Here is a 57,671-nt window from a genome sequence, read left to right on the forward strand (position 1 = left end):
CTGGTCGGCTTGCTCTTCGACTTTATCCAGACTGACGACAACCTGCCGAGCAACCTGCGCGAACTGCTCGCGCGTCTGCATATTCCGCTGCTGAAAGTGGCCATGCTCGACAGGGGCCTGTTCAGCCGCGCCAATCACCCGGCGCGGCGCTTGCTCGACGAGATTGCCGCCGCGGCGCTGGGCTGGGAGGCTGACGAACAGGTCTCGCGTGGCGGGCCGCAGCAGCGAGTCGAGCGCATCGTCCAGCGTTTGCTCAACGATTACGCTGAAGATCCGCAGTTGTTCGCCGAGCTGCTCGAGGATTTTCTCGCCTTCAATCAGGATGAGCGCCGTCGCAACGAACTGCTCGAGCAGCGCACCCGCGATGCCGAAGAGGGTCGGGCGCGCACCGTGCAGGCGCGACGGCGCGTGCAGCAGGAACTGAACCTGCGCCTGCACGGGCGGGTGCTGCCGCAGACGCTGGTGCAGATGCTGGTGCAGTCCTGGAGCCAGGTGCTGTTGCTGGCATGGCTCAAGCATGGCGAAGCCTCACCGGCCTGGCGCCAGGGCCTTGCGACCATGGACAGCTTGCTTGCCAGCATCAGTGCGCATCGCAGTGCCGAGGCCTGTGCGCAGTTGCTCGAACAGGTGCCGGGGCTGCTCAAGGCGTTGCGTGATGGGTTGGCCAGTGTCGCCCAGGACTCGACCGCGGCTCGGGAGTTCTTCGCCGAGCTTGAGCAGTTGCACCTGCGGGCGTGTGGTGGTGTGAGCCAACTTGATCAAGGGGCGCTGATCAGTGAGGTGTTGGTGGCTGATGAGATTGTTCTCGCCGTCGCTGACGAGACTACCTGTGATGCGCCTTTTGACGACAGCAGCGAATATGCTCGGCAAGTTCGCCAGTTGCGTGTTGGTAGCTGGTTGCAAGTGCTTGAAGAAGCCGGCCCGCTGCGCTGCAAGCTGGTGGTCAGGATCGATAGCTGCGATCGGTTGGTGTTTACCAGTCGGACCGGGATCAAGGTGCGTGAATGGAGTCGCGGTGGGTTGGCGTTGGCGCTGGCCAATGGGGATGTGCGGGTGCTTGATGATGGGCCTCTGTTTGAACGTGCGCTTGATGCGGCGTTGCAGCAGTTGCGTGGGTCGCTTACGCACAGTCATTGAGCAAGGCCGCACAGCGGCCCTGGCTATCTTGAGTGCCGGTTTCATGGCTGGCTCATTCATCGGATTAAAGCCCCCCGGATGCGCAAGACGAAACAAATTGGCTAGATAACCGAATCACCCTGCCGGACCACTAGGGCATACTGAACGCCCCTGGTTGATGATATTCAGGATCTGCCCGATGCAACTGGACCCCGCGACCGGCTGGTTTGCCGGCGTCACTCACTGCCCTTCGCCAAACTTCAACGAACGCCCTGCGGGCGAGGCTATCTCGTTGCTGGTGATCCACAACATCAGCCTGCCTCCGGCATGCTTCGGCACCGGCAAGGTGCAGCAGTTCTTCCAGAACCAGCTCGACCCGACCGAGCATCCTTATTTTCAAGACATCTGCCATCTGACCGTCTCCGCTCACCTGTTCGTCGAGCGTGACGGTGGCGTTACCCAGTTCGTCTCTTTGCTTGACCGTGCCTGGCATGCTGGCGTGTCGCGCTTCGATGGGCGGGAAGGCTGCAATGACTTTTCCATCGGCATTGAACTGGAAGGCACCGACGAAATGCCTTACAGCGATGCTCAGTACGCGACCCTGGCGCGCCTTACGCAACAGATATGTGCGGCCTGGCCGGCGATCGATGTGCAGCGCATTCGCGGCCATGACGAGATCGCGCCGGGGCGCAAGACCGACCCCGGCGCCGCCTTTGACTGGCCACGTTATCGCGCCGACTTGCTGAACAATGAGGGACAACCATGAGTTTTCTGGTGTTGGTGCTGGTGCTGTGGGTCGAGAAGTTTTCGGCGCTGCGTCAGCGGTTGCAACGTGACGGCTTTTTTCTAGGCGAGCTGGCCCGGCTTGAGCGCAGTGGCAAACAACAGCCCTGGTGGCAGTTGGCGGTTCTGGTACTGGCGCCGGTCGCGCTGCTTGTTTTGCTGCTGCATGTGCTCGAGCCGGTGGCGTACGGCCTGCTGGCATTGCCGGTGCACTTGCTGGTGTTGATCTACAGTCTAGGCCGCGGTGATGCCAAGGCGGCGTTGGGGCCATTGCGCGATGCCTGGCACCGGGGGGATAAGCAGGCGGCGCTGCATGTCGCTGATCGTGACCTGGGCATGCAGGCCGATGATGCGCCGAGTTTGCTGGTGAAGGTGCAGGGGTATCTGTTGTGGCACGCCTACCAGAGTTTCTTTGCGGTGATCTTCTGGTACTTCCTGCTCGGGCCTGGCGCGGCATTGGCCTATCGGCTGCTGGTGCTGTGCAGCGAGTACAGCGGACAGCCCGCGCTTAAAGCCAGGGCCGAGCAGCTGCGGCATGTCATGGATTGGCTGCCAGTGCGGGTGCTGACCCTGAGCTTTGCCCTGGTCGGCAACTTTGTCGCGGTGATGCGGGTAATGCTGCACGAGTTGCTCAATTGGCGTATCAGCGCTGCGCTGCTGGTAACCCGGGTTGGGCGTGCCGCTGACGACATCCCCGAACAGGAAGACAGCCAGTTGGGCCTGGCCCGTCTGGACAGCTTGTGGGAGTTGCTGTTGCGCTCGGCAGTGCTGTGGTATGCGGCCTTTGCTCTGTGGACGGTGTTGCTGTAGAGGAGGCGCTACCAGCCAAACAGCTCGCAGGCTGTGCGGCTGGACGCGGCCGCCAGCTGCTCCGGGGCGACGCCCATCAACTCGGCCAGCACCTGAGCGATCTGCGGTAAGTGCTCGGGGCTGTTACGCAGGCCTGGGTACATTGCCGGCGCCATGTCCGGCGCGTCGGTCTCCAGTACCACGCTTTCCAGCGGTAAGCGTGCCACGGTCTTGCGCAGGCGTAGCGCTTGCGGCCAGGTCGCCGCGCCGCCCAAGCCCAGCTTGAAGCCGAGCTTGATGTATTCGCGGGCCTCTTCGAAGCTGCCGGCAAAGGCGTGGATGATGCCAGCCCGTTGCAAGCGATAACGCTTGAGCGTGGCGATCACCTGGGCATGGCTGCGGCGTACGTGCAGCAGCGCCGGTAGGTCGAAGTCGCAGGCGATCTGCAATTGCGCTTCAAACAAAGCCTGTTGTTCGGCAGGGTCGAGCTCCGGCAGGTAGTAGTCCAGGCCGATCTCGCCCACCGCACATAGGCGCGGGTCGCCGCGCAGGCGCTCGAACCAGTTGCGCAGTTCCAGCAGATGTTCAGGCCGATGCTGGGCCAGAAACACCGGATGCAGACCTAGCGCGGCATACACACGCGGGTCGCTGCAAGCCAGTTGCCAGACCCGCTGCAGGTTATCTGCCGTCACTCCCAGTACCACCACCCGTTCCACGCCGCTCGCTGCGGCATTACCCAAAACATGCTCGCGGTCGGCGTCGAACTCTGGGAAGTCCAGATGGCTGTGGGTATCGATCAGGCGCATGGTCAGGTCGGCTGAATACGTTGCTTGAAGGTTCGCGGTACCGCGTGCACACCCGGCTGGTAGCGCTTCTGTTCGATGGCCGCCAGGGCCAGCTCCAGCGCGGCGGCGGCGATCAGCCCGTGCTGCTGGGCCATGGCATTGACTGGCAGCGGCAGGAAATCGAGCAATTGGTTGTCACCGAAGGTGCCCAACTGCAGCTGGCGTGATTCGGCCGGGCGGGCCTGGAGGGCGTCGAACACCCCTTGCAGCAGTACATAGGAGGTGGTCACCAGCGCATCCGGCAAGCCGCCATGCTCTGCAATCAATTGCTCCATCAAGCGCTGGCCGCACTCGCGGCTGAACGCTTCGCCCTGGTAGCGGCGGATCTCCCCGGTAAACTGCTGCAGGGCTTGATCGAAGCCGCCGGCCCGGGCCTGGCTGACCGACAGTTCTGGGCGTGCACCGATCAGGGCAATGCTGCGCGGGGCGGTTGCCAGCAGGCTGCGGGCGAGTTGCTGGCTGGCATCGCGATCGTCGCTGATGACCGAGCAGAAGTGCGTAGGGTCAAGGCCACGGTCGATGGCAATTACCGGCAGGCCTTTGTCTTGCAGGGCGCGGTAGCTATCGTCCTCACCTGGCAAGCAACTGGCGACGAACAGCGCATCGCAGCGCCGGGCCCGGAACAGCTGCTGCAGTTGCCGCTCGATGTCCGGCTGGTCGTCGCTGCTGGCGATCAGCAGTTGGTAGCCACGCGCGCGGGCCGCCTGTTCGAGTTGCTTGGCAATGCGTGCATAGCTGGGGTTCTCCAGATCCGGGAGAATGAAGCCCAACGTGCGCGTGTGCCGGCTGCGCAGACCCGCCGCCTGGGGGTTTGGCGTGAAACCATGGGCGTCGACAACCGCCTGGACACGCTCGACGGTGGCGCTGCTGATACGCTGCTGTTCGGCCTTGCCGTTGATGACATAGCTGGCGGTGGTGACTGAAACACCTGCCAGACGGGCGATATCACTGAGTTTCACCGAATTTTCCTTGTTATTTCCGGGACTGGCTGTGGCACCTGATTGGGTAGTTTGACCCAGCCTCAAGCCTGCGCGCAGGCGACCATTGTCGCAATTGTCCGACGGGATGGGGCTTTTTCGTCGCAAGATTATCGAGTAACGTGGCCGCCTGGTCAGATTAAACGTTTCAGCCGACAATTATCAGCGGGCACTGCCGCCTGCGTCGGCTGTTGAGCTGGTTGTTTTGCTGAATTTCACAACAATACCTCAGTACCCGCTGCGGGACTGCAAAAGGAGAAGGTCATGCTCGAGCTCGCCAAAGAGCAGATAGCCATGGGTCAGTCTGCCGCCGACAAAGGCCAGGCTCTGCGCCTGCTGGCTGACTGCCTGGTTGCCGATGGGCTGGTTGCCGAGGGCTACCTGCAAGGCTTGCAGGACCGCGAGGAGCAAGGCTCGACCTTCCTCGGTCAGGGCATTGCCATTCCCCACGGCACGCCGCAGACGCGTGATCAGGTGTTTGCCACCGGCGTGCGCTTGATGCAGTTCCCCGAGGGCGTGGACTGGGGTGATGGGCAGATGGTCTACCTGGCGATTGCCATCGCCGCCCGCTCCGACGAACACCTGCGCCTGCTGCAACTGCTGACCCGCGCCCTCGGTGAGACCGACCTGGCCCAGGCACTGCGCCGGGCCAGTTCGGCCGAGGCGCTGCTCAAACTATTGCAGGGCGCACCGCAGGCGCTGGCGCTGGATGCGCAGTTGGTCAGCCTGAACCTGCCGGCTGACGACTTCGAAGAGCTGGCCTGGCGCGGCGCTCGTTTGCTGCAACGCGCCGGCTGCGTCGAAAGCGGCTTTGCCGCCATGCTGCAGCAGGCCGAGCCGCTGCCGCTGGGCGAAGGCCTGTGGTGGCTGCACAGCGAGCGCCAGGTGCGCCAGCCGGGGCTGGCGTTCATCACCCCGCAGCAGCCGCTGCGTTATCGCGATCAGCCGCTCAATGGTCTGTTCTGCCTGGCCAGCCTGGGTGCTGCCCATCAGGCGTTGCTCGAGCGCCTGTGCGAAGTGCTGATCGAAGGCCGTGGGCAGATGCTCTATCAGGCCACCAGCAGCCGCACCGTGCTTGAAGTGCTCGGCGGTGAAGTTCCGGCTGACTGGCCCAGTGCACGGATTGTGCTGGCCAATGCCCACGGCCTCCATGCACGCCCGGCCAAGGTGCTGGCGCAAATGGCCAAAGGCTTCGAGGGTGAAATCCGTATTCGTCTGCTCGACGACAGCCAGCCGGCGGTATCGGTGAAGAGCCTGAGCAAGCTGCTCGGCCTCGGCGCCCGCCGTGGTCAGACGCTGGAATTGATTGCCGAGCCGAATATTGCCAACGATGCCCTGCCGGTGTTGCTGGCGGCCATCGCCGACGGCCTTGGTGAAACCGTTGAAGCACTGCCCCAAGCTTGCACCGAAGAGGTCGTAGTGGTTGCCGAACCGCTCTCGGCACCTGTGCTTGGCAGCCTGATTCAAGGCGTGCCTGCGGCCCCGGGGATTGCCTGCGGGCCGGCGCATATCTGCGTCGAACGTGACATCGACTATCCGCTGCGCGGTATCTCGCCAAGCCAGGAGCGAGCGCAATTGCGCGCTGCGCTGGAAACCGTCAATGCCGAGTTGCAGGCACTGGTGCAGCGCAGCGACAAGGCCATCGGCGAGATATTCATCACTCATCAGGAAATGCTCGCCGACCCGGCCCTGATGGACGAAGTCGAGCAGCGCCTGGGCCAGGGCGAAAGCGCTGCCGCCGCCTGGATGAGCGTTATCGAGGCCGCCGCGCGCCAGCAGGAAGCCCTGCACGACGCACTGCTCGCCGAGCGCGCCGCCGATCTGCGTGACATTGGTCGGCGCGTGCTGGCGCAACTGTGTGGCGTCATCGATACCCCTGAGCCAACAGAGCCGTATGTGCTGGTGATGACCGAAGTCGGCCCGTCCGACGTCGCCCGGCTCGATCCGCAGCGGGTCGCCGGCATCGTCACCGCCCAAGGTGGCGCTACTGCCCATAGCGCCATCGTTGCGCGTGCGTTGGGCATCCCGGCGGTAGTCGGTGCAGGCGCGGCGATGCTGTTGCTGGCCCCCGGCACGCCGCTGCTGCTCGACGGCCAGCGCGGCCGGGTCAGCGTGGCGCCGGCCGCGGATGAGCTGCAACGCGCGTTGACCGAACGCGACCAGCGTGAACAGCGCCTGCAGCAAGCCTGGGCCAGCCGCCATCAACCCGCCGTCACCCGCGACGGCCATGCCATCGAAGTTTTTGCCAACATCGGCGGCAGCCAAGGAATCGACAAAGTGGTCGAGCAGGGCGCCGAAGGGGTTGGCCTGCTGCGCACCGAGCTGATCTTCATGGCCCACCCGCAGGCGCCCGACGTGGCAACCCAGGAAGCCGAATACCGGCGCGTACTCGATGGCCTCGACGGGCGGCCGCTGGTAGTGCGCACGCTGGATGTCGGCGGCGACAAACCGCTGCCGTACTGGCCGATCGCACGCGAAGACAACCCGTTCCTTGGCGTACGCGGTGTGCGCCTGACCTTGCAGCGCCCGCAGATCATGCGCGACCAGTTGCGCGCATTGTTGCAGGCCGCCGACGGCCGCCCCCTGCGGATCATGTTCCCGATGGTCGGGCAGATCCACGAGTGGCGCGAAGCCAAGGCCATGGTCGAACAATTGCGCGAAGAGATCCCGGTCGCCGACCTGCAACTGGGGATCATGGTCGAGGTGCCTTCCGCGGCCTTGCTGGCGCCACAGCTGGCGCGCGAGGTGGACTTCTTCAGCATCGGCACCAACGACCTGACCCAGTACACCCTTGCCATCGACCGCGGCCACCCGAGCCTGTCAGCCCAGGCCGATGGCCTGCACCCGGCAGTGCTGCGCCTGATCGACATGACCGTGCGCGCCGCCCATGCCGAAGGCAAGTGGGTGGGGGTCTGTGGCGAGCTGGCCGCCGACCCGCAAGCGGTGGCCATATTGCTTGGGCTTGAGGTCGACGAGCTCAGCGTGGCCTCGCGCAGCGTCGCCGAAGTCAAGGCGCTGGTGCGCCAGCGTGATTACCAGACGGCCCGTGCGCTTGCGCTCGAGGCCCTGCAACAAGACAGCGCCGCCGCCGTGCGCGCGTTGGTGGAGCACTACTGATGGCCAAGATCCTCACCCTGACCCTGAACCCGGCGCTGGATATCACCGTCAGCCTCGACAGCTTGCGCGCAGGCCAGGTCAACCGCAGCCAGGCGCAGCACAGCCACGCCGCCGGCAAGGGCCTGAATGTCGCCCAGGTGCTGGCCGACCTTGGCCACAGCGTGACCGTCGGCGGGTTTCTTGGCCGCGACAACCTGCAGCTGTTCGAAGCGCTGATCCAGTGGCGCGGCTTTGCCGACTGCTTTGTCCGCGTGGCCGGCGAGACGCGCAGCAACATCAAGCTGGTCGAGGCCAACGGCTGCGTGACCGATATCAACGGCCAGGGCCCGGAGGTCGATGCCGCTTCACGCAGCGCGCTGATGCGCAAGCTGCTGCAGATTGCGCCAGGCCATGACGCGGTGGTGGTCGCCGGCAGTCTGCCGCGCGGCATCGACCCGCAGTGGTTTGCCGAGCTGCTCGGGCAGCTCAAGGCGCAAGGCTTGAAGATTGCTCTGGACAGCAGCGGCGAGGCCTTGCGCGCCGGCCTTCAGGCAGCGCCCTGGCTGGTCAAGCCGAACACCGACGAGCTTGCTGAGGTGCTCGGCCACAGTGTCACCGGCCGGGCCGAACAGCAGCAGGCTGCCAGCCAACTAATGGCAAGCGGCATCGAGCATGTAGTGGTGTCGCAAGGCGAGCACGGCGTCAGCTGGTACCGCGCAGGTGCCGTGCTGCACGCACAACCGCCGCAGGTGCGCGTGGCGAGCACGGTCGGTGCCGGCGACTCGCTGGTGGCCGGCATGGTCCATGGCCTGTTGCAGGGCGAGGCGCCAGCACAGACGCTGCGCCGCGCCACCGCCATCGCCGCCCAGGCGGTGACGCAGGTCGGCTTTGGCATCCGCGACCGCGCGCAGCTGGAGCAACTGCAAGCAGGCGTACACATCACAGAACAACAAGAGGCTTGCCGATGAACATTGCCATTGTCACCGCCTGCCCCAACGGCCAGGTCTCCAGCGTACTCAGCGCGCGCCTGCTGGCGGCTGCAGCGCAGCGCCGCGGCTGGAGCACCAGCGTCGAGGTGCAGGATGCCGAGCACCCCGAACGTAATTTGAGCGCCACGCAGATCGCCGAGGCCGACTGGGTGCTAGTGATCAGTACCGGCGCGGTCGATCTGTCGCGCTTCGTTGGCAAACGCCTGTACCAGAGTACACCGGCTCAGGCGTTGGCGGATCGCGAGAGTTTTCTCGATGAGGCAGCTGTCCAGGCGCAGGTCCACAGCGCCAGCGCCGTGGTCGATGCACCGGCCGCGCTGGGGCCGCCGAAGATAGTCGCGGTCACGGCCTGTCCAACCGGCGTGGCCCACACCTTCATGGCTGCCGAAGCCTTGCAGCAGGCCGCGCAGCAACTGGGCTACCAGCTCACGGTGGAAACTCAAGGTTCGGTCGGTGCGCGCAATCCGCTGTCGGCGCAGGCCATTGCCGAGGCCGATGTAGTACTGCTGGCGGCCGACATCGAAGTGCCCACTGCGCGCTTTGCCGGCAAGCGGGTATACCGCTGCGGTACCGGCATTGCTCTCAAGCAAGCCAAGGCCACCCTCGACAAGGCCCTGCTCGAAGCCAAGCAGGAAAGCGCTGCCGATGCCGCCGCGGGAGCCACGGCCAGCAGCGAAAAAAGCGGCGTGTACAAGCACCTGCTGACCGGTGTGTCGTTCATGCTGCCCATGGTGGTAGCTGGCGGTTTGCTGATCGCCTTGTCCTTCGTGTTCGGCATCAATGCCCACGAAGTGCCCGGCACCCTGCCGGCGGCGTTAATGCAGATCGGCGCTGAGGCAGCCTTCAAACTGATGGTGCCGCTGCTGGCCGGTTACATCGCCTGGTCGATTGCCGACCGCCCTGGCCTTGCGCCGGGGATGATCGGCGGGATGCTGGCGACCATTCTTGGCGCGGGCTTTATCGGCGGCATCGTAGCCGGCTTTCTGGCCGGCTACAGCGCCAAGGCGATCAGTCGCTGGGTGCGCTTGCCGAGCAGCCTCGAGGCGCTCAAGCCGATCCTGATCATCCCGCTGCTGGCCAGCCTGTTCACCGGCCTGGTGATGATCTATGTGGTGGGCCAACCGGTCGCCTCGATGCTTGCGGGCCTGACCCAGTTCCTCGACAACATGGGCACCACCAATGCCATTCTGCTCGGGCTGCTGCTGGGCGGGATGATGTGTGTGGACCTTGGCGGGCCGATCAACAAGGCGGCCTATGCGTTCTCGGTCGGCCTGCTGTCGAACCAGAGCTTTGCACCGATGGCCGCGACCATGGCTGCCGGCATGGTGCCGCCGATCGGCCTGGGAATCGCCAGCCTGATCGCCCGCAGCAAGTTCGCCCAGAGTGAGCGCGAGGCAGGCAAGGCCGCCTTGGCATTAGGCCTGTGCTTTATCTCCGAAGGGGCGATCCCGTTTGCTGCCAAGGACCCGTTGCGGGTGATTCCAGCGAGTGTTATCGGCGGCGCGCTGACCGGGGCGCTGTCGATGTACTTTGGCTGCAAGCTGATGGCGCCGCATGGCGGCCTGTTCGTGTTGTTGATCCCCAATGCGATCAACCATGCGCTGTTGTACTTGCTGGCGATTGCCGCCGGCAGCCTGGTCACGGCGCTGATCTATGCCGTGCTCAAGCGTAAAGAGCAGGTCGAGCTGGCGATAGCGCCGGTCAAGGCCTGAGACCTGAGCGCCAGGCCCCTTCGGGTGAAGGGGCCTAGCGTTTGTGCTTGTGCCGCAATGGCACCAGCAGTTCACCCAGCCCGTTGTGATCAATCTCATGCATCAAAGCCAGCAGCGCCCCTAGCTCACCTGGCGGAAAGCCCTTGCGCGCAAACCAGCCAAGGTAATCGCCAGGCAGATCGGCCAACAGCCGGCCCTGGTACTTGCCGAATGGCATGCTGCGGGTCACCAGCAGTTGCAGGTATTCAGGTTTCATCGCCAGCCGCCTCCGGATAAAGCGCCGACGATACTGCAATCTGCACGAGGGCCCAAGCGGTGATCATGCAGAACGCCGTTTACAAGGGTTAGGCATTAATCCGTAAGCTAATGATTTATAAGTCTTTTTTGTTGCTCGATAAATTGGCACGAAGCCTGCTCTGTATATAACCACTTCCCACTGCCAAGGAGTTTGAGCAATGAGCAATCCAAACAAAGATGTAATCGACGTCCTCAACGACCTGATCGAATACAGCAAGGATGGCGAGAAAGGCTTCAAGACCTCTGCCGAGGACGTGAAGAATCCTGAGCTGAAAGCGTTCTTCGTCAAGCGCGCTGCTGGCTGCGCTACCTCGGCTGCCGAGCTGCAGAGCGAAGTGCGTCGTCTGGGCGGCGATCCAGAAACCTCTACCAGCGTCAGTGGTGATCTGCACCGCGGTTGGGTCAATCTGAAGTCGCTGCTGACCGGCAAGGATGACGAAGCGATCCTCAATGAAGTCGAGCGCGGTGAAGACCACGCCCTCAAGGCTTACAAAGAGGCCCGTGAGAAGCTGGTCAAACTCGGCCGTACTGCTACCGATAGCAGCTACAACCTGGTCGAAACCCAGCTGCAAGGCGTACAGCGCAATCACGATGAAGTGAAGGTCCTGCGCGACGCAGCACGCGCCCGCTCTTAATCGAGCGGTCCCTCTACCCGGTTACGGCCTTTGGCCTTGGCCCGGTAGAGGGCCTCGTCCGCGGTGCTCAGCAGACTGGCCAAGTCTTGCTGGGTACCGGGGATGTACAGGCCGATGCCGATGCTCACCGTCACCGAGTGGGTATCTGCGCCAAATGGCGCCAAGCCCTCCACCCCCTGCTTGATCCGCTGCGCCAGCAGCAGTGCGCCAGCCTGTTCGGTTTCCGGCAGCACGATCTGAAATTCCTCGCCGCCATAGCGCGCTGCCAAGTCTGAAGGCCTGCGAATACAGCCTTCTATGGTTTTCGCGACTTCCCGCAATGCATGGTCACCACCGGCATGCCCGTGGCGTTGATTGAACGCCTTGAAATGATCGATATCGACCATCAGGATCGCCAACGGCCTGCGGTTGCGCTGTGCCCGTGCCCATTCCAGACGCAGCACCTGATCCAGCCGCCGGCGGTTGGCAAGGCCGGTCAAGCTGTCGGTTGCCGCCAGTTTTTCCAGGCCTAGTTCGAGCTCCTGACGACGGCGCAGCTCGCGTCCGAGCAGCACCGTCAGCCACAGGATGGCGATGCACAGCACGCCCGTGGCGATGCTCACCACGGCGGCGGTACGGCGCCATGACTGGAATACTTCATCGCTCGAGTGCGCTACCACCACAACGAGTGGCTGGTCGGCAACCTGGGCGAAGGTGTACAGGCGCTCGACCCCGGAAGCACTGGACTTGGCAGTAAAGCTGCCACTGCGTTGGCTGAGGATGCGCTGGAAGTTGGGCCGGCTGCTGAAGTTGCTGCCGATCAGCGTACTGGGTGCCGCACTGGGATGGCGCGCCAGCAACTGACCGTCGGTGTTGAACAGGCTGATGCTGCTGTCGACACCGATATCCAGGCGCTGGAACAGCTCGCTGACGTAACCTAGGCGCAGTGCGCCGGCAGCAATACCTGCGAACTCACCATTCAGCCCGTTGATACGCCGGCTGAAACTGATGCACCAGTCCAGGTCGCCAAGCCTGGCCTTGAACGGTGGGCCGATCAACATGCCCAGGCTGGGGTCGGCCTGATGGGCCTTGAATACCTTTGTGTCGGCGAAGTTGGCCTTGCGCGGGACAGCGCTGGTGGAGTCGCCAATCACGTTCCCCTGCGCATCGATCCACAGTACGTCACCGCGCCGGCGGTCGATGAAGGCTTCGTTGAACAGCAGCCGCTGGCGCAGCTCGCTCGGCACGCCAGTCAATTCCTTGCGCCCGACTGCCCAGATCAGCCCTTGCAGGGACTGGTCGTAAAGCTCGATGTTGCGTAGCACATCGCTCTCGATCAGCTGGACGATGTTACTCGACGAGCGGATTGCCGACTGCTCGACGCTGTCGCGTTCGCGGGCGAGCAAGAACACCACTATCGCCAAAATCGCGAGCACAGCCAGGCAGCTGCCTAGATTGAGCAACAGTTCGGGGTGCGACTTGAGCGGGGCATTCCCCGGTGATCGATTGGGCAACATGAGGCTCGCAACTGCGTAAGTCCCTCGTGTCCTTGAGGGTAGGGCCAGGGCGGGGCGGCGGTAGTGTAGGGAAGCGGTGATTGTCGGACAAGAAGTTATCTGGCCATCCGACGAGTGCGTGCAGCGCTGGCGGGGCTGATACGGGGCGCTCTGCAGCGGCAAAGCCGCATTGCAGAGTGCCCCGTGCTTGCAGGCCGCGATCAGAACAGGTTGAGCGGATAATCCACGATCAGGCGGATTTCATCGTTGTCCTGCTCGGCAGCGTAGGCCTGGTTGGCGCGGTGGCTGGCATAACGCAGGAGTACCGACAGGTCTTTGAAATCGCCCTGCTGGAATACGTACTTGATGTCCAGGTCACGTTCCCAATGGGTGGCGTGCTTGCCGTCGGCATTGTAGTAGTCGTAGTAGGCGTTGTTTTGCGCTGCCTTGGTCAGGTCTGCTTCACCGCGTGAGTACGACAGCTCAGTGCTCAGGCCATCGACGCCGAGGCCGGCAAAATCATAACCGTAGGCCAGCTTCCACGAGCGCTCGTTCGGTGCGTTGAAGTCCGAGTACATCCGCGAGTTGTCGAGGAACACGCTGTCACCCAGATTGATGTAGTCGAACGGCGTGTTGCCGTTGACCCGCTGATAGGCGGCGGTAACGCTGTGATGACCGGCGTTGACCGTGAAGTGCAGGCTGAACGTGTTGTTGTCGATGTCGCCCAGCAGCGCCTGGCCGGTGTCCTGGGTGTGATAGAAGTGCAAACCCGGGTTGAGGCTGACCAGGTCGTTGACTGCATAGGTGTAGTCAAAGTCGAAGTAGTACTGGTTCCAGATGTCCTTCAGCTCGGCTGCATAGAGGTTGCTGGTGATCGCTTCGCTGCCGCTCCAGGAGGCGCCGGCCCAGCTCAGGTGCTGACTGTCGCGGTTGTCCTGCAAGGCGCCGTAGTAAGTGTCGATGCGGCGATGGCCGCTCTGGTTGTACGGCTTGGTGAAGCTGACCTGGCCGCCTTCGAGGAGCAGGCCGTCGATGCTGTTGTTGCTCAGGCTGACGCCGCGAAAGGTCTGCGGCAGCATGCGCGTTTCGCCGCCGGCGATGACCGGGTTGCTGAGGAACAAGTCACCGGCCTTGAGCTCGGTGTCGAACGCCTTGAGCTTGAGCGCGGCACCGGCAGTGGAGAAGGCGTGCGGCGCAGCGCCCAGCTCGCCGTTGGCCTTGGTGTGTTCAGGCAGGATGCTGGTGCCGGCATAGCCGCCACCGCCATCGAGCTTGAGCCCGAGCATGGCGTGCGCATCCAGGCCGAAGCCGACAGTGCCCGGGGTGTAGCCGGACTCAAAGCGGGCGACGAAACCCTGGCCCCATTCACGGTTGTCGCGCACACCGCTATTGAGGTTGTTGCGGTTGAAGTAGGCGTTGCGCAGATGCAGGTTGAACGAGGAGCCTGCAACAAAACCTTCAGCGGCTTCGTCGGCGTGGGCAACGCTTGGCATCGTTGCGGCGAATGCAATGAACAGCGGGGTGAAACGGAAAGCGGAAGACACCGGTTAGAGCTCCTTTGGTCTGACGGTGGGGCAATTTTTATTGTCGAAAAACGCAGTGACTGCAGTGAGTCAAGGTATCTGCGTGGTGCAAATTTTGGACATAAAAAAAGCCGCTGATCAGCAGCGGCTTGAAGAGGCTAACATATCGGCGCGCAGGGCGCCCACGTGCAGGCCTTGGGAAGAGGGGCAGATGCAGGTAGCTCGATCAGCTGTCGCTGGCAGCATCCTGGTCAGTCTTGGCGGCTGTCTGCTGCGCATCTTTGCCGGCCTCAGCCGATTGCGCGGCATAGCCTTCGCGGGCTTCTTGATGGGCCGTGGCAAGGGCTGCGTTACGGGCGACAAAGGCCGGCGATTCTTCCGCCATGGCCAGCGGTGACAACAACAGGGAAGAGGCAACGAACAGGCTCGCGATACCCATACTGTTGGACATTTGAAACAACCTTCTTGCGCTGCAAGTGTGAGTGAGGACAGGCGCCAAATTAGTCCTGTTCAGCCCGCAGAAACAGCATCCGCTTGGAGATGCACTGTTGCGAAAAAAGTAATGATAACCGGCGAAACCATCAGCTATCAGCGGCAAACCCGCTGGCTTGAGCGCTCGGCAGGCGTATGCCGAAGGTGTTGCTGCCGTGGTTGCTGCGCACAAATACTTCACCGCCGTGCATCAGCGCGATTGCCTTGACGATCGCCAGGCCCAGGCCATGATTGCCAGCGCCGTTGTTGCTGCGCGCGGCATCGACCCGGTAGAAACGCTCGAACAACAGTTGCAGGTGCTCGTCGGCGATGGCCGGGCCGGGGTTGCTTACGGCAATGCTGACCTGCTCAGGCTGCGCATCGATGCGCACGGTGATCACCTGATGGGCCTGGGTGTGCTGCACGGCGTTGTGCAACAGGTTGATCAGCGCTCGGCGCAACTGCGCGGTTTCGATCGGCGCGATGGCATCGCCGCTGACCCTGACCTGCACCTGGGCGTCTTCGAGGATGTAATCCAGGTAGTCGAGGGTGGTGGCTACTTCAGCGGCCAGCGACGCCTGGGTCAGCGCGGTGGCCTTGCTGCCCTGATCGGCGCTGGCCAGGAACAACATGTCGTTGATGATGCTGCGCAGCCGTTCCAGCTCTTCAAGGTTCGATTGCAGTACTTCAAGGTAGTGCTCGGCGCTGCGTCCGCGGGTTAGTGCCACCTGGGTCTGGCCGATCAGGTTGGTCAGCGGCGAGCGCAGTTCGTGGGCGACATCGGCGTTGAACGCCTCGAGTCGCGAATAGGCGAGGGTGACCCGCTCCAGGGTGGCGTTGAAGGCGCCGGCAAACTGCGCCAGCTCAGGGGCCAGTTGCTCGGTCGGCAGCCGCCCGTCCAGGCGCGGCACGGCCAGCGCCTGGGCTTTGCTGGACAGCGCTGACAGCGGCCGTAAACCGATGCGTGCCACCCAGTAGCCCAGCAGGGCGGCCAGCAGCACGCCCAGCGCGGCCAGGCTGACGATGGCCACCAGCAAGCTGTGCTGCGCCTGCCAGAAGGTTTCGGTGTCGATGCCGATAATGAAGCGCAGCGCCGGCCGCTGTGCCAAGGGCGGCAGCTCACTGACCAACATCTTGTACGGGTAGGGGCTGCCGTTCAGGCGCAGGTCGCGCATGCCCTCGGCGCCTTCGGCGAAGGCGCGGATCTGTTCGCTGGGTTTGCCGTACTCGAACTGCGGGTCGCTGCTGACCGCCCAGAAGCGGATGCGCCGATCTTCTTCACTGAGCAAATTGAGCTTGTTGCTGACCTTGAGCCAATGCTCGTGGGTGCCGAAGCGCTTCAAGGTCGACTCGAGCACGCTGTAGCGGGCGTCCAGTTCGGCCGCGGGCAGCAGGTCGAGGCTGCGGTCGACCTGGCGATACAGCGCAGCGCCGATCAGCAGGAATACCGCCAGCGCCACCAGCATGAACAAGCCGGCCAGGCGCAGCGCGATGGAATTAACCGGCACGGTTTTCCAGGACATAACCCATGCCTCTGATGGTATGCAGCAGCTTGTTGGCGAACGGCCCGTCGAGTTTGGCCCGCAGGCGCTTGATCGCCACCTCGACGACATTCGCGTCGCTGTCGAAATTGATGTCCCAGACCAGCTCGGCAATGGCGGTCTTGGAGAGGATTTCGCCCTGGCGTCGGGCCAGCACGCTGAGCAGCGAGAACTCCTTGGCGGTCAACTCCAGACGCTGGCCAGCGCGGCTGGCCTTGCGGCTGATCAGGTCGATGGAAAGGTCAGCGACCTGCACCTGCAGCGGTTCATGATTGCTGCTGCGACGGGTCAGCGCCTGCAGGCGGGCGACCAGTTCGAGAAACGAAAACGGTTTGCCGAGGTAGTCGTCAGCGCCCTCGCGCAGGCCATGGATACGGTCTTCGACACGCTCGCGGGCAGTCAGCATGATCACCGGCGTCTGCTTGCGTGCGCGCAGGCCACGCAGCACGCCGTAGCCATCCAGGCCGGGGAGCATGACGTCGAGCACGATCACGTCATAGTCGCTGTGCAGGGCCAGGTGCAGGCCGTCGGTGCCATCGCGGGCGACGTCAACGGTGAAGCCTTGCTCGCTCAGGCCCCGATGCAGGTAGTCGGCGGTTTTTTCTTCGTCTTCGACGATCAGTACTCGCATGGTCTGCTCTCAGCTGATACGTGGCGCGGCGGCGTCGGTGCGGTGGCGGCGATGGAACAGGCGCTCCAGCGCCAGGTAGATCACCGGCGTCGTAAACAGGGTCAGCGCCTGGCTGACCAGCAAACCGCCGACCACGGCGATGCCCAGCGGCTGGCGCAGTTCGGCGCCGGTGCCAAAGCCGAACATCAATGGCACCGCGCCCAGCAGCGCGGCCAGGGTGGTCATGATGATCGGCCGAAAGCGCGTCAGGCACGCCTGGTGAATGGCCTGCTCCGGGCTCATGCCGTGTTTGCGCTGAGCCTCCAGGGCAAAGTCGATCAGCAGGATACCGTTCTTCTTGACGATGCCAATCAGCAGCACCACGCCGATCAGGCCCATGATGCTGAAGTCCTGCCCCATCGCCCAGAGCAGAATCAGCGCACCGAGCCCCGCCGAGGGCAGGGTCGAAATGATCGTCAGCGGGTGCACGAAGCTCTCGTAGAGCACGCCGAGGATGATGTACACCGCCACCAGCGCAGCGAGGATCAGCCACGGCTGGCTCGACAACGAACTCTGAAAGGCCTGCGCTGCGCCTTGGAAGTTGCCGCTGATCGAATCGGGCATGCCCAGCTCGCGCTGGGTCTGCTCGAGGATGCGCACGGCATCGCCAAGGGCCACTCCCGGCGCCAGGTTGAATGACAGGTTGGCGGCCGGGAACAGGCCGTCATGGGCGATCGACAGCGGCCCGGTACTCGGCGCAGCGACATGCGCCACCGCTGCCAGTGGCACCATTTCGCCGGTCAGCGGCGAGCGCAGATAGAAGTAGTTGAGGCTTTCGGCCTTGCCACGCTGGCGCGCGTCCAGTTCGAGGATCACCTTGTACTGGTTGGTCTCGGTCTGGAATTCGCTGATCTGCCGCTGGCCGAAGGCGTCGTACAGTGCCTGGTCGATATCGGTGGTGGTCAGGCCGAAGCGTGCCGCCGCCTGACGGTCGATGTCGATGCGGGTGACGCTGGCGCCCAGCTGCAGGTCATTGGACAGGTCACGCAGGGCCGGCACCTCGCGCAGGCGCTCGGTCAGGCGTTGGGTCCAGAGGTTCAGGGCAACGCCGTCGTTGCTCTTGAGCACGTATTGATACTGCGTGCGCGACGGCCCGGAGCTGAGGTTGATGTCCTGGCCGGCGCGCATGTACAGCACCACCCCAGGCACCTTGGCCAGTTGCGGGCGCAGCCGGTCGATCAGTTCGCTGGCGGTGACGTCGCGCTCGCCGCGGGGTTTCAGGGCAATCCAGAAACGGCCGTTGGCGATGGTCTGGTTGTTGCCGGTCACGCCCACTGCGTGGGAGAACGCGCGCACGGCCGGGTCAGCCTCGATGATCTTCGCCAACGCCTCGTGCTTGGCGACCATCGCCGGGTACGACACATCCGCCGCCGCTTCGCTGGTGCCAAGGATGAAACCGGTGTCTTGCAGCGGGAAGAAGCCTTTGGGGATGGCCACGTAACCGACTACCGCCAGCGCCAGGGTCAGGCCGAACACGCCGAGGGTAAGCCGCTGGTGGGCGAGGGCGCGATTCAGGCCCTTTTCGTACCAGCGCAGCAAGCGCTCACCGAAACCGCCATGCTGCTCGGCACTCGGCCTGCGCATGAACAGGGCGCTGAGCGTGGGTGCCAGGGTCAGCGAGACCAGCACCGAAATCAGGATGGTCGCGGTGGCAGTCAGGGCAAATTCCTTGAACAGCCGGCCGACCACACCGCCCATGAACAGCAGCGGGATGAACGCGGCAATCAACGAGAAGCTGATCGAAATCACCGTGAAGCCGATCTCGCCAGCGCCTTTGATCGCCGCTGTACGGCTGTCATCGCCGGCTTCAAGGTGACGGTGAATGTTCTCGACCACGACGATGGCATCGTCGACCACAAAGCCGACCGAAATCACGATCGCGACCAGGGTCAGGTTGTTCAGGCTGAAGCCCATCACGTACATCAGTGCGCAACTGGCAATCAGCGACACGCCAAGCACGCTGGACACCACCAGGGTCGCCGACCACTGGCGCAGGAACAACGCCATCACTCCGATCACCAGCACCACCGCAATCAGCAAGGTCAGCTCGACCTCGTGCAGCGAGGCGCGGATGGTCTGGGTGCGGTCCTGCAGTACTGACACTTCGACCGAGGCCGGCAGCATCTCCTGCAAGCGCGGCAGCGCCGCCAGCACGCGGTCGACGGTGTCGACGATATTCGCCCCCGGCTGGCGGAACACCACCAGATTCAACCCCAACTGATCGCCGGCCCAGGATTTGACGTAAGCGTTCTCGGCGCCCTCGATGACCTTGGCGACATCGCTCAGGTAGACCGGTGCGCCATCGCGATAGGACACGATCAGCCGGGCGTAATCCTCGGGATGAAACAGCTGATCGTTGGCGCTGATGGTCGACACGCTGTGCTCACCGTACAGAGCGCCTTTGGCCAGATTGAGGCTGGTCTGCTGGATGGCCAGGCGGATGTCGGCCAGGGTCAGGCCGATGGCGGCGAGTTTTTCCGGCTGCGCCTGAACCCGGATGGCCGGGCGCAGCTGGCCGGAAATATTGATCAGGCCGACCCCGTCGATCTGGCTCAGCTGGCGCGCGAGCAAGGTCTCGACGTAGTCGCTCAGTTCGTTGCCGGGCATTTGTGCCGAGCTGACGGTAAGCACCAGCACCGGACTGTCGGCCGGGTTGACCTTGCGCCAGGTCGGCGGGTTGGGCAGGTCCTGGGGCAGTTTCGAGGTGGCCGTGTTGATCGCCGCCTGGACTTCCTGGGCGGCGGTGTCGATGTTCTTGTCGAGGCTGAACTGCAGGATCAGGTTGGTCGAACCCAGTGCGCTGCTGCTGGTCATCTGGGCCAGGCCGGGGATGGCGCTGAACTGCACCTCCAGAGGCGTGGCTACCGATGAAGCCATGGTTTCAGGGCTGGCCCCGGGCAGCTGGGTGGTGACCTGAATGGTCGGAAAATCCGCCTCCGGCAGCGGCGCCACTGGCAACCTGGGGAAGGCAATCGCGCCGAGCAGGATCAGCGCGAAGGTCAGCAGCAGGGTTGCCACCGGGTGATCGATGCACCAGGCCGAGAGGCCGTTGCGGCTGTTCATGGCTGTAGCCTGCGCTCGGCCAGCTCAGTGCTGGCGGGTGAATCGCCGAGCACTTCGGCGCGCGCGCCAGGTTTGAGCCGCGACTGGCCATCGACTACCAACAGGTCGCCGGCGGCTACCCCGCTGATGATGGTCAGGTCGCTGTCTTGAAACAGCACCTTGACCGGCACGCTGGTGACCTTGTCGCCGTCCAGGCGATAGACGTAGTGGCCATCGATGCCGCGTTGCACCACCGGCGGTGGCACCACCAGCGCGCCGCGATCAAGCCCTGTGCGCAGTTTGACCGTGACCAGTTGGCCGGGCCAGAGCAGGCCGTCCTTGTTATCGAACTCGGCCTTGATGCGTAGGGTGCCGGTGTTGGCTGATATCTGGTTGTCGATCAAGGCCAGGCGGCCTTCACCGAGCAGCGTGCGCTGATTGTCGGCATCCATGAACGCTTGCACCAGTGCCGGCTCGGGTGCCTTGAGCAACTGCTGCAAGGTGGGCAGCAGTTGCTGCGGCAGGGCGAACTCGACTGCAATCGGATCGATCTGGGTCACGCTGAACAGGCTCTGGGTATCGCTGCTGCGCACCAGATTGCCGGGGTCGACATTGCGGATACCGACTCGCCCGGTCACCGGCGAGCGGATCTGCGTGTACGACAGCTGCACCTGCGCGTTGACGATGGCCGCCTGATTGCCTTTAGCGGTTGCCTGCAGCTGCTTGACCAGCGCCTGTTGCTGGTCAAAGGTCTGCTTCGATACGCCGTCATCGCTGCTGAGCAAGCGATAACGTTTGAGATCGACCGCAGCCACCTGCAACTGCGCCTGGCTCTGCTCGAGCAAGGCGCGGGCCTGATCGAGGCTGGCGCGGATGGCCCGGTCGTCAATGACCGCGAGCAGATCGCCCTGCTTGACCCACTGACCTTCCTTGACCAGCACCTGGGTGAGAATGCCGTCGACCTGCGGGCGGATCTGCACGTTGTGCAGCGACAGCACGCTGCCGATCGCCGTGGCGAAGCGCGGCACGTCCTGCTGCGCCACCTTGATCACCCGCACCGGCACTGCGCTGGGCGCGTGGTTCTGCGGCGCTGCCTGGCGCTGGCTGAACCACCAGGCAAGCGCGAGCAGGACGATCAGCGCAATACACAGCACAATCACAGAGCGGGACGGACGTCGCATCGGGTCGGGTACCGTAGCCGAAGGGAAGGGGGAAATGCTTTGGTCTACTCACAGCTTATAGCCCGGCAACCGGGTCGCCAGGGTGACAGCCAGCTGTCAGCCCTGACAGTTTTGCCCGGCACAGTGGCGCGCTCAATGCCTGCGCCGCACTGCAGTGTCGTTCAGAAACCGATAAAGGCGTAGTACTGCGGCGTCTCGGCGGTCGTGCGCAGGCCATGTTCGAGCAGCTCGGCGCTCAGCGCCGGGTCGACCACATGCACGCTCCAGGCAGCACGCTCAGCGCTGGCGACCTGCTCCAGTGCTGTGCTGAATGCGCCCATGTCCGGCAGGTACGCAGTGAAGCCGTTGCCTTTCAGGGCACTGGTGTTCATCCCCAGCGCTTCGCAGATGGCCACCTTGGTGGCGATGTCGTCGCGGTCGGCCTGGCGTGACGCGGCGATCAGTGCGACCAGCTGCGGATCGGCCAGCATCTGCCCATGGATCAACTCAGGGCCTTGTTGCCATGCCTCGGGCGGGCAGTCCTTGTTCTCCGGCCGCAGCGGCAGATGCGGGTTGATCTCGGCGGGATAGATCCGGCACACCAGCGGCCGTGTTTCATAGATGCGGCACAGGTCGTTTTCATCGAGGTTGCGGCAGCGGCCAGGGTTGAACGCGGCAAAGGTCACCGACACGCGCAGCTCGGCTGCGCCGCAACTGACCGGATATGAACGCCCCAGCACATGCTCGCGCTGGTCCAGCGGCATGCCTGGGCCATCGCTGACGAAGCCTTCGATCAACATCACTACCTGCCCCTCTGCGGCCACCCATTGGCGGGCCTCGGCGAGGGTCAGTGGCACATGGTGGCCAGTGCAGCATTTGCCACAGCCGGTGCAGGCAAAACGAATGGGTGGATTCACTTGGCGCTGGGGTTCCACTCGCTGACGTAGGCCTGCTTGTGCGCACGGTCATACAGGCACAGCTCGGTGCCGGTGCGCTTTTTCATGTGCTTTTGCGGGTAGATGCCTTCGATCAGCAGGGCGCTGTAGCCGACCCGATCATCGAACTCGGTGGGTTTGCCGCGGGCGTGGGCGTCTTTCAGTTGGCTGGCGGCCAGGCAGTCCTTGAGCATCTGCTGGCGATATTCGTTCCAGGCTTCACTGCTGGAAGCCTGGGCGACACCGCTGCTCAGGGCGCAGACAGCGAGGAGGTAGCGCAAACACTTCATACAGGGTACCGGTAACAATTGCCCAGGGAGCGCCGATTATGCCTGACTCGTCACCCGCTGGGCATGCAGCTGGCGTTGTGCGCCGGGCAAATGGCAACCAGGTGTTACCGTTCGGCGAATACCACGGTGCGCGCTGCGGTGACCAGGCACTCGGTGAGGTCGGGCGAGGAGAACTTGGTGAGGATCGCATTGGCGCCGGCATTCTTCGCCTTCTCGCTGCTCATGGCGCTATCCAGCGAGGTGTGCAGGAGGATGTACAGGTGCTGGAAGTCGGGCGTCTCGCGCAGGGTACGGGTGAAGGCGTAGCCGTCCATCTCGGACATCTCGATATCCGAGACGATGATGTTGATCTCGCGTTCGGTGCCTTGCAGCTCGAGCAGGACGTTGATCGCATCCTTGGCACTGCGTGCGGTGTGGCACTCGATACCGAGGCCGCGCAGGGTGTGCACCGACTGCTGCAGGGCAACCTGGCTGTCATCGACCACCAGGATGTTGGCGGCCGCGAGCAGGCTGGCGTCTTCCTCGCCGAGTTCGCCCGGCAGCGGCTCGGCTGGCGCCGGGGCGATGGCGTGGATGACCTTTTCGATATCCAGTACCTGCACCAGGGTGTTGTCGACCCGGGTCACGCCGGTGATGAACGAACGGTTGCCCGAGCCGAATGGCGGCGGTTTGATGTCGGTGCTCAGGCAATGCACGATGCGGCTGACGGCCTGTACATGCAGGCCTTGGCGCGAGCGGCTGATCTCGGTGACGATCAGGCAGCCGCCATCGGGGTCGGCCAGCGGCCGTTCGCCGATGGCCAGCGACAGGTCGATCACCGACAGCGAGTTGCCGCGCAGAGTGGCCACGCCTTTGACGTGCGGGTGCGACTCGGGCAGCTTGGTCAGCTGTGGACAGGTGATGATTTCACTGACCTTGAGCAGGTTGATCGCCATCAGCTTGCCGCTGCGCAGGGTGAACAGCAGCAGCGACAACGAGTCCGCGCGGGCATTTTGGGTGGCCATGGGCAACCTTCGGCTAAGTCAGAATAGGGAGGATGCCGGGTTATCGGCCTGCCCGGCCCAGGCTTTAGCACCATCCTTTATCAACGGCGCACGCGTACTACTGTAGGAGCGGCCTTGTGTCGCGAAAGGGCTGCGTAGCGGCCCCAGGATCTGCGCAACACCACATAATCGCCGGGCCCGCTTTGCGGGCCTTTCGCGACGCAAGGCCGCTCCTACGGGGACCGTGTTGGTCTTGGGGCAACCGGTTCAACGTTCGCGCAGGGCCTCCTTGGCTCGATTGAGTGGCTTGATCAGGTAATCGAGGATGGTTTTTTCGCCGCTGCGGATGTCCACCGTAGCGATCATGCCCGGGACAATGGCGAAATGTTTGCCGGCCTTGTTCTGCAGGCTGTCCTGTTCGGTGCGGATGAACACCCGGTAGTAATAGATCTCGGGTTTGAATTCGTCCTGCAGGGTATCTGGCGAGATACCCACCACCTTGCCTTCGAGGCCGCCATAGATTGAGTAGTCGTAGGCGCTGATCTTGACCTTGGCCGCCTGATCGGGGTGGATGAAGGCGATATCGCGCGGGGCAATGCGTGTTTCGATCAGCAGGCGCTCGTCCATCGGTACGATTTTCATCACCTGGCCGCCTGGCTGGACCACCCCGCCAAGGGTATTCACTTCGATATCCTTGACGATGCCGCGTACCGGCGAGCGCAGGGTCAGGCGGGACAGCGAGTCGTTGCGGCCGCGGATCACCTGCTCGAGGCTGTCGGCTTCGGCGCTGGCCCTGGCCAGGTCTTCGCGGGCGCGCACCAGGTAGTCCGAGCGCGCTTCGTTGGCCTTGAGTTCGAGCTCCGAGCGCTGGCGGTTGAGGCGGATCACTTCGACCCGGCTGGAGGCGCCCATCTTGGCCAGGTTTTCGGTGATTTTTAGTTCGCTGCGCACCAGCCGCAGCGAGTCCTCGATGCCGGCCAGGGTCTGCTCGAGGCCGCGGCGGCGGGTCTGGTACAGCGCGGTTTCGGTCTCGATCAGCTCCGGCGACTTGCTCAGGCTGGGCGGGAAGTTCAGCGGCTTGCCGGTGACCTCGGCGCGCAGCCGGGCGACGCTGGCCAGCGCTGCCCAGTACTTGGCCTCGCTCTCGCCGACGCTGGATGAGGTCTTGGTTGGATCGAGCTGGGCCAGCACCTGGTCGCGCTCGACCAGATCGCCTTCGGCGACGTTCATCTGCGCGACGATGCCGCCTTCAAACGACTGGATCACCTGCTCGCGCGAACTGGGGATGACCTTGCCGGTGCCGGTCGACACCTCGACCACCTCGAACCACGCTGCCCAGGCCAGAAACGCCGCCAGCATCAAGGCGCAGACCATGATGATGCGCCCGGCGCGCAGCACGGCGTGGTCGTCTTCTCCATCCAGGTATGATGCCGGAAGTTCGTGGCTGCTCATGCTTTGCCTCCCTGGCTTGGCTGACCGCCCTGACTCAAACGTGACAGGGCAGCGTCACGTTTGTCGTCGATGATGATCCGCCCGCCATCGAGCACCAGCACCCGATCGACCCGTTGCAGGACGCTCATGCGGTGGGTGGCGATGATCAGCGTGCGGCCCTGGCAGAAGCGCTCGAGGTTATCCAGCAGGCGCCGTTCGCTGATGTCATCCAGCGATGCGGTCGGCTCATCGAGCAGCAGCACCTGTGGCTGGCGCACCAGCAGCCGCGCCAGGACCAGGGCCTGGCGTTGCCCGCCGGACAAGCCTGCGCCGCCTTCGAGCACCAGGTGGTCCATGCCCTTGGGCAATTGCCGGACGAATTCCAGCGCGCCACTGGCAGCCAGGGCGGCGAGCAGTTCCTGGTCGCTGGCCTGGCCGGCGCCGAGGGTGAGGTTTTCCCGCAGGGTGCCGTGGAACAGCCGCGAGTACTGCGCCAGCAGGCCGACGTCGCGGCGCAGGTCGGCCGGGTCGAGGTGGGCCATGGCGATGCCATCGAGCGTGACCTCGCCCTCGACCAGATCCATCGCCCCGCCCAGGGCCTGCAGCAGGGTCGACTTGCCAGCGCCATTGCGGCCCAGAATCGCGATGCGTTCGCCAGGCTGAATGTTCAGTTGGTTGATGTTCAGGGCCGGCGGTGCTTCAGGGCTGTAGCGGAAAGTGGCTTGGCGCAGCTGATATTCGCCACGAATTGCCGGCAGATGCACGCGTGCTTCGCTTTCGGGGTGATCGACTGGTGACTGCATCAATTTGTCCAGCCCTTGCAGGGCGACCTTGGCCTGTTGCCAGCGGGTCAGCACGTGGGTCAGTTGGGCCATGGGCGCCATCATCCGCGACGACAGCATGGATGCCGCGACCAGGCTGCCGGTGGTCAGGTCACCCGCAATCACCATCGGCGCGCCGACCACGATGACCACGGCAAACACCGCGCCCTGGACGTTCTGGGTCCAGGTCACCAGGCCATTGGTCAGCGTGCGCAGGCGCAGGTTGCTGTGGGCGCAGGCGGCGTTGTACTGGTTCCATTGGCGCTCGAAGCGGGCCTCGGCCTGCAGCGCCTTGATCTCGTCCATGCCCTGGATGCTCTCGACCAGCATGGCGTTGCGCAGCGCCGACTCGCGCATCGACGCATTCGCCAGACGTGCCAGCCGCCGTTGCGCGAGCAGGCCGGGCAGGAGCATGGCCACCAGCGCTGCCAACGGGATCACCACCAGCACGCCGCCGATCAGCCAGAACACCAGCAGGAACAACAGGAAGAACGGCAAATCGGCCAGCGCCGTGGCAGTGCTCGAGGTGATCAGGTCGCGGATCTGTTCCAGTTCGCGCAACTGTGAGATGAACGAGCCGGTAGATTTTGGCCGCACCGAGTTGCGCAGGCGCAGGGCATGGCCGAAGACCAGGTCGGAGATGCGCAGGTCGGCGCGCTTGCCGAGCAGGTCGGTGACCTTCAGGCGCAGCAGGCGCATGCTGAAGTCGAACACCAGCGCCAGCACTACGCCGCCGAACAACACGTACAGGGTCGGCAGCGATTCGGCCGGGATCACCCGGTCGTATACCTGCATCGAGAACAGCACCCCGGCCAATGCCAGCACGTTGGCCACCAGTGAGGCGAGCATGACCTGGCCATACGGGCGCAGGTCGCGCAGGACGATGCGGGCGAACCAGTGGCGGTCATACGGCGCGGTGTAGTCGTCGGTGCGCACATCGCGCAACGGCCGCGCCGGACGCAGCAGGGCTACCCGCACGATGCGGCCGGTCAGCGCCTCACGGGGCAGCCGTGAGGTCAGCCCCTGATCACCGGCGAACACCACTGCCAGATCGTTTTCTTCGGTAACCGCCTCGACCGTGGCCAACTGGCCGTCGTCGAGTTCCAGCACCATCGGGGTGCGCCACTGGCGCAGGCCTTTGGCATCGAAGCGCACGAAACGCAGGGTCAGCCCGGCCTGCCGCGCCATGTGCCGCAGGATCTCGTCCAGCGGCCGCGCATCCTCAATGGCGGCCAAGCGGATGCGCTGCGGCGAGACGTCCAGGCGGTAGTGGTGGGCGACCTGCAGCATCACCTCCAGCCACGGTCCGAGGTCAGCCCGGGGCGGTGCGTCCGGCGCAGCCGCGGCCTGTTGCGTCTGCTGCAGATCAAGGTTGACGGTGTCGCTCATGGTTGAATCTCCACGCCTTGCAGGCTGCGGCCTTCAAGAGCGAAGGCCGAGCGCAGCGCACTGCTGTTGTAGAGGCAGTCGATATCCAGTCGGAGCAGGTCCGAGCGAGTGCCGGCCAGTTCGAAGCGTGACTGGTAGATCTCCTGCTCGGCGTTGAGCAGGTCGAGCAGCGGTCGCGTGCCGAGGTCCAGGTACTGCCGGCCATAGAGCATGCGCGCCTCCTGGATGCTGACCTGGCGCGCTTCCAGCGAGCGCAGCCGCCGCGCCAGGCCGGCGGTCTGCGCCTGCGCCTCAGCCAGGCCGCGGCGGGCCTGCAGGCGAGCGGCGTCTTCAGCAGCGTCGGCCGAGGTCAGCGCATATCCCGCGGCGCGGCTGCGGGCACTGACGGCGCCGCCTTGATAAATCGGCACTTCGAGGTTGAGGTAAATGCCGGCCTGGGTGCGGTCGAGGCGCGAATTGTCGCGGTCGTATTCGTTGTCCAGGTAGTGATTGACCTGCGGCTGCAACGACAGGGTCGGGTAGGCTTCAGCCTTGGCCTGGGCCAACTCGGCCTGAGACTGCGCACGCAATGCCAAGGCCATCAGCACCGCTGGCAAACGCTCGTCGCCGCCTTGGGTGCGGCTGCAGGCACCCTCCAGTTGGCGCGGTGACTCCTCGGCCAGCGCCGGTGGCGAGATGCGCCCGAGCAGCGCCGCCAGGGTCGAGCGCCAGCGTTGGTGCTGCGCTTGATATTCAGCGAAGGTGGCTCGCGCGCTTTCGACCCGTGACTCGGCCTGCACCGTGTCGGAACGGGCGCTGGCGCCCATGTCGCTGCGTTGCCGGGCGAGCTCGACGATGTCGCCGACGCCGCGGATCTGCTCGCGGGCGATCACTGTCAGTTGCTCGTAGCGGCGGGTTTCGATCCAGGCATAGGCGGTGTCGCGGGCAAGGTCATCGAGCACCAGCAGGATGTTGGCCTGGGCCCGGGCGGCAGCGGCGCGGGCGGCGCTGACGGCGTTGTCGACCTTGCCGAAGTCATACAGCATCTGCTTGAGCGACAGGTTTAGTGCCTGGCTGCTGCGGTCGGCGCCGTTGCCGGTGTCGTAGCCGCCGCGCAGGCCGCCGGAAATCTGCGGGTAATAACCAGCGCGGGCGACGTTGATGCCTTCGCCCTGTTTGTACAGGTTGCCTACCGCCTCGGCGATGCTGGGGTGCCATTGCGCGGCCATCAGCACCGCCTCGTCGATGCCGAGGCGGTCGCCAGCTATGGCCGACTGGCCGACCGGCGCGCGCGCCGGTACGGCATCCGGAGCATCGCGCAACAACGACGGGCCGATCTGGCGCAGTTGCGGGTCTATGTCATCGGCCGCCATGGCGACCGGGTAGAGGTTGCACGCGAGGAGCCCGAGGGCTCCCAGTAACAGCGGTGACAGCTGACAGCCTCGCTTCACAGGTTTCCCTTACTGCTGGTCGTCCTTGCCGCCGGTTGCCCGGCGGGATTCATCAGCTTCAAACAACGTGGATGCCGTTCTGTACCCACAAGTGGTGGCTTGGATCCTCCTGAGCGGTGTACTGGGTATAGTCGATACCGTCGGCATTCTGCTGGCCGGTCAGGGTCCAGTTGTCGCTGAGCTGCACGGTATCGTTGCTGTCACCCTTGATCAGCAGGGTGTCGTTGGCGCTTTCGGTCACCGCCACCACGTCGGCCAGGCTCAGGCTCAAGGTCACCGAACTGCTGTCGTTGAGGTCGATCACCTCGATGTCGTGCAGGCGCCCAACCAGGCTGCCGAGGTCGATACTGGCATCGCCGCCGGCCCACAACAGGGTGTCGGTACCGCTGCCGCCGTCGACGTTGGTGAACTGCTGATCGACGATCACCAGTGTGTCGTCACCGGCGCCGCCGGTCAGGCTGATTGCCCCACCCTGACTGCCGTCGAGGTGGTCGTTGCCATCGCCGCCGTGCAGCCCTTCGACCGCAGTGGCGGCGGCCACACTGAACAGCGCGCCGGCGTCATCGTCGCCGCCGGCCAGCAGCGCCGAGGTAGCGGTGAAGGCTGCTGCGTTGTTCAGGCCAATGGTCAGGGTGGCGGTGTCGGTGGTGCCGTTGGGGTGGGTCAGTTCGTAGGTGAAGGTGTCCTGCTGGCCAATCACGGCAGCGCTCAGGCCGGGCTTGAGGGTATAGCTGTAGCTGCCATCTGCCTGCACCAGCAGCGTGCCGTAGGTGCCGGTGACACTGATGCCGTTGTAGCCGGGGATGGCATAGGTGTTGGCCGCCACCAGCACGCTGAGCACGGTCAGGCTGGAGCCGAGGGTATCGCTGCCGGTACCGGTGGTGTCGTTGAGCAGGTTGCCGCTGACCGGGGTGTAGCCACTGACTACGAATTCCTTGGTGTAGGTCGTGGTGGTGTTGATAGTGGTGGCAATCGAAGCGGCCAGGCCAATGCCGCCGGCGCTGACGCGAATTTGATACGAACCTGGCCCCTTGTCCTGGAAGGTGTACGCCGCGCCGCCGCCGAGCAGGCTGACCAGTGAGCCGCCAGTAACGGTTTGCTCAACTACATACAGACCTGTTGCCGGATTGAGCTTGAGCAGCTCGATCTTGGTGCCGTTGAGCAGCCCGAGCAGATTGCTCGAGTTGAGCACTACCTGCAGATCGGCAGTGGTGTCGACCGCAACCGTATTGGTTGCCGACGTTACCGAGCGGTTGCCAATCAGCGGCAAGCTCAGGTTGGCCAGGTTGGCGCTGCCGCTGGTTTCACGGTTGACCAGGCTGATACCGGTGCTGTCGAGGTCGTTGACCGCGTCGACCACGGTGGCTGGCGCGCTGTAGTTGTTGTCGTTCCAGATCTCGGTGGCTTGTGGGCTGTCGATGCGCACGTAGAGATTGGCGGTGTCTTTGAGGCCGTTGGCATGCAGCAGCTGATAGCTGAACACATCGACCTTGCCCACACTCGACGGGCTGCCGTTGGGGGTATAGCTGTAGCTGCCATCGGCGCGGATCAGCAAGGTGCCGTACAGACCCTGCACTTCGGTGGCGGCGCCGGCGGAGACGTAGCTGCCGTTTTTCAGTACCTGCACCACCGCGCCGTTGTCCGGGCCGGTCTGGTCGACGCTGCCGTCGGTGCCAGGGTCGCTGAGGACGTTGCCGGTGGTCGGCGTGCCGGTGCCGGTGAACTGGGTCAGGCTGGTGGACTGCACGTCCAGACTGGTGGTGACTGTGGTCAGCAGACCGATACCGGTACTGTTGACCGTTAGCCGGTAGTCACCCGCCAGCAGTTCGCCGATATTGACCTGCAGACCCTGGCCCAGCGGCAGCAGGATCAGGTCGAGCAGCCCCTGGCTGCTGCCGGTGGCGAGGGTGACCCAGCCGCCAGCAGCATTCTTGACCTGCAGGGTGTAGGTCGCGCCGTCGAGCAAGGCCAAGGCGCTGCTGGTGCTGAGGGTCAGGGTCGGGTCGGCAGTAGTGCCGGCGGCGACCGTCCAGGTGAAGGTTTTCGAGAAACCGGACAACAGCGTGCTGAAGCTGTCGGTGAAGGTCTTGGTGGTGATGACCGGGGCCAGGTTCACCGTGGCTACCGCCAGATTGTCGCTGGCCGAGACTGGCGCGTTGGCGTCGACGTCCGGCGCGATCAGCGCAACCCCGGCGGAGACATTGTTGCGCGGGTCGGTAAGGGTGATCGAAAGGGCTTGGCCGTTATCCTGGGCAGGGCTCAGGGTGACCGTGAAGGTGCCGTCCGGATTGACCGTGGCAGGCTGCGAAACGACCCCGCTGGGACCGCGCACCGTCACCGTCGCGCCAGGCTCGCCGCGCCCGGTGATGACGCTGCCGTCGGCATTGATCACCAGATTGCTGGCGATGGCGGGTGGGGTGATGTCCGGGGCAGTCAGGGCCACCCCGGAGGTATTGCCCGCGGCATCGCTCTGGTTGACCGTCAAGGCCTGGTTGTCGACCTGCGCCGCCAGCAAGCTGACCACGAACAGGCCGTTGGCGCCGACGATGGCGCTGCCCAGCACTACGCCGCCGGCGCCGAGCACGGTGATCTTGTTGCCGGCGATGCCGGCGCCGCTGACCAAGGTGCCAGCAGCATTGATGGTGGAGGTGGGGGCGGGCGGTGGCGTAGTGTCCGGCGCGCCGATGGTGGTGGTGCCGGAGATATTGCCAGCGGCGTCGGCCTGGCGCACGGTCAGCACCTGGCCGTCGTTCTGGGTAGCGGTGAGGTTGACGGTAAATTGCCCGTTGGGGCCGACCACGGCGGTGCCCAGCGGTGTGCCTGTAGCCGAGAACACGCTAACGGTGGCACCGATTTCGCCCGTGCCACTGAGCTGGGTGCCCAAGCCATTGACCAGCAAGTTGCCTGGCGGGTTGGGCGCCTGCACGTCAGGGGCGATGAAGCCCACATTGTCGGACAGATTGAGGGCAGCGTCGCGCTGGCTGACCTCAAGGATCTGACCGTTGAGCTGTGGCGCATTGAGATTGATGCTGAAGGCGCCGCCAGCGTTGACCTGGCCACTGCCGAGCAGATTGCCCTGGGTATCCCGTACGAACACGGTGGCTCCCGCCTCACCGGTGCCGGTCAGGACCAGACCGTTGCTGGACAGTGCGCTGACTACCGGTATCGCAGGTGGAGTGGTATCACCGGCCTGGACAATGACCGGGGCCGATTCGCCGGCGTCGGCTGCGTCGGCGGTTACCGAGAGCACCTCGCCGTTGCGTTGCGGTGGGTTCAGCGTAACGCTGAAACTACCGTTGGCTTGAACGACCAAGGCCTCGCCGATGACCTGACCGGCCGCGTTGTAGACGGTGATGCTGGCGCCGAGGATCGAGGTACCTGTCAGGGTTTCGCCATTGGCAATCAGCGCGACATTGAGCGGCGCGGCGGTCAGCGGTACCAGCGGCGGGGTGTAGTCGGCCGGCAGCGAAGGGTTCTGCGCGGCATCGGTCTGCACCACGCTGAGTTCTATACCTGGCAGGGCCAGGGTATCGAGCTCGATCTGGAACGTGCCGTTGGCGAGTACGGTGCCCTCGCCGATCTGCACGCCGTTCTGGCTGACGATCACACTGGCGCCGGCTTCGCCGCGGCCGCTGAGTACGCTGTAGGTCGCATCGATCACCAGGTTGCTGACCGGTGCCGGTGGGCTGGTGTCTTCAGCCGTGACAGTCACCGCCAGCGCGGCGTTGCCGGCAGCGTCAGTAGCAACCACGTCGAGTATCTCGCCGTTGTTTTGTGGCGGGTCGAGGGGCACGCTGAAGTTACCGCCTGGGGGGACCTGGATGGAACCGACCACGGTGTTGTCCGGGGCACGTACGGTGATGAAGCTGCCGGGCTCGCCAGTGCCGATGAGCAGTGTGCCCTCAGAGTTCACGGAGAGGCCAGTGGGTTGCGCTGGCGGGGTCAGGTCAGGTGCCGTGACGGCAAAGGCCGGCGACGGATTGCCGGTAGCATCCTGGGCAACGATGCTCAGCACCTGGCCGTCAAGTTGCGCCGGTGACAGGTTGAGGACGAAGGTGCCATCGGCGGCGATGCTGCCCTGACCGACCAGGTCGCCCTTGTCGTTGAGTACGGTCAGCCGTGCGCCGGCTTCACCGGAGCCTTTGAGCTGGGTGCCGCTGGCGTTGATGGTGGCGTCGACGGCAGGAGGTGGAGTGGTATCCGGCGCGGTCGCCGGGGTGCTTGGCGACAGGTTGCCTTTGGCATCCTCAAGGGTCACCTGCAGTTGCTGGCCGTTGTTCTGCGGCGGGTTCAATGCCACCACGAACCTGCCATCGGCGCCAACCTGCACGGTGCCGATCTGGCTGCTGCCAAGGTAGACCCTGGCGGTACTGCCTGGCTCGCCGACGCCGCTGAGTTGGCTGCCATCGGCATTCAGTTGCAGTTGCGCAGGTGCCTCAGGTGGGGTCAGGTCAGGTGCCTCGACGTTGACCGGCTGGCTGATGTTGCCGGGCGGGTCGGCCTGTTGCACCGCGAGCACTTGCTGGTTGATCTGCGCGGGCGTGAGCATGACCTCGAAGCTGCCGTCGGCAAGCACTTTGGTAGTGCCCAGCAACGTGCCGTTGGCATCGGTCACGGTGACGGTTGCGCCGGCTTCACCGCGGCCGGCGATCATGCTGCCGTCGGTACTGATAGTCACCGCAGTGAGCTGCGTCGGCGGGGTGAAGTCAGGCGTATCGAGAGTTGCTGGCGCAGAGACGTTGCCGGCCAGGTCGGTCTGGGTCAGGCTGAGCCGTTCGGCATTGCCCAGTGCAGGGTTGAGGGTGAGGGTAAAGAAGCCGTTGGCATCGACCAGTGCTTCGCCCAGCGGCGCGCCATCCGGGCCGCTGACCTTGACCGTGGCCCCGGCCTCGCCGCGACCAGTCAGGGTCGCGCCGTCGCTGGCAATCGCGAGCGACGTCAGCGCATCCGGTGCGGTGATATCGGCCGCGGTGGTGCTGGCCGCCGGCGATTGGTTGCCGGCGTTGTCAGTGAGCACGACCTGCAGGCTTTGGCCGTTGGCCTGGATCGGATTGAGCGAGACCTGGAAGCTGCCGTCATCACGCACGATGCCGCTGCCGATGACGCTGCCGTCAGCGGCCAGCACAGTGACTTTGCTGCCAGCTTCGCCGGTGCCGTCGAGCAGGGTGCCGCCGCCGGTGACGGTGAGGTTGCCCGGTGCGTTCGGGGCGAGCAGATCGGGTGCGGTCAGGCTGACGCTGTTGGATTCGTTGCCGGCGGCATCGGTCTGGCTGGCGTTGAGCGCCTCGCCATTGCGCTGCGGAGCAGTCAGTTGCAGGCTGAACCGGCCGTCGGCGCCGACCACCCCTTCGCCCAGATCGACGCCTCCAGGGCCGCTGATGCTGACCCGGGCGCCGGGCTCGCCACGGCCGGTCAAGGTCAGCCCATCACTGGCCAGTTGCAGTTCGCTGAGCGGCTGCGGCGCAGTGGTATCCGGCGCCTGCAGGGTGGCCGGCAGCGAAGCGCTGCCGTCGGTGCCGACTGCGCCGACCTGCAGGGTTTCACCGTTGGCCTGGACGCTGTTGAGCGCCACCGTGAAGGTGCCGCCTGCCGCTACCACCGCAGTGCCAAGCACTACGCCGCCGGGGCCGTACACCGTGACCGTGCTGCCGGCAGTGCCGCTGCCGGTCACGCTGAGGCCATCTGCGGCCAGCAGCAGATTACCAGGGATATCCGGCGCCAGGCTGCCTGGGGCAGTGACGGTTTCGGCGGGCGAGGCGTTGCCGCTGGCGTCGCTCTGGACCACGCTGAGATTGCTGCCGACGATTGCCGCCGGGCTCAGATTGACCGTGAAACGGCCGTCCGCAGCCACTGTACCGGTCCCCAGCAAGGTGCCATCGGCTGCCCGCACTGCCACCGTTGCGCCAGCTTCGCCGGTGCCGGCGAGGCTGGCGCCATTGGCGGCCACGGCGAGGTTGGCGACGGCGGCGGGCGGGGTAGTGTCAGGTGCGGTGAAGTTACCGGGTTGGGACACGTTGCCGGCGGCGTCGGTGGCGGTCACTTGCAGGGTTTGACCGTTGGCCTGGACGCTGTTGAGGGTGACCTGGAAGGTGCCATTGCTGGCAGCGACCACGCTACCGAGAACATTGCCGGCACTGTCGCGGACTGTGACCGTACTGCCCGCCTCGGCGGTGCCGCTCAGTTGCACGCCGTTACTGGCCAACAGCAGATTGGCAGGCTCTGCGGGAGGGGTCAGGTCCGGAGCTGTCACGGCCACAGGCGCTGAGGTGTTGTTGCTGGCGTCGCTCTGGGTCACGCTCAGGCGCTGGGCGTTTAGTTGTGCGTTATCCAGGGTCAGGGTAAAGCTGCCGTTGGCGGCGACGTTGCCGCTGCCGATGATGGTGCCGTCCGGGCCGCGCACCGTGACGCTGGCGCCGGGCTCGCCCAGGCCGGTCAAGGTCAGGCCATTGTTGTTGAGCACCAGGTTGGTCAGCGGTGCCGGTGGGGTCAGGTCAGGCGTGTTGACCGAGGTCGCGGGTGAGGTATTGCCCGCGGCGTCCTGCTGGGTCACGCCGATCGGCTGGCCGCTGGCCTGTGGGCTGCTGAAGAGCACGCTGAAGCGTCCATCGGCACCTACTGTGGCGGTACCGAGCAAGGCCCCGGCGCTGTTGCGCACCTCGACACTGGCACCGGCTTCGCCCAGACCGGAAAGCTGACGGCCGTCGGCGCTGAGCACGGTTTGGGTAACCGCCGCAGGTGGCGTGCGATCCGGTGTGGCCAGGCTGGCGGGGGCAGAAATATTGCCAGCCGCATCGCTCAGGGTGACCTGCAGGGGGGCGCCGCTGGTTTGCGCTGCCGGCAGAGTGATCTGGAACTGGCCAGCCGGGTTGACGGTACCGGTAGCCAGCACCGCGCCACTGGCGTCGCGCACGGTGACGATGGCCCCGACTTCGCCCTGGCCGCTGACCACGGTAGCTGCGCTATTGAGGCTGACGCCGCTGGCCGCCAAGGGCGCTTGCAGGTCTGGCGCAGTGGTCGTCGCTGCCAGCGAAACGTTGTTGCTGGCGTCGCTCTGGGTGACGGTCAACAACTGCGCATTGGCTTGTGGCGGAGTGAGGCTGATGCTGAACAGGCCGGTACTGCCGACCGTCGCCGAACCGAGCAGGGTGCCATTGGCATCCACTACCGAAACGGTCGCGCCGACCTCGCCGCGACCCGTCAGCAGGCTGCCGCTGCGGTCAATCGCCAGTTGTGTTGGCGCATCAGGCGCCGTGGTGTCCTCAGCCGTGACGATAGCCGGTACCGAAGGTTTGCCTGCGCCAAAGCGCGCGTTGACCTGCAGGGTCTGGGCGTTGAGTTGAGCGTTGCTGAAGAACACCCGGAAGATACCATCGCTGCCCACCGTCGCAGTGCCCAGGGTGGCGCCGGCGGAGGTCACAGTGATCAGTGCACCGACTGTGCCCATGCCGGTCAGGACGAAGCCGTCGGCGCTGAGGTCGAGGTCGGTCGGTGTTGCGACTTCGCTGCCATCCGGGCCGGCCAGCGGTGTGCTGGCTTCGCCGCCCGGGTCCTTGACCACAACAGTGGCGCTGTCGCCGCTGGCCAGCGGCGGGTTGATCGGCACCACGAAGCTGCCGTCCGGACCTGCCACCACGCTACCTATGTCATTGCCGTCGGCGTCACGCACGATCACCGTGCTGCCGGGCTCGGCGTTGCCGCCGACGCTGGTGCCATCAGGGCTGACGCTGATATCGGTCGCTTCTGCGGGTACGGTGGTGTCAGGGGCGGTGATCGGCAGCACCGGGCTGGTGTTGGTGGCCGCATCGACAGCCTCCAGCAGCAGCGGTTGACCGTTGTTCTGGCTGCCTGGCAGTTGCACGCTGAAGCTACCGTCTGCCTCGACATCCCCTCTGATCAACTCGATGCCGTTGGCATCGCGAATGATCACCTCGGTGGCACCGGGAGCAGAGCCGGTGACCGTGCCGTCATTGGCCACGCTGACGCCGTTGGGCAGGGCTGGCGGGGTCAGGTCGGGCGCGGTGACTGGCACCACATCGGATTCATTGCGGCCATCGGTGGCGACCACGCTCAAGCCCTGGCCGTCTTTCTGCGCTGGGTCGAGAATGACGCTGAAATCGCCGCTTGGCGGCACGGTGGTGCTGCCGAGCACAGTGCCGGCAGCGTCACGCACTTCGACCGTGCTGCCCGCTTCGCCCCTGCCGCTGACCTGGGTGCCATCGGCGTTGACCTGCACGCCGGTTGGCAGGATCGGGGCAGTAGCGTCGATGGCGTTGATCGGCACGCTCGGGGAGGTCTGCCCTTGCAGGTCGGTGACGGTGACCGACAGCGGCTGGCCCGCGACGGGCACCGGGTTGAGGGGGACGCTGAAGCTGCCGTTGGCAGGCACCAGTACGCTGCCGATGACTACCCCGTTCGGGTCGCGCACTTCTACCGTTGTGCCCGGTTCCGCCTGACCGCTGATCAGGTTGCCGCCCGCATTGAGTTGCACCCCTTGAGCAGCTTCAGGGGCTTGCAGGTCTGGCGCGGTCAGGGTGTCCGGCTCGGAGATGTTGCCAGCCTGGTCCTTTTGCGTGGCGGTCAGGGTCTGGCCGTTGAGCTGGACGGGGTTGAGGGCGACCTGGAAGCTGCCATCGCCCTGCACGGTTGCGCTGCCAAGGATGACGCCGCCAGTGCCGGTCACGGTGACGACGCTGCCTGGCTCACCGCGTCCACTGAGCACACTGCCGTCCGCCGCCAATACCAGGCCGGTGGGCGCATCGGGGGCCTGGCCGTCAGGGGCGGTGACGGGCACTGTGGTGGAGATATTGCCCGCCGGATCGCGCTGCTCGACGGTCAGTGCCTGGCCGTTGTTCTGGGCTGGGCTGAGGGGAATCGTGAAGCCGCCGTTGGCTTGCACTACCGCGCTGCCGAGCACTGTACCGTCAGCGGCGCGTACGGTTACGGTAGCGCCGGGTTCGCCAAGGCCTGTGATCTGGCTACCGGTGCCATTGATCGCCTCATTGCTGATCGGCTCCGGTGCCTGAGTGTCGGGCGCAGTGAAGTCGACCGGACCGGCACTGTTGCCGCGGCTGTCGGTGGCTTCGACGGTCAGTTTCTCGCCGTTGCGCTGGGGCTGGTTGAGGGTCACGCTGAAGTTGCCGTCGGCGCCTACCGTGCTACTGCCCAGCACGGTACCGTCGGCAGCCCGCACGGTGACCAGCGAGCCGGCCTGACCGACACCGGTCAGTTGGGTGCCGGCGATATCCAGTGCCATCTGCGCCGGTTGCAACGGGCCGTCGAGGTCCGGCGCCGTTGCGCTGGCGCTGGACTCGTTGCCCGCCGCATCGCGCAGCTCGACGTCGAGCACCTGGCCATCGGTCTGGGCGGGGATGAGGGTGACGGTGAATACGCCATTGGCGCCTACCAGCGCAGTGCCCAGCAGATTGCCCTGAGCGTTGCGCACTTCTACTGTGGCGCCGGCTTCGCCGCGGCCGGTCAGGGTCACGCCGTTGGCGCTGATCTGCAGGTCGCTGGCTTCGCCTGGGGGGGTGATATCCGGGGCAGTGATCTGCGCTGGCAGCGAACTGCTGGCGCCATCCACCGCAACCACGTCGAGCAATTCGCCGTTGGCTTGCGCCGGGTTCAGCGGCAGGGTGAAGGTACCGCCGGCGCCAACCACCGTGCTGGCCAGGACATTGCCTTGGGCATCACGAACGTCGATCCGCGTACCCGGGGTAGCACTGCCGCTGATCGAGCTGCCGTCCGCGGCCAGGTTGAGATTGCTCGGGGTCGCCGGGATGGGTGTAGTGGGTACGGTCAGGTCGAGTTCCGGCGAGGTGTTGCCGGCGGCATCCTTCTGCACCAGGCTGATCGCCTGGCCCGCAGCGGCGGGGGTATCCAGATCGAACAGGAAGGTGCCGTTGGCGCCGACTGTGCCAGTGCCGAGCAGGGCGCCATTGGCATCCCGCACCTCGACGATGGCACCTGCTTCACCACGACCGGCAATGGTCAGGCCGCCATTGCCCACGGTCACGCCGCTGATGATCGTTGGCGCAGTGATGTCCGGGGCGTCGTAGGCCAGCGGCGTCGATGCGTTGCCGGCCAGGTCGATGACGCGGATATCGAGCACTTCACCATTGGCCTGAGGTGGGTTGAGGGTCAGGGTGAAGGTGCCGTTGGCAGCTACGATGGCGCTGCCGAGCAAGTCGCCATTGGCGTCGCGCACCTCCACCCGGGCGCCTGGTTCGGCGCTGCCGCTGAGGGTCTCGCCAGCGCTGAGGCTGATGTTTGTAGGCTGGGCGGGGGCCTGCAGGTCAGGGCTGAGCAGCGTAGCTGGGGCCGAGGCATTGCCAGCGGCGTCGGTCAGGGTAACTTGCAGGCTTGAGCCATTGGTAACTGCAGCAGGCAGTTGCAGGTTGAAGCTGCCGTCGGCCAGGACGGTGCCGATCGCGAGCAGATTGCCTTGAGCGTCGAGCACCTTGACCGTGCTGCCAGGCTCGCCGCGACCCGAGACCGTACGCCCGTCTCCGCTGATGGCCAGCCCGCTGGCCGGGTTTGGTGCGGTGGTGTCGGGGCTGTCCAGATCAGGTGCGTTGACACTGCCGGGCGCAGACAGATTGCCTTTGGCATCTGTGGCGGTAACCTGCAGTGCTTCGCCATCGACCTGGGCCGGATTCAGGGCGATGGTGAACACGCCGGTTGGGCCGACCACAGCTGTGCCGAGTTCAACGCCATTGGCGCCCACCACTCGCACCGTGCTGCCAGGCTCGGCGCGGCCGCTGAGCTGGCTGCCATCAGCGCTGACCACAAGCTGGCTGGGGGCAGCGGGCGCGGTGATATCCGGTGCGCTGATCTGCACTGGCAGGGACACGCCGCCGTTGCCATCAAGGGCAACTACGTCGAGTAACTGACCGTTGGCCTGAGCAGGATTGAGCACCACGATAAAGGTGCCTTCGGCGCCGACCACGACGCTGCCGATCACGTTGCCATTGGCATCACGCACCTGAATGCGGCTGCCAGGCGGGGCGGTGCCGCTGAGCGAGCTGCCATTGGCGGCGATGCTCAGGTCACTCGGGCTGACTGGGGTAGTGGTAAGGGGCACATCGAACGGCAGCGGCGCTGACGCATTGCCGCTGGCGTCGGTCTGCACCACGTTCAGGCGCTCGCCTGGCTGCACGGCGCCGCTGAGCTCGATCAGGAAGGTCCCGTTGGCAGCTACCGTGCCACTGCCGAGCAGCAGGCCATTGCTGTCGCGCACTTCGACCGTGGCACCGGGCTCACCGCGGCCGCCCAATACTTGCCGATCCGGACCGACAACCAGGCCACTGACTGCGGCTGGGGCGGTGGTGTCGGGGGCATTGAACTGGAGTGGCGCCGAGGTGTTCTGGGCGGCGTCGACCAGGCGCACGTCCAGCGCTTCACCGTTGGCCTGGGGCGGATTCAACGTCAGGCTGAAGCTGCCGTCGGCAGCCACAACGCCGCTGCCGATCAGGGTGCCTGAGGCGTCGCGGACCTGCACCGTGGTGCCTGGCTCGCCTTTACCGGTCAGGGTGACACCGTTGCTCAGCTGCAGGTCGGTGGGCTGCGCAGGTGCAAGCAGGTCGCGCGACACCACGCTGCCGGCGGCGGAGACGTTGCCGGCCGCATCGGTGAGGGTGACCTGCAACGTGCTGCCGTCGAGCACGGCAGGGTCGAGGGTGATCTGGAAGGTGCCGTCGGCGCCGACGGTGCCGCTGCCCAGCAGGTTGCCGTCAGCATCGCGCACCTGCACGGTGGTGCCCACTTCGCCGCGACCGCTCAGTTGTTTGCCGGTGCCGGCGATGACCAGATCGGTTGGCGCATTCGGCGCAGTGGTGTCGACCGGCGGCGTATCGATGTCCGGGGCCGTGGTGTTGCCAGGCGCTGAGGTGTTGCCGGCAGCATCGGTAAGGGTCACCTCGAGCGCCTGGCCGTTGGTTTGTGGCGGGCTCAGGGTGACATCGAAACGGCCGTCGGCACCGACTGTGCCGGTGCCGATCAGGTTGCCCGCCGCGTCACGGATGTTGACCGTGGTGCCGGCTTCGCCCCGGCCGCTCAGGCGCAGGCCATCAGGCGAGACCAATAGATCGATCGGGCTGGCGGGTGCGGTGGTGTCGCCAGGGTTCGGTGAGCTGCCACCGCCACCGCCGCCACCACCACCGCCGATTGCCGCCGCAGCACCACCGGCGCCCAGCAAGCCCAGGGCCGCGATGGCAAAGGTGTTGGTCCCGCTGCCGGCAACGCCGACCCCGGCCATCAGCTCATCCAGCGAGGCGATGTCCTCGAAGGTGAAACCGGTAAAGGCCTCTGCGTTGTACTGGGCGTGCCAGAGCGTGCCGTCTTCGCCGACGAAGACCATGTCGCTCTGCTCGCCCGCCGCGTCGACTACAAAGAAGTTGCCGATGGTGACTTTTTCGCCCGACTTGAGCGTGACGATCAGGTCCTGGCCGCTGCGAGTGACGGTGGCCACTTCGCCGGGCGGCACTGGCATCTGCACCAGGCCCGGCCCTTTCAGGCTCAGATTGCCCCAGGCGTTCTGGGTAACGGCGGCGGTTTGCTTGTCGGCAACGACGATGTTGTCCATAGGTGCTCCCTGCTGATGGACCGGCGGTGAACATAGACCAGAGGGCCGGCGCAGACGTGCGCAGCAGCCGCCCAGAGCGGTCCTTGTTCACCGTTAGTAAGGGAGATATAGCAGCCGTGCGGGAGCCAACCAGAGGCTTTCTGGGTTAATCCTTTTGTACAGTCGCCCTCATTTGAGGCCTAGCCGACGACATAAACGGCTGAGGTTTGCCCGGTCCAGACCGAGCTCGCGAGCCGCGCTCGCCCAGTTGTTCTGGTGCTTTTGCAGGCAGGCCTCGATCAGCTGGCGTTGATAACTATCGACGGCCGTACGCAGGTCGCCGTTCGTCGTCTGAATCGCATCGGCGGGCAGCTGCAGCGCCGCGGCTGGCATGGGCGCTACGCTGCGCAGGTCGAGGTCAGCGGCCTGCAGGGTGAGAATGCGCGGGCGCTGTGCTTGCTGGCCAAGCGCCTTGAGCGCTGAACGGCCAATGAGGTGTTCCAGCTCGCGCACGTTCCCTGGCCAGTCGTACGCCAGCAAGGCGGCCTGGGCTTCGCTGCTCAGACGCAGGCTGTTCAAGCCCAGGCGCGAGCGGTTTTGTTCGAGGAAGTAACCGGCCAGCAGCAGCACGTCGCGGCCGCGCTCGCGCAGCGGCGGCACCTGCAAGGGGTACACACTCAAGCGATGATAGAAGTCGGCGCGGTAACGGCCGTTGCGCACTTCGTCGGCGAGGTCGCGGTTGGTCGCGGCGATCAGGCGCACGTCGACATGGTGCTCGCGGTCCGAGCCGAGCCGTTGCAATTGGCCGCTTTGCAGCACTCGCAGCAGCTTGGCCTGGACCGTCAGCGACAGCTCGCCGACCTCATCCAGGAACAAGGTACCGCCGTTGGCCAGTTCGAACTTGCCGCGACGCTCGCCATGGGCGCCGGTGAAGGCGCCGCGGACATGGCCGAACAGCTCGCTCTCGACCAGGGTGTCCGGCAGCGCTGCGCAGTTGAGGCTGATCAGCGGCTTGTTGGCGCGGCTGCTGGCCTGGTGCAGGGCCTGGGCGACCAGCTCCTTGCCGACGCCGGTTTCGCCGGTGATCAACACGGTCAGGTCGCTGCTGCCGACCAGGCGGATTTCCTCGAGCAGATGGGTGTGGGCCTTGCTCTGGCCGATCAGCTCCTTGTCCTGGCCACTGGCCTGGCGATAGACCTCGGCTCGCTGGTGCTCGTCCTCGGCGCGCAGGGCCAGGTGCTGGATCCGCTCGGCGACGGTGACCGTGGCGGCGGCGAGGCTGGCGAAGGCCTGCAAAGCTTCCAGTTCCAGGCTCTGAAACTGCCCCGGGGTCAGTGCATCGAGGGTCAGCAGACCCCACGGCTGCTCGTCGACCAGCAACGGGCAACCCATGCAGTCATGGACCTCCAGGTTGGCATCAGGGGCATTGACCAGACCGTCGTACGGGTCGGGCAGGTCGCTGTCACTGGCGAAGCGGGTCGGTTCGCTGTGGCTGAGCAGAATCTTGAAGCGCGGATGCTCGCTGACCCGAAAGCGCCGGCCAAGGGTATCCGGGGCAAGCCCGTCGACCGCCAGCGGCACCAGCCATTCGCCATCCAACCGGAGCAACGCAGCCGCGTCGCAAGGCAGCAGGCTGCGCATGGCTTGCAGCAAGCGCCGGTAGCGTTCCTGGTCGGGCAGATCGCGGGACAGGTCGCTGACCAGCGGAAGAAGGGCAGTGAGCAGTGGCTTTGTGGTCATAAAGACTCCTTTTGGTCTTTATGACTATAGTCCGGGATTGGTCATTTTGACACTGCTTGGTTGAATGTCCCGGTTTTGCTGGGGCGGATAGTTGGCATGATTGCTGTAACAGCACCTGCATCCATTTGAAGCCCCTCAGGAGTTGCTGCAATGCTCAATGCCGACCAACGTGCAATCGTCAAAGCCACCGTGCCGTTGCTGGAAAGCGGCGGGGAAGCGCTGACCACCCATTTCTATAAAATGATGCTCAGTGAATACCCAGAGGTACGTCCGCTGTTCAACCAGGCTCACCAGGCCAGCGGCGATCAACCGCGGGCGCTGGCCAATGGCGTACTGATGTATGCCCGCCATATCGACCAGCTCGAGCAACTGGGCGGTTTGGTCGGGCAGATCATCAACAAGCATGTCGCCTTGCAGATCCTGCCTGAGCACTACCCGATCGTCGGTCGCTGCTTGCTGCGCGCCATCGAGGAAGTATTGGGCAAGGACATCGCCACACCTGCGGTGATCGAGGCCTGGGCCGGTGCCTACGGCCAGCTGGCCGACATCCTCATCGGCGCTGAAGAAGGCCTGTATCAGCAGAAGGAGCAGGCCACTGGCGGCTGGCGTGGCGCGCGTGAGTTTCGCTTGGTACGCCGCGAGCAGGAAAGCAGCGAGATCGTCTCGTTCTATTTTGCCGCGCAGGACGGCCAGCCGGTGCTCAAGGCCGAGCCTGGTCAGTACATCGGCCTGCAGCTGTTCATCGATGGCATCGAGCAGCGCCGCAACTATTCGCTGTCGGCACTGAGCGATGGCCAGCAGTACCGCATCAGCGTCAAGCGGGAGGCGGGCGGCAAGGTCTCCAACTATCTGCATGAGCAGCTGATGGTGGGCGATACGCTCAATCTGTTCCCACCGTCAGGCGACTTCACCCTGGCGGCTAGCGACAAGCCGTTGGTACTGATCAGCGGTGGAGTCGGCATCACGCCGACCCTGGCCATGCTCGAAGCCGCCCTGACGACGCAGCGTCCGGTGCATTTCATTCATTGCGCACGTAATGGCGCAGTGCATGCCTTCCGCGACTGGGTAGACGCGCTGGCTGAGCGTCATCCGCAGCTCAAACGCTTTTACTGCTACGCCGAAGCGGGGCAGGGCGCAGACGCAGTGGGCTTGTTGAGCGAGCAGCAATTGGCCGCTTGGTTGCCGCAGGAGCGGGATGTCGATGCTTACTTCCTGGGGCCGAAGGCATTCATGGCGGCGGTCAAACGCCAGCTCAAAGGGTTGGGCGTGCCCGAGGCGCAGAGCCGTTACGAGTTCTTCGGGCCGGCGGCTGCGCTGGAGTAAATCCGTTGTTGCAGCCGGCTCGCGCGATCACGGGCCGGCTGCAGCTTAATCTCGCTTTAATCCCGCTATCCTTCACTTGCGTGTGTCGAGGCGCCTGCGCCTGCCCGGCATTCGCCCGCCTATATACAGGGCCGTCGTTGAACTGAAGAGGTTTGGCTCGGTCCTAGTGTCTCCGGAGAGTGGCGCTTGCCGTTGTCTCGACGCATCCACGCTCATGGCCAGCGTGTAAACTGCCCAGCGGCTGGCCTGCGTGCTGTCACTCTCCCTCGAAGGAATCGGCAATGAACGAACAACTCTCGCGCCTGAACCGTGAACGGCGCTTTCTGGCCCTGCTGGGCCTGATCTGCCTGGCGCTGATTGGCGGCGCGCTGTATATGCAGATTGTCCTCGGCGAGGCGCCATGCCCGCTGTGCATCCTGCAACGCTATGCATTGCTGCTGATCGCGCTGTTTGCCTTCATCGGCGCGGCAATGCCCAACCGCCGGGGCCTGACCCTGTTCGAAGGGCTGGTGGTACTCAGTGCCATTGGCGGAATCGTTGCGGCTGGGCGCCATGTGTATATACTCGCCAACCCTGCGGTCAGTTGCGGTATCGATACCCTGCAACCGATCGTCGATGACTTGCCACTGGCCAAGGTCTGGCCACTGGCGTTCCAGGTCGAGGGTTTCTGTAGCACGCCATACCCTCCGCTGCTGGGTCTGTCGCTGGCACAATGGGCGCTGCTGGCGTTCGTGCTGACCGCGATTCTGGTGCCGGTAGGCATCTATCGCAACCGCAAACGGGCTTAGACCAAAGTACCGTTTGAGCGCAAGTCTGTTGCACGGCGAGAGAAGCCCCTTTTCTCGCCATTCGCTTGATCCAGATCAACGACAAAGCCTTGCAGGATAAGTGTTTCAGGCCTGTAGGATGGGGTGCGACAAACTGTCGCGAACCTGATTTTCCCTACTCCATTGTTACCGAATCTGCAAAAGACTGTTGCTCAATAAGTCATAGTCAAGGGTGGGCGACCTATCTACAATCGCCCCCAATTTCCGTTCGGCACTGCTTGCGAGTCGCAGGATTTGAAGGAAGCCACGGCCTCCTTTTTGCTGACTTCGTCAAGTTTCGCCCAACGGCGATACCGGGCGGACACCCCTCCGCGTTAACCCGCACCAAATGGACTTGGTACAGCTGTACGGGCCGTTTGCCTACACCATAAATACCGTTAAGCCCGCTAACCGCCCAGGTCCACGTTGAGGACCCCAGGCAGGAGCGAATTCGAGCCAAAATTGCTGACGCTTGGCAGGACGAAGTGTTGGTGACCAAAACACAAATTGCATTGAAGCAAGCTGATCTAGAGGTCGTGAGATGAGTAAAAAGCGTTACCCCAGACTGTTTGGCATATTGCCCTTTTTAGGCATGCTTTTACTCAGTGGGTGCAACTGGACCCTGCTCGACCCGAAGGGTCAGGTCGGCATTGAGCAAAAGAACCTTATCCTGATCGCTACCGGCCTGATGCTGCTGGTGGTTGTGCCGGTCATCATCATGACTTTGGCATTTGCCTGGAAGTATCGTGCTTCCAACAAGGCAGCCACCTACACCCCAGACTGGTCGCACTCGACCAAGATCGAACTGGCCGTGTGGATCATCCCGGTCATCATCATCGTTGCCCTGGGCTACGTGACCTACGTGTCCACGCACAAGCTGGATCCGTATCGTCCGCTGGATTCCGACGTGAAGCCGGTGCAGGTCGATGTGGTCGCGCTGGACTGGAAATGGCTGTTCATCTATCCGGAACAGGGCATTGCCACCGTCAACACGCTGGTCTTCCCGGCCAACACGCCGGTGAACTTCCGTGTGACCTCGGACGCTGTGATGAACTCGTTCTTCATCCCGGGTCTGGGCGGCCAGATCTACGCGATGGCGGGCATGACCACCAAACTGCACCTGATCGCCAACGAGAACGGTGTGTTTGACGGTATCAGCGCCAACTACAGCGGCGCTGGTTTCACCGGCATGAAGTTCAAGGCTACTGCCACTTCCCAGGCCGACTTCGAGAAGTGGGTTGCTGAAGTCAAGCAGTCGCCAAAAACGCTGAGCAAGGCTGAATACGAAGCCTTGGCCAAACCAAGCGAAAACCACCCAGTCACGCTGTACAGCGTGGCCTCGCCTGACCAGTTCCAGACCATCGTCGACAAGTACGAAGGCATGAACCGCGGTCGGCCGAACCACGAAGAACAAGGCAGCAAAGACCTGGCCACAACCCAGGGTGTGGAGTCGAGTAAGCAACCAGCTGCCGGGGCAGAGGAGTAAGAGATGTTCGGTAAATTAAGTCTGGAGGCGATCCCGTATCACGAGCCGATAGTCATGGTGACACTTGCCATGATCGCGCTGGGTGGTATCGCTGTAGTAGGTCTGATCACCTACTTCCGCAAGTGGACCTACTTGTGGACCGAGTGGCTGACGACTGTCGACCACAAGAAAATCGGCGTGATGTACATCATCGTCGCCATGATCATGCTGATCCGCGGCTTTGCCGACGCCATCATGATGCGTACCCAGCTGGCCGTGGCCACGGGTGGCGACACCGGCTATCTGCCGCCTGAACACTATGACCAGATCTTCACCGCGCACGGTGTGATCATGATCATCTTCATGGCGATGCCGTTCTTCACTGGTCTGATGAACCTTGCGGTTCCGCTGCAGATCGGTGCACGTGACGTGGCCTTCCCGTTCCTCAACTCCCTGAGCTTCTACCTGCTGCTGGCAGGCGTGCTGCTGGTCAACATCTCCCTGGGTGTTGGTGAGTTCGCCAAGACTGGCTGGGTTGCGTATCCGCCGCTTGCGGGTATTCAGTACAGTCCGGGCGTGGGTGTCGACTACTACATCTGGGCACTGCAGCTATCCGGTCTGGGGACAACGCTGACCGGCGTCAACTTCCTCGTCACCGTGATGAAAATGCGCGCGCCTGGCATGAAGCTGATGGACATGCCGATCTTCACCTGGACCTGCACCTGGGCCAACGTGCTGATCGTGGCTTCGTTCCCGATCCTGACCGCTGCGCTCGCTCTGCTGACTGTTGACCGTTATCTGGACTTCCATATCTTCACCAACGAGCTTGGTGGGAACCCGATGATGTACGTCAACCTGTTCTGGGCGTGGGGTCACCCTGAGGTTTACATTCTGATTCTGCCGGCCTTCGGCGTGTTCTCGGAAGTTACCTCGACGTTCTCTGGCAAACGCCTGTTCGGCCACCACTCGATGATCTATGCATCGGGCGCGATCGCCATTCTCGGCTTTGCAGTTTGGCTGCACCACTTCTTCACCATGGGTGCCGGCGCGAGCGTCAACACCTTCTTCGGCCTGGCGACGATGTTGATCTCCATCCCGACCGGTGTGAAGTTGTTCAACTGGCTGTTCACCATGTATCAAGGCCGCGTGCGCTTCACCGCGCCGATGCTGTGGACCCTGGGCTTCATGGTCACCTTCTCGATCGGTGGCATGACTGGCGTTCTGCTGGCTGTTCCAGGTGCTGACTTCGTGCTGCACAACAGCCTGTTCGTTATCGCTCACTTCCACAACGTGATCATCGGTGGTGCGGTATTCGGCTACATTGCCGGCTTCGCCTTCTGGTTCCCGAAAGCCTTTGGTTTCACCCTGAACGAGAAGTGGGGCAAAGCTGCCTTCTGGTTCTGGATCTCGGGCTTCTACGTTGCGTTCATGCCGCTGTACGCCCTGGGCTTCATGGGCATGACCCGTCGTCTGAACCACACCGAAAACCCACTGTGGGAACCCTACCTGTGGGTAGCGGTAGTCGGCGCCGTGCTGATCCTGTTCGGTATCGCTTGCCAGCTGATCCAGCTGTTCGTGTCGATCCGCGATCGCAACCAGAACCTGGACGTCACTGGCGATCCATGGGGTGGCCGTACGCTGGAGTGGTCGACTTCTTCGCCGCCGCCGTTCTACAACTTCGCTCACATGCCTGAGAAAGTTGGTCTGGACGCCTGGCACGAAGCCAAGGAAGCCGAAGTTGCGTACAAGGTTCCGGCCAAGTACGAAGCGATCCACATGCCAAGCAACACCTCTACCGGTCTGTTCATGGGCATGTTGTTGACCGTCTTCGGCTTTGCCTTCATCTGGCATATCTGGTGGCTGGTTGGCGCAAGCCTGGTAGCAACCATCGCAGTCTTCGTTCGCCACGCTGCACGTGACGACCAGGGCTACATGGTGCCGGCTGAAGAAGTGGCGCGCATCGAAGGCGAGCGCATGCAAGCGTTGGCCAAAGCAGGTGCTCTGCCTGCCGGCGCACGTGTCGAATCGTTTGAACGGGTGTAATCAATGTCCAGTCAAGTAATCCACGGTGACGCTCATGGTCATGACCATGGGCACGACGATCACCACCACGACTCGGGCCAGATGACCGTACTTGGTTTCTGGCTGTACCTGATGACCGACTGCATCCTGTTTGCGTCGCTCTTCGCCACCTACGCGGTGCTGTCCGGCGGTTTCGCCGGCGGCCCGTCGGGTCACGACATCTTCCAGCTCGACTTCGTGCTGGTTGAAACCGCGTTCCTGCTGCTGTCCTCGATCACCTTCGGCTTCGCCATGCTGAAGATGTTCGACGGCAACAAGGCAGGTGTACTGGGCTGGTTGGCTGTGACCTTCCTGTTCGGTGCTGGCTTCATCGCGATGGAAATCTATGAGTTCCATCACCTGATCTCTGAGGGTTACGGCCCGCAGCGCAGTGGCTTCCTGTCGGCGTTCTTCGCGCTGGTCGGTACCCACGGTCTGCACGTGACTGCCGGTCTGATCTGGATGGCGATCATGATGTATCAGATCAACAAGCACGGCATCACGCCGACTGCCAAGACCCGCATGAGCTGCCTGAGCCTGTTCTGGCACTTCCTCGACGTGGTCTGGATCTGCGTATTCACCGTCGTTTACCTGTTGGGGGTTCTGTAATGGCTAACGCACACGACACTCATCACGAAGGTAGCCACGGCAGCGTCAAGTCGTACATGGTCGGTTTCGTACTGTCGATCATCCTGACTGCGATCCCGTTCGGCCTGGTCATGTTCCCGACCTTTCCGAAGAACCTGACCGTCCTGATCGTGGTGGCCATGGCCGTCATTCAGGTAGTGGTACACCTGGTGTACTTCCTGCACATGGACCGCTCGAAAGAGCAGCGTTCCAATGTGTCGACGTTCCTGTTCACCATTCTGGTAATCGCGCTGCTGGTCGGCCTGTCGCTGTGGATCATGTTCAGCATCCACTTCGAAATGATGGCCAAGTGAGGTAAGACTGCATGTCACTGAAGCACTTTATCCAAATCACCAAACCGGGGATCATTTTCGGTAACGTGCTTTCCGTGGCAGGCGGCTTCTTCCTTGCCTCCAGCGGGCATGTGGATTTCGCCCTGTTCCTGGCGGTGGTGCTCGGTACCTCGATGGTGGTGGCGTCCGGTTGCGTGTTCAACAACTGCATCGACCGTGACATCGACATCAAGATGGAGCGCACCAAGAACCGCGTGATGGTCCAGGGCGGCATGTCGCTGCCGCTAGCGCTGATTTACGCCACCCTGCTTGGGCTGGGTGGTTTCAGCTTGCTGTACGTGCAGGCCAACCCGTTGGCGGCGTACTGCGCCCTGATCGGGTTCGTCGTCTACGTCGGTTTCTACAGCCTCTGGCTGAAGCGCAAATCGGTGCACGGCACCTTGGTTGGCAGCCTGTCCGGTGCCATGCCTCCGGTGATCGGCTACTGCGCCGTGAGCAATAGCTTCGACCTGGCTGCAGTGACCCTGCTGGTGATGTTCAGCCTGTGGCAGATGCCGCACAGCTTTGCCATCGCGATCTTCCGCTTCAAGGATTACAGCGCTGCCAATATTCCGGTTCTGCCGGTGGCGCGCGGTATCCTCGCGGCGAAAAAGCAGATCGTGCTGTACGTGCTGGCATTCGTCCTCGCTACCTTGATGCTGACCCTCGGCGGTTACGCCGGGCTCGGCTACATGGCGGTTGCCGCCGGTATGGGCCTGTACTGGTTGTACATGGCCTGGGGCGGCTACAAGGCTGAAGATGACAGCAAGTGGGCGCGCAAGGTATTCGGCTTCTCTATCCTCACCGTGACCGCCTTGAGCGTGATGATGTCGGTAGACAGCCAAACTGCTGCTGACGTGTTGATGACTTACGCCCGCTGAAGACATCTGTTGTGAAGAAGCCCTGGCCGTGTGTCGGGGCTTTTTTTTGCCTTGAGCATGGCAGTTCTTCCGCCTGCTCGGCACCGCCTCACACGCCATATGGTGTGCCTCCCTAGTCCCCAGGAGACATCCAGATGAGTGTATTTACGGCCTATTTCTGTGGCACCGGTTCCACCCGCTATGACACCGCCAACCCTGATTTCTGGAACGGCGAACTGGTCTCGACGTTGGCCCACAACGACCAAGGCCGGCTCTGGGCTGAGCAAATTGCTGTCGATGGCCCAGGCAGCGGCAACCTGCAGGACGATGACCTGTTCGTCAAGCCAGGCAGTTATTTCAGCTGGACCGGTCAGCTGTTTGGCCGCGGCTGGGAAGAAAACGTCGCCCACGTGGTGCAGGTGATCAAGGGCAAAACCAACTGGCAGCGCACCAAGCTCAGCAAAGAAGAGTACGAAGACCTGAAGAAACGCGGGGTTGAGGTCCCGGATGCCGAGGCTGGCTCTTCGTGGTTCTGGCGTACGTACGACTATGGCGACAGCTTTGCCAAGCAAGAGCTCTATCAGGGGATCATTACTCGCTTCCGCAAACCGCTGATTCCGACCCAGATCAATCTGGTCGGCTGGAGTCGCGGCGGCATCAGCTGCCATATGCTCGCCAATACCCTGGCCAGCGACCCGGAACTCAAGCACATTCCGGTCAACATCTTTGCCATCGACCCCGTACCCGGGGTAGGCAATATAGACAAGCGCCGCGTACAGCTGGCCAGCAATGTGAAGGAGTACGTCGGCTTCTACTCGCGTGACGAGCGTTCAAAAGGCTTTGCCTGCGTTATACCGAGTGTGGCCGCGGCTACTCGCATCCACGTCTTCCCTATGCACGGTCGGCATGCCACGTTGGTCGGTAACGCTTCGGTCGATGGTGCCGGCGGTGGCAAGCACCTCGATGAGCCGGGCTTGCTGGTACGCCATTTTGCCGAAGTCTGCCTGACCCGTTGGGGCGTGAAGCTCAACAACCGGCTGCAGCTCAGCGACATCCAGTTGATGCAGTATCACAAGGAAATGATCGCAGAGAACGAGCGCTACACAGCGATGCGCAAGAAGTCCTACACGGTGGTGACAGAGGGCAGTGCAGCAGACCGCTTTGTTCACTTCGGCACCGATGAAACGTCCTTCAGCAAGGTTACCGGCAGTGCATTCAAGCCCAGTGAAGGCTTGGCATTGGAGCGGGTAACCGTAGACAGCTACAAGGTACTACGCTGATCGAGCTGGCTGTTCAGCGCGCGCCACTGAGCAGCCGCTTCTGAGCAATTGTGTAATACGCCTGAAAATATATAAAAAAACAGAAAACTATCCTTTGCAGATAAATCATTTCGGCATTATTGTCTGATCTGGCCGCTGCAGCGGCTAACGTCGCTCGGACGGTTCCGGGCGCTTACGTCTTCGAGGTACACATGGCCGACCAAGGTTCGCCGCGCCGCTTTGCGCGCATAGATCGTCTCCCGCCCTATGTTTTCAACATCACTGCCGAGCTGAAGATGGCTGCCCGCCGTCGTGGCGAGGACATCATTGATCTGAGCATGGGCAACCCCGATGGCGCCACGCCGCCGCACATCGTCGAGAAGCTGGTGCAGGTTGCCCAGCGTGACGACACTCATGGTTACTCCACCTCGCGCGGCATTCCGCGCCTGCGCCGGGCGATTTCGCGCTGGTATCAGGACCGCTATCAGGTCGATATCGATCCTGAGAGCGAGGCCATCGTCACCATTGGCTCGAAAGAGGGCTTGGCGCACTTGATGCTGGCCACCCTTGATCATGGCGACACGGTTCTGGTGCCCAACCCCAGTTATCCCATCCACATCTACGGTGCCGTGATCGCCGGTGCACAGGTGCGTTCGGTGCCGTTGGTGCCGGGGGTGGATTTCTTCACCGAGCTTGAGCGGGCGATCCGCGAGTCGATCCCCAAGCCGAAAATGATGATCCTCGGCTTCCCGTCCAACCCGACTGCGCAGTGTGTCGAGCTGGATTTCTTCGAGCGTGTGGTAGCGCTGGCCAAGCAATACGACGTGCTGGTCATCCACGATCTGGCCTATGCCGACATTGTCTACGACGGCTGGAAGGCCCCTTCGATCATGCAGGTGCCCGGTGCCAAGGACATCGCGGTGGAGTTCTTCACCCTGTCCAAAAGCTACAACATGGCCGGCTGGCGGATTGGTTTCATGGTCGGCAATCCAGAGCTGGTCAGCGCCTTGGGCCGGATCAAGAGCTATCACGATTACGGCACCTTCACCCCGCTGCAGGTAGCGGCCATTGCCGCCCTTGAGGGTGATCAGCAATGCGTGCGCGACATCGCCGAGCAATACCGCCAGCGCCGCAACCTGTTGGTCAAGGGTTTGCAGGAGCTGGGCTGGATGGTCGAGAACCCCAAGGCCTCGATGTACATCTGGGCGAAGATACCCGAGGCGTACGCACACCTGGGCTCGCTGGAGTTCGCGAAGAAGCTGCTGGCCGAGGCCAAGGTCTGCGTATCACCAGGGATTGGTTTCGGCGATTACGGCGATGACCATGTACGCTTTGCCCTGATCGAAAACCAGGACCGCATCCGTCAGGCGATTCGTGGCATTCGCCAGATGTTCCGGGCGGATGGGCTGACCGCCAAGTAACCGCTTCGCACGTTCAACAGCCAACCGACATGCCGCCGATCAGCGGCATGTTTTTTTTCATATACCCTCTTCTCAGCCACCCCCGGTTGGATCAACAATGGCGCCGCGGGCCAAGCCCCGATAACAACAACTCTCCCTCCCTGGCGATCATGTCCGAATATAACCCTTGCCTTGACTGCGGCGCGTGCTGCGGGTACTTCCGTGTGTCCTTCTTCTGGGGCGAATGCCAGTCATCGGGCGGTGTCGTGCCGGACGATCTGGTGGTGCAGATCACCCCAAGCCGGGTCGCCATGATCGGCACCGACGCCAAGCCGTGCCGCTGCATCAGCCTCGATGGCGAGATTGGCAAGCAGGTGGGGTGCAGCATCTACGCCAACCGTTCCACGCCCTGTCGCGAGTTCGAGGCGTCCTGGGTCAATGGCGTGCACAATCCCAGTTGCGACGCAGCCCGTGCTGCCTATGGGTTACCGCCGCTGGAGGCCAACGAGCCGCACTGGCCAGATGAAGGCGCCGAGGTGGCGTGATTGCACTGGGTTGAAAATGCCCGGTGACCCTGGGGTCCGACTGACGCTAGACTGTCATCTTTCCAGCGATGGACAGGAGGTCCGGCGTGACCCAGCCCCGCAGTTTCCCCTCTGACTTGCTCCTTGAAAGCCCGCGCCTGCAACTGCGCCCGATGCGTCATGCCGACGCCGCGCAGTGGTTGGAGATGATGGCCGACCCGCAGGTCATGCGTTACTGGCACCACGCCCCGTGGCAGGACCTGGCCGAGGCGCAAAGCGCTCTGGCGGCAGACCGCGAAGCGTACGCCAAGGGCGAGCAACTCAAGCTTGGCATGTACCGGCGCGACACCGGGGCGCTGATCGGCATGGTCCAGCTGTTCAACATCGACGACGTCTCCCGTCGCGGCGAAATCGGCTATTGCCTAGCCAGCAGCGTGCAGGGCCGCGGCTACATGGACGAAGCACTGACCTGCTTTATCGATTACCTTGCGCACACGCTGCACCTGCGCCGCCTGGAAGGTGAAATCGACCCGCGCAATCAGGGCTCGGCACGTACCCTCGAGCGTCAGGGCTTTGTCCTTGAAGGCACCCTGCGGGCACGTTGGTGCGTGGCGGGGGAGTTGTCCGATTCGGGTATCTACGGCTTGTTGCTGGAGCCACCGGTTGCCTGATATGGCGGTGAATGACGGTCGGGTGAACGCCGGTCGCCCTTGGTTCCTCCAGTTGCCCACGTTCTATATCGCCCTGAGCCTGTTGCTGTTCCTCTGCAGTCTGGCGTTTGACGGTGTCTACCTGAGTGCGGGGCGGCATATGCCCGCCTTGCAGATCCTGCTATACGGGCCTTGGGGGATTCCGTTCGAGCACTACCAGTGGTTTGCCAATCCTTTGTTGGCCCTGGCCGTGCTCAGCCACCGGCGCTTTCGCCGGCTGGCACTGGTGCTGGGCCTCGCCGCGCTGTATCTGGCGGCGAGCAGCCTGGGCATCGATCGCCTGCCGGACAATCGCAGCTATGCCTTCCAGGACCTGATTGGTTTTGGCGCGGGCTTTTACCTGTGGCTGGCGGCAATCGCGTTGTTCTGCGCAGGGCAGGCCTGGTGGTGCTGGAAGGCCCGCAGTGCCGCGCAAATGCCAGGATGGCGCTGGCTCGACGTGGCCTTGATCGCCGCGTTGGGGGTGACGGTGTACGTGGCCACCGAAATGCCCTCGCTGCGCTTTCAAGTGGAAAGAGTGCTGGACCCGCCCATTCAACCGCAGGCCTTCTGACCGGTCTGTTGTCAGCGCGCAGTGCCCCACTGCACGAGCAGCATGCCGAGCACGATCATGCCCACGCCGGCCAGCCTGAGACTGTTGACGGGTTTTTCCGGCAGGCCCATCAAGCCCCACTGATCGATCAGCAATGAGGACAGTACCTGCCCGGCGATCACGCAGACGATAAACCCGGCCGCACCCAAGCGCGGTGTGAGGATCAGCGCAGCAGTGATGTACAACACGCCTGCCAAGCCTCCCAGCCAGGCCCACCACGGCGCCTGGGTCAGATTCTGCAGCGGCGGCAGCGGTGCCCGTAGCACCAGCAATGCCGGTATCAGCAGCATCAGGCTGACCAATAACGAAACCCCCGCGGCCCATAACGGATGCCCCAGCAGTCGGCCGAGGGCGGCGTTGCTGCCTGCCTGGAACGGCACAGCTGCGCCGGCCAGCAGGGCGATCAGCATGGGAAGCAGGACAGACAAGGTAAGTGCATGCGGCATTGGGATGCTCCTGAAGAAATCACTGGCTGCAGTCTGTGTTATCCATTTCAATGATGGAAATTCGAACTCCGCACAGTTGGTATTCGCTAGATGGATGATCTGCGCCGCATCGACCTCAATCTGCTGCTGACGCTAAACGCGCTGCTCAGTGAGCAGCACGTGTCCCGCGCCGCGTTGCGTCTGCATCGCAGCCAGCCTGCCGTGAGCCATGCGCTGGCTCAGTTGCGAGAAATCTTTGCCGATCCGCTGTTGGTGCGGCGTGGCGGCAGGCTGCAATTGAGCCCCCGGGCGCAATCCCTGCGCGAGCCTTTGCAGCATGCGTTGCAGCAGTTGGACGGTCTGCTTGGCAGTCCTGGCTTTGAGGCCGGCAAATCGCGTCGTACTTTTCGCCTGTCGATGTCGGACTATGGCGCCAGGGTGTTGCTGCCCGGCCTGTTACGGCAGGTCCGCGAAGAGGCACCCGGGGTCGACCTGGTGGTCTCGCAGGGCAGCCGGGAAGCCATGCTGGGGCAGTTGATCGACGGAGAAGTGGATCTGGCGCTCGGCGTGTTCCCCGATTGGCCGGCTGAAGTGCAGCGCCAGGTGCTGTTCGAAGAAAGTTTTGTCTGTGTGGCCGACCGCAGGAACCTGCCGCAGCGCGCAGGGCTGAGCTTGAGTCAGTGGTTGCAGCGCCCCCACGTGCTGGTTGCGGTGCGGCCGGGCATCGACAATGAGATCGATCGCGCCCTGCAGCAGGTGGGCGAGCAACGGCGGATTGCCTTGACGCTGCCGCACTGGGGCGTAGCGCAGACACTGTTGGTTGGCACCGATCTGATACTTACGGTGGCGCGGCGTAGCCTCAGCGGGGCTCGTCTGGACCCGGCGCTGCGTATCTTCGCCCCGCCATTGGCGATCGCACCTTTTGCTTTTGCCCAGGCGTGGCATGCACGCCGGGAAGGCGACGCCGGCCATGCCTGGTTGCGTTCGCGGGTGGCGAGCATCTGTCAGAACACGGAGTGAGCCGAGTGGGTTTGGTCTGATTGTTGCCGTTGGCGGCCGACCTTGGGTGGGGAAGTGCTAGGCTGGTCGCCGTCACTCATCCGCGAGACTTGCTCATGCATAACCGCACTACAATCGTCATGACCTTGATCCTGGTTTGCTTGAGCGCAGCCGCGAGCGCCGACGACTTTTCCACCAGTTATACCGAGTGTATGGACAAGGCCTCCAGTACTGTTGCCATGAGCAGCTGTATCCAAAGCGAGAGCAGCCTGCAGGATCAGCGTCTGAACCGTGTCTACAAGCAGTTGCAGGCCAAGCTTGCAGGCGATGCGCAGAAGGCCTTGCGCACGGCGCAGCGCAGTTGGATCAAGTATCGCGATGACAACTGCGCCCTCCATAGCCAGGCCAGCGGCGGCACCCTGCGCCAGATCGAGGCCGGCACATGTGTGATGGGCATGACCCGCGACCGTGCCGCGGAGCTTGAGCGGATACTCAGCCCGGGGCAATGACTGGCTGGCCTTGGATGATTAGTCCGTGGTTACCTGGCCGCACTGGGCTTCGCGCTGCATCGACTCCAGATTGCGCTCGATGGTTTCGCAGATGGTGTCCATCTGGATCTGATGCTCGCTGAAACGGAACGGGCTCTGCAGGTCGGAGCCGATCCGCTCGATCGCCAGCAGCATGAAGCCCACCACGGTCGAGGCCAGTGGGGTGAACCAGCCCAGCGACTCGACCAGGCCGATCGGCACGATCAGGCAGAACAGCGAAATGAACAACCGCGGGAAGTACACATAAGGGTAGGGCAATGGCGTGTTGGCGATCCGCTCCATCCCGCCTTGCGCGTTGGACAGGTCGACCAGGGTCGACTCCAGCCTGGCCAGGCGAATGCTGTCCAGCCGGCCGGCCTTGTATTCGCGGGCGAGCAAGGCGGCCGAGCCGCTGAGGATGTCATTGGCGAAGTTGTTCGAGCGATTACGCCGCTCGAATTCCTTGGGTGGGATAAACGCCATCAGCTCGTCTGGGCATGCTTCCCCCTTCAAGTGCGCCGCCAGGCAATTCACGTAGGCGACATGCCGGCGTAACAAGGTAGCTTTGATCGGGTTCAAGCCCTCATCGCCGTCATCAATCAGGGTCAGCACCTGGCGCGCGAAACTGCGCGAGCTGTTTACCAGCGCGCCCCACAGGGTGCGTGCCTCCCACCAGCGGTTATAGGCACTGCTGTTACGGAAGCTGACCAGCACCACCAGAGCAGAGCCGAGCAACGTCAGTGGCATCAGCGGCAAGGTGAACTTGCTGTTGAAGAACAGCATGAAATCGATTGTGACCAGGACATCCCAGATCAACAGCCAGAACAGCGACCAACCGATATAGCCGAAGGTCTTCGCCACCAGGCGCAGCTTGCGGGCGATGAGTTGTTTCACGCGGTAGACCTCGAACGGAGCGGATGCAGATCCGACGCCGGACGAGGTCTAAGGTTCGCGGCTGTTGGTCGGGGCGCTGTAACCAAACGTTTTCACGCTTGGTTCATCGTGCTGTGGCAGCGACTACCATGCCTCTGACCGGCGTCACTGGCAGTTGCGGCCTGCCCT

Annotated in this window: 42 protein-coding genes (2 of these 42 cut by a window edge); 21 read left to right on the plus strand and 21 right to left on the minus strand. The window is 63.7% G+C overall.

Translation table 11 applies throughout. The features are described 5' to 3' along the window. The 3 genes from IDM28_RS03395 to ampE all read left to right on the plus strand — a co-directional run. Positions 1–1,137, plus strand: partial view of a DUF1631 domain-containing protein gene (locus tag IDM28_RS03395; protein ID WP_188035366.1) — the 3' portion only. Its footprint begins 1,032 nt before the window's first position; only the last 1,137 of its 2,169 coding nucleotides appear in the window; its start codon lies off the left edge, out of view; it ends in the stop codon at positions 1,135–1,137. Between the two features lie 178 nt (positions 1,138–1,315). Beyond that, positions 1,316–1,882 (plus strand): 1,6-anhydro-N-acetylmuramyl-L-alanine amidase AmpD, encoded by a 567-nt coding sequence (gene ampD, locus IDM28_RS03400; RefSeq protein ID WP_150570074.1) that lies wholly within the window; start codon positions 1,316–1,318, stop codon positions 1,880–1,882. Beyond that, positions 1,879–2,709 carry a regulatory signaling modulator protein AmpE gene (gene ampE / locus IDM28_RS03405; protein WP_188035367.1) on the plus strand — a complete coding sequence of 277 codons (831 nt, stop codon included), beginning with the start codon at positions 1,879–1,881 and terminating at the stop codon, positions 2,707–2,709. The genes ampD and ampE overlap by 4 nt, the downstream gene beginning before the upstream one ends. An 8-nt stretch (positions 2,710–2,717) precedes the next feature. Here the strand turns inward: ampE and IDM28_RS03410 are convergent, their stop codons facing one another. Both IDM28_RS03410 and cra read right to left on the minus strand, forming a co-directional pair. Continuing rightward, positions 2,718–3,494, minus strand: a complete 777-nt coding sequence (locus IDM28_RS03410; RefSeq protein WP_150570075.1) for a TatD family hydrolase — start codon at positions 3,492–3,494, stop codon at positions 2,718–2,720. 2 nt (positions 3,495–3,496) lie between these two features. Next, a complete protein-coding gene (gene cra / locus IDM28_RS03415) occupies positions 3,497–4,492 on the minus strand; it encodes a catabolite repressor/activator (RefSeq protein WP_101316594.1) in 996 nt (331 codons plus the stop codon). Between the two features lie 282 nt (positions 4,493–4,774). Between cra and ptsP the strand changes: the two genes are divergently transcribed. The 3 genes from ptsP to IDM28_RS03430 are packed head-to-tail and all read left to right on the plus strand — an operon-like array spanning position 4,775 to position 10,307. After that, positions 4,775–7,627: a phosphoenolpyruvate--protein phosphotransferase gene (gene ptsP, locus IDM28_RS03420; protein ID WP_188035368.1), complete on the plus strand. Its 2,853-nt coding sequence runs from the start codon at positions 4,775–4,777 to the stop codon at positions 7,625–7,627. Next, positions 7,627–8,574 (plus strand): 1-phosphofructokinase, encoded by a 948-nt coding sequence (gene pfkB, locus IDM28_RS03425; RefSeq protein ID WP_188035369.1) that lies wholly within the window; start codon positions 7,627–7,629, stop codon positions 8,572–8,574. Before ptsP ends, pfkB begins: the two co-directional genes overlap by 1 nt. Further along, entirely contained in the window at positions 8,571–10,307 is a 1,737-nt protein-coding gene (locus tag IDM28_RS03430; protein WP_188035370.1) for a PTS fructose-like transporter subunit IIB, read from the plus strand. The genes pfkB and IDM28_RS03430 overlap by 4 nt, the downstream gene beginning before the upstream one ends. A 34-nt stretch (positions 10,308–10,341) precedes the next feature. Here IDM28_RS03430 and IDM28_RS03435 read toward each other — a convergent pair whose 3' ends face one another. After that, on the minus strand, positions 10,342–10,563 hold the full coding sequence (locus IDM28_RS03435; RefSeq protein ID WP_101316602.1) for a DUF3820 family protein: 222 nt from the start codon (positions 10,561–10,563) through the stop codon (positions 10,342–10,344). Between the two features lie 199 nt (positions 10,564–10,762). Here IDM28_RS03435 and IDM28_RS03440 point away from each other — a divergent pair, with 199 nt between their 5' ends. Continuing rightward, positions 10,763–11,239 carry a ferritin-like domain-containing protein gene (locus IDM28_RS03440; protein WP_101316604.1) on the plus strand — a complete coding sequence of 159 codons (477 nt, stop codon included), beginning with the start codon at positions 10,763–10,765 and terminating at the stop codon, positions 11,237–11,239. Here IDM28_RS03440 and IDM28_RS03445 read toward each other — a convergent pair. From IDM28_RS03445 to norR, 15 genes are all read right to left on the minus strand, one after another. Continuing rightward, on the minus strand, positions 11,236–12,732 hold the full coding sequence (locus IDM28_RS03445) for a sensor domain-containing diguanylate cyclase (protein ID WP_101322943.1): 1,497 nt from the start codon (positions 12,730–12,732) through the stop codon (positions 11,236–11,238). The two genes, IDM28_RS03440 and IDM28_RS03445, sit on opposite strands and share 4 nt — an antisense overlap. Before the next feature lie 203 nt (positions 12,733–12,935). Beyond that, positions 12,936–14,258, minus strand: coding sequence for an OprD family porin (locus IDM28_RS03450; RefSeq protein WP_150570079.1), 1,323 nt, complete (start codon positions 14,256–14,258; stop codon positions 12,936–12,938). Between the two features lie 205 nt (positions 14,259–14,463). Continuing rightward, positions 14,464–14,688 carry a hypothetical protein gene (locus tag IDM28_RS03455; protein WP_188035371.1) on the minus strand — a complete coding sequence of 75 codons (225 nt, stop codon included), beginning with the start codon at positions 14,686–14,688 and terminating at the stop codon, positions 14,464–14,466. A 130-nt stretch (positions 14,689–14,818) separates the two neighbouring features. Beyond that, a complete protein-coding gene (locus tag IDM28_RS03460) occupies positions 14,819–16,231 on the minus strand; it encodes a heavy metal sensor histidine kinase (protein ID WP_150570081.1) in 1,413 nt (470 codons plus the stop codon). Further along, the gene (locus tag IDM28_RS03465) at positions 16,206–16,880 is read right to left on the minus strand and encodes a heavy metal response regulator transcription factor (RefSeq protein ID WP_103436083.1); all 675 of its coding nucleotides are present in this window, start codon (positions 16,878–16,880) and stop codon (positions 16,206–16,208) included. The genes IDM28_RS03460 and IDM28_RS03465 overlap by 26 nt, the downstream gene beginning before the upstream one ends. A gap of 9 nt (positions 16,881–16,889) precedes the next feature. Next, complete coding sequence (locus tag IDM28_RS03470) at positions 16,890–19,982, minus strand: multidrug efflux RND transporter permease subunit (protein ID WP_150573626.1); 3,093 nt, start codon at positions 19,980–19,982, stop codon at positions 16,890–16,892. Continuing rightward, complete coding sequence (locus tag IDM28_RS03475; protein WP_188035372.1) at positions 19,979–21,142, minus strand: efflux RND transporter periplasmic adaptor subunit; 1,164 nt, start codon at positions 21,140–21,142, stop codon at positions 19,979–19,981. The genes IDM28_RS03470 and IDM28_RS03475 overlap by 4 nt, the downstream gene beginning before the upstream one ends. A gap of 161 nt (positions 21,143–21,303) precedes the next feature. Continuing rightward, positions 21,304–22,038: a YkgJ family cysteine cluster protein gene (locus IDM28_RS03480; RefSeq protein WP_188035373.1), complete on the minus strand. Its 735-nt coding sequence runs from the start codon at positions 22,036–22,038 to the stop codon at positions 21,304–21,306. Next, positions 22,035–22,346 carry a hypothetical protein gene (locus IDM28_RS03485; RefSeq protein WP_101316620.1) on the minus strand — a complete coding sequence of 104 codons (312 nt, stop codon included), beginning with the start codon at positions 22,344–22,346 and terminating at the stop codon, positions 22,035–22,037. The genes IDM28_RS03480 and IDM28_RS03485 overlap by 4 nt, the downstream gene beginning before the upstream one ends. Before the next feature lie 104 nt (positions 22,347–22,450). Further along, the gene (locus tag IDM28_RS03490; protein ID WP_101316622.1) at positions 22,451–23,350 is read right to left on the minus strand and encodes a chemotaxis protein; all 900 of its coding nucleotides are present in this window, start codon (positions 23,348–23,350) and stop codon (positions 22,451–22,453) included. A 246-nt stretch (positions 23,351–23,596) separates the two neighbouring features. Next, complete coding sequence (locus IDM28_RS03495; protein WP_101316624.1) at positions 23,597–24,781, minus strand: HlyD family type I secretion periplasmic adaptor subunit; 1,185 nt, start codon at positions 24,779–24,781, stop codon at positions 23,597–23,599. Then, positions 24,778–26,970, minus strand: coding sequence for a type I secretion system permease/ATPase (locus IDM28_RS03500; protein WP_188035374.1), 2,193 nt, complete (start codon positions 26,968–26,970; stop codon positions 24,778–24,780). The genes IDM28_RS03495 and IDM28_RS03500 overlap by 4 nt, the downstream gene beginning before the upstream one ends. Further along, positions 26,967–28,400, minus strand: coding sequence for a TolC family outer membrane protein (locus IDM28_RS03505; protein WP_188035375.1), 1,434 nt, complete (start codon positions 28,398–28,400; stop codon positions 26,967–26,969). The genes IDM28_RS03500 and IDM28_RS03505 overlap by 4 nt, the downstream gene beginning before the upstream one ends. 58 nt (positions 28,401–28,458) lie before the next feature. Beyond that, positions 28,459–40,980, minus strand: coding sequence for a BapA/Bap/LapF family large adhesin (locus IDM28_RS03510; RefSeq protein ID WP_188035376.1), 12,522 nt, complete (start codon positions 40,978–40,980; stop codon positions 28,459–28,461). A 168-nt stretch (positions 40,981–41,148) separates the two neighbouring features. Next, positions 41,149–42,699, minus strand: a complete 1,551-nt coding sequence (gene norR / locus IDM28_RS03515; RefSeq protein ID WP_188035377.1) for a nitric oxide reductase transcriptional regulator NorR — start codon at positions 42,697–42,699, stop codon at positions 41,149–41,151. A gap of 150 nt (positions 42,700–42,849) precedes the next feature. Here norR and hmpA point away from each other — a divergent pair, with 150 nt between their 5' ends. The 12 genes from hmpA to IDM28_RS03575 all read left to right on the plus strand — a co-directional run bounded on the left by hmpA (position 42,850) and on the right by IDM28_RS03575 (position 54,619). Further along, entirely contained in the window at positions 42,850–44,022 is a 1,173-nt protein-coding gene (gene hmpA / locus IDM28_RS03520; RefSeq protein WP_101316634.1) for an NO-inducible flavohemoprotein, read from the plus strand. A 281-nt stretch (positions 44,023–44,303) separates the two neighbouring features. Continuing rightward, positions 44,304–44,810, plus strand: coding sequence for a disulfide bond formation protein B (locus IDM28_RS03525; RefSeq protein ID WP_101316636.1), 507 nt, complete (start codon positions 44,304–44,306; stop codon positions 44,808–44,810). A 559-nt stretch (positions 44,811–45,369) separates the two neighbouring features. Beyond that, positions 45,370–46,314, plus strand: coding sequence for a ubiquinol oxidase subunit II (cyoA, locus tag IDM28_RS03530; protein WP_101316638.1), 945 nt, complete (start codon positions 45,370–45,372; stop codon positions 46,312–46,314). 3 nt (positions 46,315–46,317) lie between these two features. Beyond that, positions 46,318–48,336: a cytochrome o ubiquinol oxidase subunit I gene (gene cyoB, locus IDM28_RS03535; RefSeq protein WP_150573526.1), complete on the plus strand. Its 2,019-nt coding sequence runs from the start codon at positions 46,318–46,320 to the stop codon at positions 48,334–48,336. A 3-nt stretch (positions 48,337–48,339) separates the two neighbouring features. Next, positions 48,340–48,963, plus strand: a complete 624-nt coding sequence (locus tag IDM28_RS03540) for a cytochrome o ubiquinol oxidase subunit III (protein WP_101316642.1) — start codon at positions 48,340–48,342, stop codon at positions 48,961–48,963. Next, positions 48,963–49,295: a cytochrome o ubiquinol oxidase subunit IV gene (cyoD, locus tag IDM28_RS03545; RefSeq protein ID WP_150570092.1), complete on the plus strand. Its 333-nt coding sequence runs from the start codon at positions 48,963–48,965 to the stop codon at positions 49,293–49,295. Before IDM28_RS03540 ends, cyoD begins: the two co-directional genes overlap by 1 nt. 11 nt (positions 49,296–49,306) lie before the next feature. Next, positions 49,307–50,194: a heme o synthase gene (gene cyoE, locus IDM28_RS03550; RefSeq protein ID WP_103436097.1), complete on the plus strand. Its 888-nt coding sequence runs from the start codon at positions 49,307–49,309 to the stop codon at positions 50,192–50,194. Between the two features lie 134 nt (positions 50,195–50,328). Further along, positions 50,329–51,453 carry a hypothetical protein gene (locus IDM28_RS03555; RefSeq protein WP_188035378.1) on the plus strand — a complete coding sequence of 375 codons (1,125 nt, stop codon included), beginning with the start codon at positions 50,329–50,331 and terminating at the stop codon, positions 51,451–51,453. Positions 51,454–51,644: 191 nt separating this feature from the next. Beyond that, entirely contained in the window at positions 51,645–52,853 is a 1,209-nt protein-coding gene (gene alaC / locus IDM28_RS03560; RefSeq protein ID WP_188035379.1) for an alanine transaminase, read from the plus strand. A gap of 149 nt (positions 52,854–53,002) precedes the next feature. Beyond that, the gene (locus IDM28_RS03565; protein WP_101316652.1) at positions 53,003–53,377 is read left to right on the plus strand and encodes a YkgJ family cysteine cluster protein; all 375 of its coding nucleotides are present in this window, start codon (positions 53,003–53,005) and stop codon (positions 53,375–53,377) included. An 86-nt stretch (positions 53,378–53,463) separates the two neighbouring features. Next, positions 53,464–54,027 (plus strand): GNAT family N-acetyltransferase, encoded by a 564-nt coding sequence (locus IDM28_RS03570; RefSeq protein ID WP_101316654.1) that lies wholly within the window; start codon positions 53,464–53,466, stop codon positions 54,025–54,027. Between the two features lie 52 nt (positions 54,028–54,079). Then, on the plus strand, positions 54,080–54,619 hold the full coding sequence (locus IDM28_RS03575) for a hypothetical protein (protein ID WP_150570100.1): 540 nt from the start codon (positions 54,080–54,082) through the stop codon (positions 54,617–54,619). A gap of 11 nt (positions 54,620–54,630) precedes the next feature. Here IDM28_RS03575 and IDM28_RS03580 read toward each other — a convergent pair whose 3' ends face one another. Beyond that, the gene (locus tag IDM28_RS03580; RefSeq protein ID WP_188035380.1) at positions 54,631–55,104 is read right to left on the minus strand and encodes a DMT family transporter; all 474 of its coding nucleotides are present in this window, start codon (positions 55,102–55,104) and stop codon (positions 54,631–54,633) included. Positions 55,105–55,194: 90 nt separating this feature from the next. On the opposite strand from IDM28_RS03580, the gene IDM28_RS03585 reads away from it, so the two are divergent. Together IDM28_RS03585 and IDM28_RS03590 are read left to right on the plus strand one after the other, a co-directional pair. After that, the gene (locus IDM28_RS03585) at positions 55,195–56,103 is read left to right on the plus strand and encodes a LysR family transcriptional regulator (RefSeq protein WP_101316658.1); all 909 of its coding nucleotides are present in this window, start codon (positions 55,195–55,197) and stop codon (positions 56,101–56,103) included. Between the two features lie 119 nt (positions 56,104–56,222). After that, positions 56,223–56,591 (plus strand): lysozyme inhibitor LprI family protein, encoded by a 369-nt coding sequence (locus IDM28_RS03590; RefSeq protein ID WP_188035422.1) that lies wholly within the window; start codon positions 56,223–56,225, stop codon positions 56,589–56,591. 18 nt (positions 56,592–56,609) lie between these two features. Here the strand turns inward: IDM28_RS03590 and IDM28_RS03595 are convergent, their stop codons facing one another. After that, entirely contained in the window at positions 56,610–57,503 is an 894-nt protein-coding gene (locus tag IDM28_RS03595; protein WP_101322946.1) for a bestrophin family protein, read from the minus strand. 103 nt (positions 57,504–57,606) lie between these two features. After that, a protein-coding gene (locus IDM28_RS03600) for a trypsin-like peptidase domain-containing protein (protein WP_188035423.1) crosses the window boundary here: on the minus strand, positions 57,607–57,671 show its final stretch. 586 nt of this gene lie beyond the right edge of the window; 65 of the gene's 651 nt are visible here — the last part of the coding sequence; the start codon falls outside the window, past its right edge; the stop codon is at positions 57,607–57,609.

It is taken from the genome of Pseudomonas sp. EZ-C24, assembly GCF_014525325.1.
GTDB lineage: Bacteria > Pseudomonadota > Gammaproteobacteria > Pseudomonadales > Pseudomonadaceae > Aquipseudomonas > Aquipseudomonas shirazensis.

Bases quoted from the DNA above. Each gene is read 5' to 3' on its own strand.
- ampD (WP_150570074.1), top strand. From the start codon at position 1,316: ATGCAACTGGACCCCGCGACCGGCTGGTTTGCCGGCGTCACTCACTGC.
- ampE (WP_188035367.1), top strand. From the start codon at position 1,879: ATGAGTTTTCTGGTGTTGGTGCTGGTGCTGTGGGTCGAGAAGTTTTCG.
- IDM28_RS03410 (WP_150570075.1), bottom strand. From the start codon at position 3,494: ATGCGCCTGATCGATACCCACAGCCATCTGGACTTCCCAGAGTTCGAC.
- ptsP (WP_188035368.1), top strand. From the start codon at position 4,775: ATGCTCGAGCTCGCCAAAGAGCAGATAGCCATGGGTCAGTCTGCCGCC.
- pfkB (WP_188035369.1), top strand. From the start codon at position 7,627: ATGGCCAAGATCCTCACCCTGACCCTGAACCCGGCGCTGGATATCACC.
- IDM28_RS03430 (WP_188035370.1), top strand. From the start codon at position 8,571: ATGAACATTGCCATTGTCACCGCCTGCCCCAACGGCCAGGTCTCCAGC.
- IDM28_RS03435 (WP_101316602.1), bottom strand. From the start codon at position 10,563: ATGAAACCTGAATACCTGCAACTGCTGGTGACCCGCAGCATGCCATTC.
- IDM28_RS03440 (WP_101316604.1), top strand. From the start codon at position 10,763: ATGAGCAATCCAAACAAAGATGTAATCGACGTCCTCAACGACCTGATC.
- IDM28_RS03455 (WP_188035371.1), bottom strand. From the start codon at position 14,688: ATGTCCAACAGTATGGGTATCGCGAGCCTGTTCGTTGCCTCTTCCCTG.
- IDM28_RS03460 (WP_150570081.1), bottom strand. From the start codon at position 16,231: ATGTCCTGGAAAACCGTGCCGGTTAATTCCATCGCGCTGCGCCTGGCC.
- IDM28_RS03465 (WP_103436083.1), bottom strand. From the start codon at position 16,880: ATGCGAGTACTGATCGTCGAAGACGAAGAAAAAACCGCCGACTACCTG.
- IDM28_RS03470 (WP_150573626.1), bottom strand. From the start codon at position 19,982: ATGAACAGCCGCAACGGCCTCTCGGCCTGGTGCATCGATCACCCGGTG.
- IDM28_RS03475 (WP_188035372.1), bottom strand. From the start codon at position 21,142: ATGCGACGTCCGTCCCGCTCTGTGATTGTGCTGTGTATTGCGCTGATC.
- IDM28_RS03485 (WP_101316620.1), bottom strand. From the start codon at position 22,346: ATGAAGTGTTTGCGCTACCTCCTCGCTGTCTGCGCCCTGAGCAGCGGT.
- IDM28_RS03490 (WP_101316622.1), bottom strand. From the start codon at position 23,350: ATGGCCACCCAAAATGCCCGCGCGGACTCGTTGTCGCTGCTGCTGTTC.
- IDM28_RS03495 (WP_101316624.1), bottom strand. From the start codon at position 24,781: ATGAGCAGCCACGAACTTCCGGCATCATACCTGGATGGAGAAGACGAC.
- IDM28_RS03500 (WP_188035374.1), bottom strand. From the start codon at position 26,970: ATGAGCGACACCGTCAACCTTGATCTGCAGCAGACGCAACAGGCCGCG.
- IDM28_RS03510 (WP_188035376.1), bottom strand. From the start codon at position 40,980: ATGGACAACATCGTCGTTGCCGACAAGCAAACCGCCGCCGTTACCCAG.
- norR (WP_188035377.1), bottom strand. From the start codon at position 42,699: ATGACCACAAAGCCACTGCTCACTGCCCTTCTTCCGCTGGTCAGCGAC.
- hmpA (WP_101316634.1), top strand. From the start codon at position 42,850: ATGCTCAATGCCGACCAACGTGCAATCGTCAAAGCCACCGTGCCGTTG.
- IDM28_RS03525 (WP_101316636.1), top strand. From the start codon at position 44,304: ATGAACGAACAACTCTCGCGCCTGAACCGTGAACGGCGCTTTCTGGCC.
- cyoA (WP_101316638.1), top strand. From the start codon at position 45,370: ATGAGTAAAAAGCGTTACCCCAGACTGTTTGGCATATTGCCCTTTTTA.
- cyoB (WP_150573526.1), top strand. From the start codon at position 46,318: ATGTTCGGTAAATTAAGTCTGGAGGCGATCCCGTATCACGAGCCGATA.
- IDM28_RS03540 (WP_101316642.1), top strand. From the start codon at position 48,340: ATGTCCAGTCAAGTAATCCACGGTGACGCTCATGGTCATGACCATGGG.
- cyoD (WP_150570092.1), top strand. From the start codon at position 48,963: ATGGCTAACGCACACGACACTCATCACGAAGGTAGCCACGGCAGCGTC.
- cyoE (WP_103436097.1), top strand. From the start codon at position 49,307: ATGTCACTGAAGCACTTTATCCAAATCACCAAACCGGGGATCATTTTC.
- IDM28_RS03555 (WP_188035378.1), top strand. From the start codon at position 50,329: ATGAGTGTATTTACGGCCTATTTCTGTGGCACCGGTTCCACCCGCTAT.
- alaC (WP_188035379.1), top strand. From the start codon at position 51,645: ATGGCCGACCAAGGTTCGCCGCGCCGCTTTGCGCGCATAGATCGTCTC.
- IDM28_RS03565 (WP_101316652.1), top strand. From the start codon at position 53,003: ATGTCCGAATATAACCCTTGCCTTGACTGCGGCGCGTGCTGCGGGTAC.
- IDM28_RS03580 (WP_188035380.1), bottom strand. From the start codon at position 55,104: ATGCCGCATGCACTTACCTTGTCTGTCCTGCTTCCCATGCTGATCGCC.
- IDM28_RS03585 (WP_101316658.1), top strand. From the start codon at position 55,195: ATGGATGATCTGCGCCGCATCGACCTCAATCTGCTGCTGACGCTAAAC.
- IDM28_RS03590 (WP_188035422.1), top strand. From the start codon at position 56,223: ATGACCTTGATCCTGGTTTGCTTGAGCGCAGCCGCGAGCGCCGACGAC.